Source organism: Curtobacterium sp. RIT-PI-V, from assembly GCF_025642935.1.
GTDB lineage: Bacteria > Actinomycetota > Actinomycetes > Actinomycetales > Microbacteriaceae > Curtobacterium.
In genome coordinates this window covers 1-57,671 of the sequence record NZ_JANZKM010000015.1, presented here as the reverse complement: position 1 = coordinate 57,671, position 57,671 = coordinate 1, and the positions used below count along the sequence as shown (strand labels likewise).

Annotated in this window: 49 protein-coding genes (1 of these 49 running past the window's edge); 21 read left to right on the top strand and 28 right to left on the bottom strand. The window is 71.7% G+C overall.

All coding sequences use genetic code 11. The features are described from left to right. The 4 genes in view from OGL88_RS10810 to OGL88_RS10795 are tightly spaced (at most 8 nt apart) and all read left to right on the top strand, a layout consistent with a single transcriptional unit that may run on beyond the window. Positions 1 to 431: the 3' portion of a hypothetical protein gene (locus tag OGL88_RS10810; protein WP_263091363.1), read on the top strand. The gene continues 37 nt to the left of window position 1, outside the view; the window shows 431 of its 468 coding nt (coding positions 38-468); the start codon falls outside the window, past its left edge; the stop codon is at positions 429 to 431. Next, positions 431 to 1,336 (top strand): hypothetical protein, encoded by a 906-nt coding sequence (locus tag OGL88_RS10805; protein ID WP_263091362.1) that lies wholly within the window; start codon positions 431 to 433, stop codon positions 1,334 to 1,336. The genes OGL88_RS10810 and OGL88_RS10805 overlap by 1 nt, the downstream gene beginning before the upstream one ends. A 4-nt stretch (positions 1,337 to 1,340) precedes the next feature. Then, positions 1,341 to 2,534 (top strand): alpha/beta hydrolase family protein, encoded by a 1,194-nt coding sequence (locus tag OGL88_RS10800; RefSeq protein ID WP_263091361.1) that lies wholly within the window; start codon positions 1,341 to 1,343, stop codon positions 2,532 to 2,534. 8 nt (positions 2,535 to 2,542) lie between these two features. Next, positions 2,543 to 2,938: a DUF7882 family protein gene (locus OGL88_RS10795; RefSeq protein ID WP_263091360.1), complete on the top strand. Its 396-nt coding sequence runs from the start codon at positions 2,543 to 2,545 to the stop codon at positions 2,936 to 2,938. Positions 2,939 to 3,335: 397 nt separating this feature from the next. Here OGL88_RS10795 and OGL88_RS10790 read toward each other — a convergent pair whose 3' ends face one another. From OGL88_RS10790 to OGL88_RS10780, 3 genes are all read right to left on the bottom strand, one after another. Next, the gene (locus OGL88_RS10790; protein WP_263091359.1) at positions 3,336 to 5,126 is read right to left on the bottom strand and encodes a sulfite reductase subunit alpha; all 1,791 of its coding nucleotides are present in this window, start codon (positions 5,124 to 5,126) and stop codon (positions 3,336 to 3,338) included. Further along, positions 5,123 to 10,690 carry a glutamate synthase-related protein gene (locus tag OGL88_RS10785; protein WP_263091358.1) on the bottom strand — a complete coding sequence of 1,856 codons (5,568 nt, stop codon included), beginning with the start codon at positions 10,688 to 10,690 and terminating at the stop codon, positions 5,123 to 5,125. Before OGL88_RS10785 ends, OGL88_RS10790 begins: the two co-directional genes overlap by 4 nt. A gap of 217 nt (positions 10,691 to 10,907) precedes the next feature. After that, on the bottom strand, positions 10,908 to 12,203 hold the full coding sequence (locus OGL88_RS10780) for a bifunctional glycosyltransferase family 2/GtrA family protein (RefSeq protein WP_263091357.1): 1,296 nt from the start codon (positions 12,201 to 12,203) through the stop codon (positions 10,908 to 10,910). A gap of 122 nt (positions 12,204 to 12,325) precedes the next feature. On the opposite strand from OGL88_RS10780, the gene OGL88_RS10775 reads away from it, so the two are divergent. Beyond that, entirely contained in the window at positions 12,326 to 13,156 is an 831-nt protein-coding gene (locus OGL88_RS10775) for a helix-turn-helix transcriptional regulator (RefSeq protein ID WP_216834979.1), read from the top strand. Positions 13,157 to 13,223: 67 nt separating this feature from the next. Here the strand turns inward: OGL88_RS10775 and OGL88_RS10770 are convergent, their stop codons facing one another. The 6 genes from OGL88_RS10770 to OGL88_RS10745 form a co-directional block, all read right to left on the bottom strand. Further along, on the bottom strand, positions 13,224 to 13,712 hold the full coding sequence (locus tag OGL88_RS10770) for a hypothetical protein (protein WP_111084734.1): 489 nt from the start codon (positions 13,710 to 13,712) through the stop codon (positions 13,224 to 13,226). Between the two features lie 221 nt (positions 13,713 to 13,933). Further along, positions 13,934 to 15,499 carry a sensor histidine kinase gene (locus OGL88_RS18035; RefSeq protein ID WP_263091356.1) on the bottom strand — a complete coding sequence of 522 codons (1,566 nt, stop codon included), beginning with the start codon at positions 15,497 to 15,499 and terminating at the stop codon, positions 13,934 to 13,936. Further along, positions 15,496 to 16,218 (bottom strand): response regulator transcription factor, encoded by a 723-nt coding sequence (locus tag OGL88_RS10760; protein WP_308202619.1) that lies wholly within the window; start codon positions 16,216 to 16,218, stop codon positions 15,496 to 15,498. Before OGL88_RS10760 ends, OGL88_RS18035 begins: the two co-directional genes overlap by 4 nt. A 35-nt stretch (positions 16,219 to 16,253) precedes the next feature. After that, complete coding sequence (locus tag OGL88_RS10755) at positions 16,254 to 18,374, bottom strand: ArnT family glycosyltransferase (RefSeq protein WP_263091355.1); 2,121 nt, start codon at positions 18,372 to 18,374, stop codon at positions 16,254 to 16,256. A 190-nt stretch (positions 18,375 to 18,564) separates the two neighbouring features. Next, positions 18,565 to 19,377, bottom strand: a complete 813-nt coding sequence (locus OGL88_RS10750) for a fructosamine kinase family protein (RefSeq protein ID WP_263091354.1) — start codon at positions 19,375 to 19,377, stop codon at positions 18,565 to 18,567. Positions 19,378 to 19,422: 45 nt separating this feature from the next. Continuing rightward, the gene (locus OGL88_RS10745; protein ID WP_131880419.1) at positions 19,423 to 20,271 is read right to left on the bottom strand and encodes a LysR family transcriptional regulator; all 849 of its coding nucleotides are present in this window, start codon (positions 20,269 to 20,271) and stop codon (positions 19,423 to 19,425) included. A 71-nt stretch (positions 20,272 to 20,342) separates the two neighbouring features. Between OGL88_RS10745 and OGL88_RS10740 the strand changes: the two genes are divergently transcribed. After that, positions 20,343 to 21,266, top strand: coding sequence for a DMT family transporter (locus tag OGL88_RS10740; protein WP_205463042.1), 924 nt, complete (start codon positions 20,343 to 20,345; stop codon positions 21,264 to 21,266). Beyond that, positions 21,263 to 22,132 carry a UbiA family prenyltransferase gene (locus OGL88_RS10735; RefSeq protein WP_263091353.1) on the top strand — a complete coding sequence of 290 codons (870 nt, stop codon included), beginning with the start codon at positions 21,263 to 21,265 and terminating at the stop codon, positions 22,130 to 22,132. The genes OGL88_RS10740 and OGL88_RS10735 overlap by 4 nt, the downstream gene beginning before the upstream one ends. 49 nt (positions 22,133 to 22,181) lie before the next feature. Here the strand turns inward: OGL88_RS10735 and OGL88_RS10730 are convergent, their stop codons facing one another. From OGL88_RS10730 to OGL88_RS10720, 3 genes are all read right to left on the bottom strand, one after another. Then, complete coding sequence (locus OGL88_RS10730; protein ID WP_263091352.1) at positions 22,182 to 23,363, bottom strand: FAD-dependent oxidoreductase; 1,182 nt, start codon at positions 23,361 to 23,363, stop codon at positions 22,182 to 22,184. Between the two features lie 9 nt (positions 23,364 to 23,372). Then, positions 23,373 to 24,605 (bottom strand): acyltransferase family protein, encoded by a 1,233-nt coding sequence (locus tag OGL88_RS10725; protein WP_263091351.1) that lies wholly within the window; start codon positions 24,603 to 24,605, stop codon positions 23,373 to 23,375. Positions 24,606 to 24,694: 89 nt separating this feature from the next. After that, complete coding sequence (locus OGL88_RS10720; protein WP_205463039.1) at positions 24,695 to 25,267, bottom strand: TetR/AcrR family transcriptional regulator; 573 nt, start codon at positions 25,265 to 25,267, stop codon at positions 24,695 to 24,697. Positions 25,268 to 25,362: 95 nt separating this feature from the next. Here OGL88_RS10720 and OGL88_RS10715 point away from each other — a divergent pair, with 95 nt between their 5' ends. After that, complete coding sequence (locus OGL88_RS10715) at positions 25,363 to 26,268, top strand: SDR family oxidoreductase (protein ID WP_263091350.1); 906 nt, start codon at positions 25,363 to 25,365, stop codon at positions 26,266 to 26,268. Positions 26,269 to 26,347: 79 nt separating this feature from the next. Here OGL88_RS10715 and OGL88_RS10710 read toward each other — a convergent pair whose 3' ends face one another. The 3 genes from OGL88_RS10710 to OGL88_RS10700 all read right to left on the bottom strand — a co-directional run bounded on the left by OGL88_RS10710 (position 26,348) and on the right by OGL88_RS10700 (position 28,827). Then, positions 26,348 to 27,682, bottom strand: a complete 1,335-nt coding sequence (locus OGL88_RS10710; protein WP_263091349.1) for an NAD(P)/FAD-dependent oxidoreductase — start codon at positions 27,680 to 27,682, stop codon at positions 26,348 to 26,350. A 67-nt stretch (positions 27,683 to 27,749) separates the two neighbouring features. Beyond that, positions 27,750 to 28,298, bottom strand: a complete 549-nt coding sequence (locus tag OGL88_RS10705; RefSeq protein ID WP_263091348.1) for a dihydrofolate reductase family protein — start codon at positions 28,296 to 28,298, stop codon at positions 27,750 to 27,752. Positions 28,299 to 28,317: 19 nt separating this feature from the next. Further along, positions 28,318 to 28,827, bottom strand: coding sequence for a hypothetical protein (locus OGL88_RS10700; RefSeq protein ID WP_263091347.1), 510 nt, complete (start codon positions 28,825 to 28,827; stop codon positions 28,318 to 28,320). Between the two features lie 83 nt (positions 28,828 to 28,910). On the opposite strand from OGL88_RS10700, the gene OGL88_RS10695 reads away from it, so the two are divergent. Continuing rightward, positions 28,911 to 29,684, top strand: a complete 774-nt coding sequence (locus OGL88_RS10695) for an alpha/beta fold hydrolase (protein ID WP_263091346.1) — start codon at positions 28,911 to 28,913, stop codon at positions 29,682 to 29,684. Continuing rightward, positions 29,681 to 30,430 (top strand): esterase/lipase family protein, encoded by a 750-nt coding sequence (locus OGL88_RS10690; protein ID WP_308202618.1) that lies wholly within the window; start codon positions 29,681 to 29,683, stop codon positions 30,428 to 30,430. The genes OGL88_RS10695 and OGL88_RS10690 overlap by 4 nt, the downstream gene beginning before the upstream one ends. 137 nt (positions 30,431 to 30,567) lie before the next feature. On the opposite strand, the gene OGL88_RS10685 is transcribed toward OGL88_RS10690, so the two are convergent. Next, on the bottom strand, positions 30,568 to 30,954 hold the full coding sequence (locus OGL88_RS10685; protein ID WP_263091345.1) for a VOC family protein: 387 nt from the start codon (positions 30,952 to 30,954) through the stop codon (positions 30,568 to 30,570). Between the two features lie 40 nt (positions 30,955 to 30,994). Continuing rightward, positions 30,995 to 32,002 carry a LacI family DNA-binding transcriptional regulator gene (locus OGL88_RS10680; RefSeq protein ID WP_263091344.1) on the bottom strand — a complete coding sequence of 336 codons (1,008 nt, stop codon included), beginning with the start codon at positions 32,000 to 32,002 and terminating at the stop codon, positions 30,995 to 30,997. A 164-nt stretch (positions 32,003 to 32,166) separates the two neighbouring features. Here OGL88_RS10680 and OGL88_RS10675 point away from each other — a divergent pair, with 164 nt between their 5' ends. From OGL88_RS10675 to OGL88_RS10665, 3 genes are read left to right on the top strand one after another with little or no spacing between them, the layout of a single operon-like run. Next, entirely contained in the window at positions 32,167 to 33,156 is a 990-nt protein-coding gene (locus OGL88_RS10675) for an ABC transporter permease (protein WP_258373213.1), read from the top strand. Beyond that, positions 33,153 to 34,079, top strand: coding sequence for a carbohydrate ABC transporter permease (locus OGL88_RS10670; protein WP_111084721.1), 927 nt, complete (start codon positions 33,153 to 33,155; stop codon positions 34,077 to 34,079). Before OGL88_RS10675 ends, OGL88_RS10670 begins: the two co-directional genes overlap by 4 nt. Before the next feature lie 4 nt (positions 34,080 to 34,083). After that, a complete protein-coding gene (locus tag OGL88_RS10665) occupies positions 34,084 to 35,718 on the top strand; it encodes an extracellular solute-binding protein (protein WP_263091343.1) in 1,635 nt (544 codons plus the stop codon). Between the two features lie 130 nt (positions 35,719 to 35,848). Here the strand turns inward: OGL88_RS10665 and OGL88_RS10660 are convergent, their stop codons facing one another. Both OGL88_RS10660 and OGL88_RS10655 read right to left on the bottom strand, forming a co-directional pair. Then, the gene (locus tag OGL88_RS10660; RefSeq protein ID WP_263091342.1) at positions 35,849 to 36,502 is read right to left on the bottom strand and encodes a chloramphenicol acetyltransferase; all 654 of its coding nucleotides are present in this window, start codon (positions 36,500 to 36,502) and stop codon (positions 35,849 to 35,851) included. Then, on the bottom strand, positions 36,499 to 37,191 hold the full coding sequence (locus tag OGL88_RS10655; RefSeq protein ID WP_263091341.1) for a maleylpyruvate isomerase family mycothiol-dependent enzyme: 693 nt from the start codon (positions 37,189 to 37,191) through the stop codon (positions 36,499 to 36,501). The genes OGL88_RS10660 and OGL88_RS10655 overlap by 4 nt, the downstream gene beginning before the upstream one ends. A gap of 40 nt (positions 37,192 to 37,231) precedes the next feature. Between OGL88_RS10655 and OGL88_RS10650 the strand changes: the two genes are divergently transcribed. Then, positions 37,232 to 37,771 carry a YbaK/EbsC family protein gene (locus tag OGL88_RS10650; protein ID WP_263091340.1) on the top strand — a complete coding sequence of 180 codons (540 nt, stop codon included), beginning with the start codon at positions 37,232 to 37,234 and terminating at the stop codon, positions 37,769 to 37,771. On the opposite strand, the gene OGL88_RS10645 is transcribed toward OGL88_RS10650, so the two are convergent. The 7 genes from OGL88_RS10645 to OGL88_RS10615 form a co-directional block, all read right to left on the bottom strand. Beyond that, positions 37,772 to 38,140, bottom strand: coding sequence for a VOC family protein (locus OGL88_RS10645; protein ID WP_111084715.1), 369 nt, complete (start codon positions 38,138 to 38,140; stop codon positions 37,772 to 37,774). A gap of 19 nt (positions 38,141 to 38,159) precedes the next feature. After that, positions 38,160 to 42,017, bottom strand: a complete 3,858-nt coding sequence (gene hrpA, locus OGL88_RS10640) for an ATP-dependent RNA helicase HrpA (protein WP_263091339.1) — start codon at positions 42,015 to 42,017, stop codon at positions 38,160 to 38,162. A gap of 18 nt (positions 42,018 to 42,035) precedes the next feature. Further along, the gene (locus tag OGL88_RS10635) at positions 42,036 to 43,880 is read right to left on the bottom strand and encodes a thioredoxin domain-containing protein (protein WP_263091338.1); all 1,845 of its coding nucleotides are present in this window, start codon (positions 43,878 to 43,880) and stop codon (positions 42,036 to 42,038) included. A 91-nt stretch (positions 43,881 to 43,971) separates the two neighbouring features. Next, positions 43,972 to 44,511, bottom strand: a complete 540-nt coding sequence (locus tag OGL88_RS10630; RefSeq protein WP_263091337.1) for an AAA family ATPase — start codon at positions 44,509 to 44,511, stop codon at positions 43,972 to 43,974. 2 nt (positions 44,512 to 44,513) lie between these two features. Then, entirely contained in the window at positions 44,514 to 45,581 is a 1,068-nt protein-coding gene (locus OGL88_RS10625) for an NAD-dependent epimerase/dehydratase family protein (protein ID WP_263091336.1), read from the bottom strand. A 67-nt stretch (positions 45,582 to 45,648) separates the two neighbouring features. Then, the gene (locus OGL88_RS10620; protein WP_263091335.1) at positions 45,649 to 46,521 is read right to left on the bottom strand and encodes a sulfurtransferase; all 873 of its coding nucleotides are present in this window, start codon (positions 46,519 to 46,521) and stop codon (positions 45,649 to 45,651) included. A 281-nt stretch (positions 46,522 to 46,802) separates the two neighbouring features. After that, positions 46,803 to 48,344, bottom strand: a complete 1,542-nt coding sequence (locus OGL88_RS10615; RefSeq protein WP_123291813.1) for an MFS transporter — start codon at positions 48,342 to 48,344, stop codon at positions 46,803 to 46,805. A 169-nt stretch (positions 48,345 to 48,513) separates the two neighbouring features. Here OGL88_RS10615 and OGL88_RS10610 point away from each other — a divergent pair, with 169 nt between their 5' ends. Then, a complete protein-coding gene (locus OGL88_RS10610) occupies positions 48,514 to 49,176 on the top strand; it encodes a TetR/AcrR family transcriptional regulator (protein ID WP_159574131.1) in 663 nt (220 codons plus the stop codon). 130 nt (positions 49,177 to 49,306) lie between these two features. On the opposite strand, the gene OGL88_RS10605 is transcribed toward OGL88_RS10610, so the two are convergent. Further along, entirely contained in the window at positions 49,307 to 50,938 is a 1,632-nt protein-coding gene (locus OGL88_RS10605) for a dolichyl-phosphate-mannose--protein mannosyltransferase (RefSeq protein ID WP_263091334.1), read from the bottom strand. 66 nt (positions 50,939 to 51,004) lie between these two features. Between OGL88_RS10605 and rsmI the strand changes: the two genes are divergently transcribed. The 5 genes from rsmI (at position 51,005) to OGL88_RS10580 (ending at position 55,857) form a co-directional block, all read left to right on the top strand. Beyond that, positions 51,005 to 51,826, top strand: coding sequence for a 16S rRNA (cytidine(1402)-2'-O)-methyltransferase (gene rsmI, locus OGL88_RS10600; RefSeq protein ID WP_263091333.1), 822 nt, complete (start codon positions 51,005 to 51,007; stop codon positions 51,824 to 51,826). A gap of 121 nt (positions 51,827 to 51,947) precedes the next feature. Then, a complete protein-coding gene (gene metG, locus OGL88_RS10595) occupies positions 51,948 to 53,525 on the top strand; it encodes a methionine--tRNA ligase (protein ID WP_263091332.1) in 1,578 nt (525 codons plus the stop codon). After that, complete coding sequence (locus OGL88_RS10590) at positions 53,522 to 54,430, top strand: TatD family hydrolase (RefSeq protein ID WP_263091331.1); 909 nt, start codon at positions 53,522 to 53,524, stop codon at positions 54,428 to 54,430. The genes metG and OGL88_RS10590 overlap by 4 nt, the downstream gene beginning before the upstream one ends. After that, the gene (gene rsmA, locus OGL88_RS10585; protein WP_263091330.1) at positions 54,430 to 55,281 is read left to right on the top strand and encodes a 16S rRNA (adenine(1518)-N(6)/adenine(1519)-N(6))-dimethyltransferase RsmA; all 852 of its coding nucleotides are present in this window, start codon (positions 54,430 to 54,432) and stop codon (positions 55,279 to 55,281) included. Before OGL88_RS10590 ends, rsmA begins: the two co-directional genes overlap by 1 nt. A 138-nt stretch (positions 55,282 to 55,419) precedes the next feature. Further along, a complete protein-coding gene (locus tag OGL88_RS10580) occupies positions 55,420 to 55,857 on the top strand; it encodes a hypothetical protein (RefSeq protein ID WP_263091329.1) in 438 nt (145 codons plus the stop codon). Positions 55,858 to 55,868: 11 nt separating this feature from the next. On the opposite strand, the gene OGL88_RS10575 is transcribed toward OGL88_RS10580, so the two are convergent. Then, the gene (locus OGL88_RS10575) at positions 55,869 to 56,609 is read right to left on the bottom strand and encodes an SDR family oxidoreductase (protein ID WP_263091389.1); all 741 of its coding nucleotides are present in this window, start codon (positions 56,607 to 56,609) and stop codon (positions 55,869 to 55,871) included. A gap of 102 nt (positions 56,610 to 56,711) precedes the next feature. On the opposite strand from OGL88_RS10575, the gene OGL88_RS10570 reads away from it, so the two are divergent. Then, positions 56,712 to 57,554, top strand: a complete 843-nt coding sequence (locus OGL88_RS10570; RefSeq protein ID WP_263091328.1) for a helix-turn-helix transcriptional regulator — start codon at positions 56,712 to 56,714, stop codon at positions 57,552 to 57,554. The last annotated feature ends 117 nt before the right edge of the window (positions 57,555 to 57,671 follow it).

Here is a 57,671-nt window from a genome sequence, read left to right as displayed (position 1 = left end):
CCCTCGTCACGACCCTTCCCCCGTCGCCGAAGCTCCCCGACGTCGTCGCCGGGGTCGGTCGGTTCGTCGGCAAACCGACCCGCGTGGTGGACGTCGACGGTCCGAGCTGGGGACCGCTCACCGCGCTGGTCTCGCAGTTCGAGCACGAGAACCTCGTCCTCGTGCCGGCCGGCGCTCCCGAGCTGTACCGGATGCACTGCGTCCTGCACGAGCTCGGACACCTCGTGCACGGCGACGCCGGAGCCCCGACCACCACCTCGATCGCCGAGTTCGCCTCGGGCGGGCACGTGTGTCGCCGCGCCCTCGACGGCGACACCGGACTGGTGAGCATCTCGGACGACGACGAACACTTCGCCGAGCGGTTCGCGTACGAGCTGGCGACCGTGCTGCTCGCCGGCAGCGCGAGCGCGGACGAGCGGGCATACGGCTGATGGCCGTCCTGCACGCCGCCGCCTTCTGGTGCGCGGCGCTGATCTTCCTCGCGCGCACGCCCTACGTGCTGCGGAACCCACGTGGCCGCGCAGCCTGGGGTGCGACCGGCGTCGGTGCGCTCGGGCTGCTGACGCTCGGCAGCGTCGTGCCGCAGACCGTGCTCGACGGGGCCCTCGGGGGCACGAACCTCATCAACCTGGTGCAGAACGTGTGCGCCACGGCGGCCTTCTGGCTGATGCTCCGGGCGAGCACGTCCGACCTGCCGAAGCGGCCGGGGCTGGCGAGCCCGCTGGCGCTCCTCGTGGTGGTCGTGGCCTTCGCCGTCCCGTTCTTCGCCGTGCGCGACCGGGGCGGCACGGACTTCCACTTCATCGTGCGGGAGATCCACCAGCCGGCGATGTGGCTCTACGGGTCGGTCTACATGGTGGGTGTCGGCGTGATCGCCGCCGCGACGCTCCGGTACGGCGTGCTGCGGAACCCGGTCGCGCTCGTGGTCTTCCGGGTGGGGCTCTCGCTCGTGGTCATCGCGAGCATCGACGAGCTGCTCTCCCTCACCGCCGACCACTTCGGGTGGTTCCCCGCTCCGCTGCGCGACGGACTCCGTCTGGGCTTCGACCCGCCGTTCTACCTGGGCATCGTCCTCATCGTCGTCGCGATGGCGTCCCTGACGTTCCGCCGGTGGTGGCGGGACGTGACGTGCCGTCGGCACCACCGGCTGCTCCGCCGCATCGTCCGGCGCCACGAGCTGCGCGCCGTCGAACGGGACGGCGACGTGCAGGCACGGACCTACGACCTCGTCATCGCGATCCGCGACGCCGAGGTGCAGGGCCGCACCCTCGACGACGCCGAGCTCGCCCAGGTGCGCTCGGCGGAACTGACCCTGACCCGCAGTCTCGGAGGCTGATGCGATGACGATCGTCTGGTGGGTGCTCGGTGTGCTCGTCGTGCTGGCGGCGGCGTTCCTGCTCGTGGTGCGGAAGGTCGTCGGCAAGATCGTGCTGCCTGGCGGCGACCGCTGGACCCCGGTGCTCGAGACGACCGACGACTCGATCCGGCTCCCGATCACCGACGACACCGTCCGCCCGGGGGAGTACGGCTTGTGGCACGACGGCACCGGGCACACCACGGTCGGACCGGTGCTCGACGTCGACGAGGCCGCCGGCACCGTCCGGCGTGCGGTGGTCCGGACGACGGGGGACGTGTCGAGACGGGTGCGGTGGAGCGGGCACGTGCACCCGGACCCCGCCGCGATGGACGTCGACTGGGCGGAGGTCGACCTGCCGACGCCCGTGGGCCCTGCCCCGGCGTGGGTCATCCGGCCCGCTGGCCCCGCGCCCGACGCGCCCGCCACCGCGCCCGACGCGCCCGCCGCCGCAGCCGCCCCCGACGCGCCCGCCACGACCTGGGCTGTCCACGTGCACGGCATCCGCACCACCCGCGTGACGGCGCTCCGGACCGTGCCGGCGGCCCTCGAGGTCGGCTGGACCTCGATCGTCCCGTCGTTCCGCGGCGACGGCGAAGCACCCTGGCAGGGCCGCGCCTCGCACCTCGGTGCCCGCGAGTGGCCCGACGTCGAGGCCGCACTCGACCACGCCGTCGCGAACGGAGCCGAACGGCTCGTCATCGTGGGGTGGTCGATGGGCGCGACGATCGCCCACGAGATGCTCGCCCGGTCGGCGCACCGCGACCGGTTCGTCGGACTGGTCCTCGTCTCGCCGGCGCTCGACTGGGCGACGACGGTGCGCTCGCAGGCCGGTCGTGCCGGGCTCCCCGGGTTCGTCGTCGGTGCTGCGCTCCGGGCGATGGCGCTGCCGCTCGTGTGTCGTCTCGTCGGGCTCCGTTCACCCGTGGACGTCCGCGCGCTCTCCTGGTTGCACACGCCGCGGAGCCTGCCACCGACCCTGCTCATCCACTCGTCGGGGGACACCACCGTGCCGTTCGCCGTCAGCCAGGAGTTCGCCGACGCCCACCCCGAAACGGTGACCTTGGCGGTGAGCGAGCCCGCCGAGCACGCCTGGGAACGGAACGTCGACGCCGTCTGGTTCGACACGACGATCACGACCTGGGCGAGATCCCTCGCACTCACCGGTCCGGCGGAGTAGAAGGGCCCATGGGTCAGCTCATCTACGACGGTCAACCACTCGACCTCCGCATCGACGACCGGGCCCTCACGCACCTGCAGATCGTGATCGTGAACATGCTCCGGCGTGATCACCGGTTCGCGTTCTCGTGGAAGGACGACGTCGTCCACGGCAACGGTCGCAGCACGATCTGGCTGAACCCGAACGTCAGCCTGCACTTCAAGTTCTCCGGCAGCCGGGTGCCGTCGATCAACCGCAGCTGGCTCGAGGACCTCTACGCCTCGGCCACGTCGGGGTCTGGGCTCGTCCTGACGCCGGAGCCGACGGACACGAGCACGGCGGCCGACTCGGCGTGGTCGCGAGCGGTCGCCCCGGGGGACGCCGACGACGCTTCGGGGACACCGAGCGGTACCACAGCTGAGTGATTCCCGTCAACGGGTTCCGAACACCCCGTGATCGTCGTACGGTTTCCGTACCGCGGATCAGAGTCGTCCCTTCGGGCCGGCATCCAGGGAGCCGGTGACGGCGACGAACCGCGGCAGGAGGGGGACCCGAATGACCGTGACGCAGTGCGCGCCCGGCGCCGACCAACCATCGGCGATCGAGCGGCGTGCACGACGGGAGTCCCGGATCAGGAGACTCGTCGTCCAGGAAGCCGGGTCATCGCACCCGGGTCCTTGCGTCATGCCACTGGGCTCGTCGGTCAGGCCTCACTGACCGGCACCCTCCAGAGAACGCCCCGGCAGTCGGATTCGGGTTCCGCTGCCGGGGCGTTCTGCTGCCGGGGCGTCCTGCTGCCCGGATCGGGCGTGGGGTGCCGACTCAGTAGACGTCGCGGACGTACCGCTTCGTGCGGCGCAGGTCGGCCAGGTACGACAGTGCGTCGTCCTCGTCCCGCCCACGGCCGGTGCGGATGACGTCGAGCAGCGCGGCCTCGACGTCCTTCGCCATCCGCGAGGCGTCGCCGCACACGTACACGTGGCCGCCGTCCTCGAGCCAGGCGAACAGCTCGGCGGACTGCTCCCGCATCCGCGTCTGCACGTAGACCTTCTCGGCCTGGTCGCGAGAGAACGCCAGGTCGAGGCGGTTCAGCACGCCCTGCTCCTGCAGTTCGGTGAGCTCGTCCTGGTAGACGAAGTCGGTGTCGCGGTGCTGGTCGCCGAAGAACAGCCAGTTGCGCCCCGTCGCACCGGCCGCGGCCCGCTCGTGCAGGAACCCGCGGAACGGAGCGATGCCGGTGCCCGGACCGATCATGATCATCGGCGCGGACGCGTCGGCCGGCACGCCGAACGACGCGTTCGGCTGCAGGTAGACGTCGACCGTACCGTCGGGGTCGACCCGGTCCGCCAGGAACGTCGACGCGACACCGGCGTACATCCGGTGCGGGTCGCCGTACCGGACGGACGCGATGGTCAGGTGGATGCGGTCCGGGTGCGCCAGTGGGCTCGACGAGATCGAGTACTGGCGTGCTTGCAGCGGGCGCAGGTTCGGCAGCAGCTCGTCGAGTCCGGGAGCGGCCGGTCCGGCGTCGCGCAGCAGGTCGAGGACGTCACGACCCCACAGCCAGCGGTCCAGTTCGTGCTTGTCGCCGTGCGAGACGACCGCAGCGAGTTCGCTCGCCGGGGCACGCTGCACGAGGTCCGCGATGAGGTCCTTCGACGGTGTCCGGACCTCGCGGTCGCTCCGCAGGACCTCGGTGATCGGTCGGCCGTCGAACGACTCGCCGCCGTTCGCGCCGACCTGCTCGAGCAGCTCCGCGACGAAGACCTCGTCGTTGACCGGCACGACCGCCAGGGCGTCGCCGGCGGTGTACTCGATGCCGGAGTCGCCGAGGTCGAACTCGTAGTGCCGGATCTCCTTCGCGCTGCGCGGCGAGGAGAGCAGCCGGTTCTCGACCAGCCGTGACGGGTACGGGTTGCGCTTGTTCCACTGCGACCCCGGCCGGGAGGCACGGCCCGCGCCCGCCCCGCCGGTCGCGGTGGCACCGTCGCCGGCACCACTGCCCGTGGTCGCGCCGGGTGCACCGGTCGCGCCGGCCTCCGCAGCGAGCCGGTCGAGCACGGCGGCGCTCCAGAGTGCGGCGGCGTCCTCGAAGTCGACGTCGCAGTCCACGCGGTCGTGCACCCGGGTCGCGCCGAGCTGCTCGAAGCGGGTGTCGAGGAGCTTGCCGGCCTGGCAGAACTCGTCGTAGCTGGTGTCCCCGAGGCCGAGGACCGCGTACCGCAGCCCCTCGAGCCGCGGCACGTCGGACGCCTGGACCGCGTCCCAGAACAGGCCGGCGTTGTCGGGCATCTCGCCCTCGCCGTACGTCGAGGTGACGACGAGGACGTGGGTCATCCCGGCGAGCTGCTCCGGGGTGACGGCGTCGAGCGCCGCGGCACGGCCACCGAGCCCGCGGGCCTTCGCCCCGGCGACGAGCTCGTCGGCCAGGAACTCCGCGTTGCCGGTCTGCGTGCCGAACAGCACGTCGATCGTCGTCGTGGGGGCGGCGCCGGACGCCTTCTTGCCGGCGGCGGCGATGCCCGCGATGAACCCGGCCAGCCAGGACTCCTGGGCGGCCGAGAACGGTGCGTCGACGGGGATCAGCGAGCCGGTCGGGGGGAGCAGGCTCACGCGGACACCGCCTCGGTCGGCGCCTGGGGTGCACGGCGGGCGATGTCCTCGAGTGCCGCGGTTGCGAGCAGCTCGTCGAAGCGGGCCTCGCGGACGCGGCCGTCGTTCTTGGCGTTCTGGTGCATGATCCACCCCGTGGTGCCCGGTGCGTCCATGCTGCGGTTGTTCCGCTGCGTGAGCGCACGCTTGTAGTCGTCGAGCCGCTTGATCGCGATGAGCGTCGCGAGCTGGTCGTCCGCGAACCGGTCGAGCGTGCCGCGCAGGTACTTCACGACGCGCTGCTTCACGGAGAAGTCCTCGGTCAGGACGAGGTTCTTCACCGCTTCGGTGACGCGGGGGTCGTTCGCACCCGCACCGGGGACGCGCTCGAGGGCGACGTCCTGGGCGACGCCGAGCACCGTGTACGACGACAGCAGCGAGAACATGTCGTCGCCCTGGTCGCCGAGCGCCGGGGCACGGCCGTCGAGGACGGTCCGCTGGTCGCGGTAGTCGACCTTGAACGCACGGAGCTTGTCCGTGGCGATCGAGGTCGCGAGCTCGTCGAGCAGCTCGGGGCGGGTGGCCGCCGCGAGGATCTCGCCGGCGTCCTGCGAGAGCAGGAGCGCGCGCGGCATGCCGACGAAGACGTGCTGCCGGGTGGTCTCCCAGTCGGCGAGCAGCCGCTCGGCCAGCGCCGACCCGGTCGCCTCGAGGTGCCACTCGAGCAGCAGTCGTGCGCCGGCCTCGTGGAACGCCCCGCGCTCGGTGTCGGTGACGGGGAACACGAGGAGCGAGTCGGTGCTGGCGCGCTCGGCGACCTGACCGGACGGGTCGTACTGGTACAGGAACCCGCCGGACATGCCGTTGCCGAGGCCCTTGCCGAACGCGCCGAGGTTGAACACGGCACCGCCCGTCATGTACTCGCACCCGAAGTCGCCGACGCCCTCGACCACGGCCGTGGCGCCGGAGTTGCGCACGGCGAAGCGGTCTCCGGCCTCGCCCTCGACGAACGTGCGGCCGCCGGTGGCCCCGAAGAGCGCGAAGTTGCCGATCAGCACGTTCCCGCCCTGGTCAGCACTGCCGCCGCCCGGTGCGCGGACGATGATCCGACCGCCGCTCTGGCTCTTGCCGACGCCGTCGTTCGCGGTGCCGGTGTGCTCGAGCACGATGCCGTCGTTGTTGAACACGCCGTACGACTGCCCGGCCGAGCCCTGGGTGCGGATCGTGACCGCACCGTCGACCAGCCGGCGGCGCCCGCGGTCATCGGTCGCCACGGCGGGCAGCCCCTGGACGTCCTCGGCGCCGAGCTCGTGGTTGAGCAGGCGCTCGACGTCGATGCCGAGCTGACCGCCGACGGACTTGTCGCTGTTGCCGAGCAGGACGCCGTGCACGAGCACGTGCTCCTGGGCGTGGTCGACCAGCGCCGTGCGGATGCGCTCGAGCAGTGCGTCGTCGGTGTGGAAGTCCTTCTCCAGGTACTCCGGGTCCGTCACGACCTTCTCCGGCACCTGCGCGAGCAGGGCACGGGCGTCCAGACGCCCGACGCTCGCCGGGTGGTCGAGGAGCTGCAGCAGGTCGGTGCGCCCCCGGGCCTCGCGCAGCGAGCGCAGGCCGAGCCGGGCGAGGATCTGCCGCACGTCGTGGGCGATGTTGAGCAGGTACTGCGCGAGTGCACGCGGGTCGCCCTCGAACGCCTCGGCGTTCGTGGTGAGGCCGGCCGGGCACTTCACGTTGCAGTTCTTCGCCATGACGCAGCCGAGCATCATGAGCGCGGTCGTGCCGAACTCGAAGCTGTCGCCGCCGAGCAGGGCGCTCGTCACGACGTCGGACCCGGTCTGGTGCGCGCCCGAGCACCGGAGCGTGACCTTGGAGCGCAGGCCGTTCGCGACGAGGGCCTGGTGGACCTCGGCGACGCCGATCTCCGCCGAACGTCCCGCGTACTTCAGGCTCGTGACGGCCGCGGCGCCGGTTCCACCGGTGTTGCCCGCGACGTTGATGACGTCCGCGCCGGCCTTCGCGACGCCGACCGCGATGGTGCCGATGCCCTCGGAGGACACGAGCTTCACGATCACCCGGACACGGGCCGCCTTGCAGTCGTGGATGAGCTGCGCCAGGTCCTCGATCGAGTACGTGTCGTGGTGCGGCGGCGGCGAGATGAGCTCGACGCCGGGCGTGCCACCACGGGCCGCGGCGATGTCCACCGTGACCTTCGGCGCGGGCAGCTGACCGCCCTCGCCGGGCTTCGCGCCCTGACCGATCTTGATCTCGAGTTCCTCGAGCATGGGGTCGGCGAGGTAGCCCGCCCAGATGCCGAAGCGGCCCGAGGCGAACTGCTTGATCCGCGAGCCGCGGATGGTTCCGTAGCGGGAGTGGTGCTCGCCGCCCTCACCGCTGTTCGACATGCCGCCGACCATGTTCGTGCCGTGCGCCACCGCTTCGTGCGCGGTGGCGACGAGCGCGCCGTGGCTCATCGCGCCGGACGCCAGGGTCCGGGTGATCTCGTGTGCCGGCTGGACCTCGTCGAGCTCGACGCTGTCGGGCGCGCTCTCGAGCAGGGTGAGCAGCCCGACGGCAGCGCCGGTGGCGCGGAGCGTCACCTGGGTGTCGTCGACGGAGTCGACGTCGACCTGGCCCGGGAACAGCAGCGCGAGGCCGTCTGCCAGGGCCCGGTGGCGCAGTGCGCCCGTGGTGCCCGTCGACGCGAGCTCCAGGCGGAACCGCTCCGTGCCTCCCGGAAGCCCGTCGGAGGACGACGGACGCGAGCCGGACAGCCCGCGCACGGTGACGCTGGCGTTGCCGGTCGTCGAGAACCGACCCAGCTCGCGGGCGAAGTCCTCAGCCGTGTCGATGCCGGTGACATCCGCGGGCAGCGCGAGCACGTCGCGGAGCGCAGCGGGGCGGCGCGACCGCTCGTCGTGCGTGGTCTGCAGGAACGTGACGTAGCCCGGCGTGATCCGGTGCTGGTCGATCTCGGTGTCACTGAGGCGGTCGTAGCCGGTGTTGCGGTAGGCGGCGTCGGTGATGCCGAACGAGTCGTCGAGCTGGCCGAGCGTCAGCAGGCGCAGTGCGTCCGAGTCGCCGGAGCGCTCGAAGGACGGACGCTCCTCGGTCATCCCACCGAACCCGCGCACGCTCGCGACGCCGAACGAGTGTCCGGCGCCGTCCGAGCGCTCCTTGAACAGGCCGAGCAGGGGGACCTGGCCCTCGGCCGCGACCGAGCGGGCACGCTCGTGCCAGTCCGTCGCCGCCTGGGCGATGCGGGCGAAGCCGACGCCGCCCACGGGGGCCTGCATGTGCGGGAACACCCGCGCCAGGACGTCGTCGCCGGTGTCCAGGTAGTTCGGCTCGAAGAACGCGCCACCGATGTAGCTCTCGGCGGTGCAGAGGCCGACGCGACCCATGGTCTTCGCCAGCGCCTTCTCGGCGGCCTTGCGGAACTGCTTCAGCGCGAGGTCCGTCGCGGTGAGCTCACCGGCGGGTGCCGGCGCCGCGGGGTACTTCTCCTCGGCACGCAGGCGCGCGCTCAAGCTGTACACAGCCGAGGCGCCGAAGCCGAGGGCCGTCGCCACGTGGTGTGACGATGGCAGCTGACCGCTCTCGGCGACGACGGACACCCGCAGGCGCAGACCGGTCTCGATGAGCCGCTGGTTCACGGCGGCCACGGCCAGGATCACGGGCAGGGGCGCACGGGTCGACGAGACCTCGCGGTCGGTCAGCACGGCGATGCCGCCGTACGTCCCCGCGAACTGCTCCACGGCGTCGCACAGGGCGTCCACGGCGTCGCGCACGGCGTCCGCGTTCGCCTGCTCGTCGCCGAGCACCGGCACGTAGAGCATGTCGAAGCGCTCGAGCGGCACGATGTCCTGGTCGCGCAGGCGCACCATGTCCAGGTGGCCGAGGATCGGCGACTGCACGACGAGCTGCCGGCTCGTCGAACCCGTGCCGTCCGGCTTCGCGCCGAGGGCCACGCGCATGCTCATGCCGTCGGCTTCACGGATCGAGTCGAGCGGCGGGTTCGTCACCTGGGCGAAGCGCTGCGAGAAGTACTTCGCCATGCCGCCCTCGGTGTCGCTCAGGGCGTTGATGGCGTTGCCGTAGCCCATCGCCGAGATCCGCTCCGAGCCGTTCTGCAGCATCGGGTCGAGCATGAACCGGAAGCTCTCCTGGTTCAGCGAGTACGCCACGTACCGGCCCGCGAGCGACAGGTCGCCCGCGTAGCCCAGGGTGTTCCTGGTGCGGTCGTACGCGGGCGCGGGCAGGTCGTCGAGGTTCACACGGGCAGCGTCGAGCAGCGTGCCGTAGTCACGGCGGGCCGCGAGCATGCGCAGCACCTCGTCCGTGCGCATCCGGGTCCCGGTGCGGTGGTCGACGACGAGCATGCCGCCGGCCTCGATGCGGCCGCGGTGCACGACCTCGTCGGCGTCGAACGTGACCTGACCGGCCTCGGACGACACCATCAGGTACTCGGTGGTCTCGACGGTGCGCAGCGGACGCAGCCCCAGGCGGTCCAGGCGCGCGCCGACGACGTCGCCGTCGCTGAAGATCACGGCGGCGGGGCCGTCGTTCTTCTCCTCGTACAGCGAGAAGTACTCGAGCATGTCCCGCACGTCGGCGGTCAGCGTGCGGTCGTTCTCCCACGCCGGCGGCATGAGCGAGACCACGGCCTCGACGATCTCGAGCCCGTCGTCGAACACGCGGCTCTGCAGCGTCTGGTCGAGGCGGCTCGAGTCCGACTGCCCGGGCGGGCGGACGATGCTCCGGGTGCGGGCACGGGCGAGCGCCTCGTCCGACAGACGGTTCTTCCGGTCGGTGTTCAGCTCGCCGTTGTGCGCCATCAGCCGGAACGGCTGCGCCATCGTCGGGTGCGGCTCGGTGTTCGTCGAGAACCGAGTGTGGAAGTACAGCGTCCGTACCGAGTGACGCGGGTCGCGCAGGTCCGTGAAGTACCCGATGACCTCGCCCGAGTTCAGGCGGCCCTTCAGGATCTGGGTCCTTGCGCTGAGCGACAGCGGGTACAGGGCAGCGTGCTCGGCGCGCTGCTCGGCGGCCTCGCCGTAGGACACCGACTCGATCGCGAGCAGGGCACGGTTCGCCGCCGCGTCGACCTCGGTGCGGTCCCACTGCTCGGGCGCGCGGAAGACCCACTGCACGATCGGCAGCTGGTACTGCTCGGCCTCGGGTCGGGCGACGGAGTGGTCCACCGGGACGTCGCGGATGACGAGCAGCTCGAAGCCCTGCTGCTCGATGGCGTCCGTGACGGTCTGCTGAGCACGGGCGCGCTCGGCGTCCGCTGCCGCACCCGTGCCGCTCGGCACGAAGCAGTTCGCGACGCCGAAGTGACCGGCGCGGAGCTCCTGGCCGGTGATGGCGCTGAAGAACTCCACCGACAGGTCGATGCTCACACCGGCGCCGTCACCGACACCCTCGGCGGACTTGCCGCCGCGGTGGGGGATGGCGCAGAGCGCTTCGTCACCCTTGCGGATGACGTCGTGGTGGGGCGTGCCGTCGAGTCGGGTGATGAAACCGACGCCGCAGTCGCTCGATTCGCGGGCAGGGTCGTAGAGACCGAAGGAGGTGGGGTTCACGTGTGCGGGTCCAGTGGGGCGTTGCCGGCAGCGGACGGCCAGGCTGCATCGATGGAGCGCTCGCCGCGGGCGGACCGGTGGTGACAGTCGGGCCCTGTGGGGTTGTGGTGCGGTACGGCGATGCTACGGCGCGGTATACCGCCCACGCAACACCGCACGGTGCGGCGGGCAGCACGTGCCGAACGGCCCCGCACCGGGTGGCCAGCCCGGCGCGGTGTCAGGCTGCGCGCTCGCCGGTCCGTTCGTCGACGGTGATCGGCTCCGTCACCGCCGTGCTGGCGTCGGCGGCGGGGGTCGTGCCGGGGCGGATGAGCTCCGGGCGACGGCGGCGGCTGCGGAACACCCACGCCTTGAACAGCACGAACCGGACGCAGGTCGCGACCAGGTTGGCGGCCGTCAACACCAGGATCTCGGCACCGTGCGACGCTCCCGGCACGCTGCTGTGCAGCACGACCAGGGACCCCGACGTGATCGCCCAGGCGATGCCGAACACCACCAGCCCCTGCACGTGGTGCCGCCCTGCCCCGGCCCGGCCACGGAGGCCGAAGGTGAAGCGCCGGTTCAGTGCGGTGTTGCCGATCGCCGTCAGCAACAGGGCGGTGAAGTCCGCCGTCTGCGCCCCGATCGCCGGACGGAACAGTGCGTACAGCACCGCGAACGCGACGGTCGACAGCACCCCGATGGCGCCGAAGCGCAGCACCTGCCCGAGGAACCCGACGTGCGGTGGCGTGAACGGGCGTCGGCCGATGGTCTCGTACACGGCACCCACCGGCACCCGCCCGCTGGCGATGCCCCGCGAGACGCGCCACATGCCCTTGAGGTCCTCGGTGGCGGTCGAGGCGATCTGCACCGACGAGTTCACGTCGTCGACCCAGTCCACCGGCACCTCGTGGATCCGCAGCCCCGCGTGCTCGGCGAGCACGAGCATCTCGGTGTCGAAGAACCACGCGTCGTCCTCGCACAGCGGCAGCAGCTGGTCGGCCGCCCGTTTCGTGACTGCCTTGAACCCGCACTGGGCGTCCGAGAACGACACCCCCATCGTCGTGCGGAGCAGCAGGTTGTACGAGCGGGAGATGAACTCGCGCTTGCTGCCCCGCACCACCCGCGACGAGTCCGCCAACCGCGTGCCGATCGCCAGGTCGGAGTGCCCGGAGAGCAGCGGCGCCACGAGCGGCTCGAGTGCCGCGAGGTCCGTCGACAGGTCCTCGTCGACGTACACGAGCACCGTCGCCGGAGATGCACCCCACACGGCCTTGAGTGCCCGCCCACGACCCTTCTCGGGCAGGTGGACCGCGTGCACGCCGGGCAGCATGGCGGCCAGGTCGTCGGCGATCCGCGCGGTGTCGTCGGTCGAGGCGTTGTCGGCGATCGTGATCCGCCAGGTGTGGTGCAACGACGTCCGGCAGAACGTGTGCAGGCGTCGCACGTGGGCCGCGAGCGTGTCCTGCTCGTTGTAGCAGGGGACGACGATGTCGATGTCGAGGGTCTGGTTCGTCTCCGTCATGCCGCTCATGCTCGGCAGCGGGCACATGCAGACCGAGGCAGTGCGCTGTGCTCCCGGTAAGAACGGCGTTCGGCGACCGTTCACGTCATCGTCGAACACGACGGGTGTCGCGCGGATACGGTCGACGGACGATGACGACCGAGCGCGACGACGCACACCGATCGGCGGTGCTGCTCCCGGGGGAGCGGCTCGGCCTGGCGCTCGACGAGCGGTGTCCGGAGTTCGAGGAGCTCCTGCTCACGCCTCCGCTGCACGGCATCCGACCGGACGGCCACGACTGGCTGCGACGCCGGTACGCCGAGATCGTCCCGCTCGTGCTCCCCGCCGCGCTGCGGGCCGTCGAGCGCGGTGAACCCGTCGACCGCGAGTGCCTCGCCCAGCTGCGCGCGGTGGCGGCCGCGAGCGCCGAGGACCCCCGCGTCGACGTGTCGGTCGTGCTCCGCGGGGCCCTGCCGGCGATCCGGGTCTTCGCCCTCGTCATGCACACCGCCACCCGCGACCACGCCGTCACGCTCGACCACGCCGGCCGGACGATGCTCGCGATGAGCCGCGCCTCGCTCGTCGCCCACGAACTCGGCTCGTGCTGGGCCGAGGCCTGGGCCCAGCAGCGACGGCGATCGGCGGTCGAGTCCGCGGCGGCGGTCACCACCGGGGAGATCGACCTCGTCGCCCGTGCGCCCGGCCTCGACGAGACCGAGGAGCAGATGCTCGCGCTCGCCGCGCAGGGGCTCTCCAACGACGAGATCGCGAAGGAGACGGCCTACAGCCGCCAGGCCGTCGCGTGGCACCTCGGACGGCTGATGAAGTCGTGGAAGGCGCCGAACCGGACGGCGCTGGTGTCGGTCGCCTTCGTGAAGGGGTGGATCCGTGCACGGCGCGAGGTCCGCGGTGCAGCACGGACCTGGCCCCCGGCGATCGAGCCGGCCGCCGAGCGTCCCGCCACGCATGACGACGCCCCCTGAGACCGTGGTCCCCGGGGGCGTCGGTGCAGCGCCGACGGATCAGCGCCGACGGATCAGCGCCGGCAGATCAGCCGCCGTTCACGTGGATGACGTTGTCGATGCGTTCGATGTTGCCGAACGCACCCCAGTTCAGCCAGCCACCGTCACCGTTGTTCGTGATCGAGCCGGGGCCCTTGAACCAGTAGATGACGTAGTTGCCGCCCTTGATGTCGATCGACTGCGCGTCCGCGACGTCGCCGGACACCGTGATGTCCTGGTTCTTGTTGACCACCGCGACGGTGAGGCGATCGGGGTTGCCGGCGTTCCAGTAGCCGACGTCGAGCGCGGCCTGCACGGCGCCGCCGCGATCGCTCTGGTCGTTCACGGCGTCCTTGATCGCGTTGACGATCGCGACCGGGTCGAGGTTCACGTTGACGTTGCCGCCGACGGAAGCCGAGGTGCTCGGTGCGGGCTCGGCGGCCTGTGCCGGTGCCGCGACGAACGCCCCGGCGATGACGGCGCCACCGAGTGCGGTGCCGGCGAGGAGCTTGACGGACTTGCGCTTGAACGAGTTCATGATCGTGTTCCCATCTCTGCGGTGGTGACCCGTGTGGGTCGTCCAGCTCGGACAGGACCCAGCCTGCGTCGTCGGGTGCCGGGTTGCACGCGTTCGGCCCGGACGTTGGACGATCGTCTGACGATCCGTCCAGCGCCGCGAAGGTGTGCCACCCTCCGGCCCGGGCCGCATCGAGTGAGCAGAGGACGTCGAGTCCGGTCGCGGGACTCGACGTCTTCTGCTCACGAAGCGGGCGGCCCCGGCAGGTCCACCGTGAACGCCGTCCGACCGGGGCCGGAGGCCACCCGCACGCTCCCGCCGTGCGCCGACACCACCGCCTGGACGATCGCCAGCCCGAGGCCGCTCGTCCCCTGACCCTGCGCACGGGTCCGAGACGCCTCGCCCCGGGTGAACCGGTCGAACAGCGTCGGCACGGCCTCCGCCGGGATCACCGGCCCGTCGTTGGCCACGACGAGGCGAGCGGCAGCACCAGCACCGGACGGCCCCACCCGCTGCAACGACACCACCACCGCGGTCCCGGTCGGGGTGTGCGTCCGCGCGTTCGCGAGCAGGTTCGTCACGACGCGGCGCAGCTGCTCCGCGTCGCCCGTCACGGTCAGCGGGTGGTCGTCGACGATCTGCAGGGTCCACCGGTGCCCGGGCGCGGTGGCTCGGGCGTCCATCGTCGCCTCGACCACGATCGAGGTCAGGTCGACGGGTTCGCGCACGAGCGGGGACACCGGCGCCCCGGACGCCAGGGCCGTCGCGTCGAGCCGCGCGAGCAGCAGGAGCTCCTCGACGAGGTCGCCCATCCGCACGGCCTCCCGGCCGATCCGGTCGACGTTCCGGTGGATCGCGTCGAGGTCCGACGAGCGCGCGGTCAGCTCGGCGTAGGCCCGGACCGTCGCGATCGGCGTCCGCAGTTCGTGCGAGGCGTCGGCGACGAAGGTCCGCATGCCGGCCTCGGCGTCGCGGCGCACCGTCAGGGCTCGGGCGACGTGCCCGAGCAGCCGGTTCAGCGCAGTGCCGACCTGCCCGACCTCGCGGTTCGCGGTGAGGTCGGCGTCGGCGACCCGCACCGGGATGTCGGTGTCGCCGCGTTCGAGGTCGAGGTCGGTCACCCCGGAGGCGACCGCTGCGACGCGTTCGAGCGGTCGGAGGGACCGCCGCACGAGCAGTGCGAGGGCCCACGCCGCGACGACGAGGCCCAGCACCGTGACGATCCCGATGACGAGCAACAGGCGGGTGATGGCGGCGTTCAGGTCGCCGAGGGGGATTGCGGTGACGAACACGTCGCCGTCGTCCCCGACCGCCTGCACCCGGTAGGTGCCGAGCGAGCCGAGGTCGATCGTCGCCGGGCCGGCGCCGCTGTCGACCGCGGTGAGCGTCTTCCGTTGCGCCGACGACAGCCCGTGCTGGTCGCCGTCGCTGTCGGTGTACCCGCCGAGCACCACGGAGCCGTCGCGGACGATCGCGACGACGGTGCCGGCGGACTGCCCGGGCGCTCCGATGAAGGCGTTGTCCGGATCCGGGCGGTCCGACGACGATCCCGACGACGACCCGGGCGGTGGGCCGGTGGGCGCGTCCGCACCGTCCCGGCCACCGACGGTCCGGTTCGCCGCCGTCGACAGCTCCGCGTCGAGGCGGTCGACCAGGTACCCTCGGAACGCGACGACGGTCACCGCTCCGACGACGACGTTCGTCGCGACGAGCAGGAGCGCGACGGCGGCCACGACCCGCCACCGCAACGACGGCACCCGTCCGGCGCGGGTCGGACGGGCCCGGGTCGCCTTCGTCGATCGGCTCACGTCGTCGGCCGGAGGACGTAGCCAGCCCCGCGCACGGTCTGCAGCATCGGCTCGCGTCCGGCGTCGAGCTTCTTCCGCAGGTACGACACGTACATGTCGACCAGGTTCGACGACGACCCGAAGTCCATGCCCCAGACGCCCGCGAGCAGCTGTTCCCGCGAGAGCACCCGGTTGGCGTTCCGCGCCAGGTGCCGCAGCAGCTCGTACTCGGTCGGGGTGAGCTCGATCGGATGGCCGGCACGGCTGACGGCGCGGGCGTCCTCGTCGAGGCGGAGGTCACCGACCACCACCTCGGCGCTCCCGCCCACCGCTGCGACCCGAGCGGAGGTCCGCGCGAGGATCCGCGCCCGGACGAGCAGCTCGTCGATGCCGAAGGGCTTCGTCAGGTAGTCGTCCCCGCCGCCGGTGAGTCCGGCGAGCCGGTCCTCCGGGGCGTCGCGCGCGGTGAGGAACAGCACACGGACGGTGTCGCGGGAGTCGCGGAGCCGCTCGAGCACCTCGAAGCCGTCGATGTCCGGCAGCATCACGTCGAGGACGATGACGTCGGGTTGGAACTCCCGCGCGGCGAACAGGACGTCACGGCCACGGTGAACCGCCCGCACGGCCCAGCCGTCCCCCTCGAACGCGAGGGCGACGGCGTCGGCCAGGGCGTGCTCGTCGTCGACGACGAGGGCGCGGACGGGGGTGCCGTCGGTGCGCTGCAGCGGTTGGCCGGTCACGTCCGCGAGCCTATCCACCGCGCCCTCGTCGTCGATCACTTCGTGGTGCTCAGGTCGTAGACGGTCTGCCCGCCGACCGTGGTCGACTCGTAGTTCGCCGCGACCCACTCCTGGATCGCCGAGGCCGTGGACGAACCGCCGCCCATACCGCCGCCACCGGAGCCGGAGGAGACGTAGTACCCGATGTCCCCGTCGGCGACGTACGCCTTGAACTGGGCGAGCGTGGGTGCCGGGTCGCTCGACCAGCCACCGATCGCCATCACGGCGGTGTCGGTGTCGAGTTCGAGCTGCGCGGCCGACTGCGATCCGTTGACGGCGGCCGCCCACTTCGCGTCGGACGCCTCGAGGAGCTCCTGCAGTGCCGACGAGGTCGTCGACCCCTCGCCGCCCATGCCGCCCCCGGTACCGCTGGGAGCGCCGTCGGTCGAGCCCTCGGTGGTGCCGCCGGCGGAGTCGCCCGGCGCCTCGCCGGTCATGCCCTCCGGCGGGGTGCCGCCGGGACCCTGCTGGGAGCCGTCGTCGGTGGTGGAGCCGTCACTGTCGGAACCGGCGGCCGATCCGCCGGGTCCCCCCGTGCCTCCCGGCATGCCACCCGTGCCACCGCCGCCCGTCCCTCCGGAGCTGCTGCCCGCCGGACCGACACTCGGGATCGAACCGGAGTGCGCGACGGTCGTCGTGGCGAGGGCGTAGGCCGTGGTGCCGGTGAGCCCGAACAGGGTGCCCGCGAGGACGCCGACCGTGACCAGCTTGCGGAGTGACGGGACGCTGCCCATCACGACGAGCGCTGCGGACAGCAGGCCGCCGGCCAGCATCACCCAGCGGAGCCAGGGCAGCCACGTCGGGTTCTCGTTGAGCAGGCACCAGCCCCAGAAGGCCGTGATGCCGATCATCGCGGCGAGGCCGATCCGGCCGACGAAGCGCGCTCGTGCGTGCCAGAGCAGCGCGCCGCCGGTGCCGACGAGTCCGGCGATCGCCGGTGCCAGTGCCACCGTGTAGTACGGGTGGATCGTGCCGGACATGTACGAGAACACGAGTCCGGTGACCAGGAGCCAGCCGCCCCACAGGACGAGACCGGCGCGGGCCGGATCGGCGAGGTGTCGACGACCGACGACGACCAAGCCGACGACCAGCGCGATGAGCGCGGCGGGCAGGAGCCACGAGATCTCGAGTCCCATCTCGGACGAGAACAGCCGGTTCAGGCCGGTCGAGCCACCGAAGGAGCCACCCGCGGTGCCGCCGGTCATGCCGCCGCCTCCGCCACCGTTGCCCGAGCCGCCGAAGATCCGACCGAGGCCGTTGTAACCGAACACCAGGTCGAGGACGGTGTTGTTCGTCGAGCCGCCGATGTACGGGCGGGAATCGGCCGGCCACAACCACACGGCGACGACCCACCAACCGGCGGCGACCACGAGGGAGCCCGCGGCGATGAGCAGCCCGATGACGCGCTTGCCCCAGGTGGTGCGGGCGGCGAACAGGTAGACGAGGCCGAAGGCCGGCAGGACGAGCAGGCCCTGCAGCATCTTCGTCAGGAACGCGAAACCGAGGGCGACCCCGGCCAGGGCGATCCACTTCCAGCTGCCCCGCGGCAGCGCCCGCACGGTGCAGTACGCGCCTGCGGTCATCAGGAACACGAGCAGGGCGTCCGGGTTGTCGAACCGGAACATCAGCGCCGCCGCCGGGGTGGCCGCGACGACGAAGCCCGCGAGCAGCGCGCCGACGTTCGCGGTGGTGGTGCCGACGCGGGCGAGGGTGCGGCGGACCGTGCCCCACACCAGCGCGACCGTGCCCACGGCCATGAGCGCCTGGGGGAGCAGGAGGCTGAAGCTCGAGAAACCGAACAGCCGGGCCGACAACACCATCACCCAGAGCGACGCCGGGGGCTTGTCCACCGTGATGAAGTTCGACGAGTCGAGGGAGCCGAAGAAGAACGCCTCCCACGACTTCGTGCCGGCCTGCACGGCGGCGGCGTAGAAGCTGTTGGCGTACCCCGAGACACTGAGGTCCCAGAGGTACACCACGGCGGTCACGGCGAGGAGTGCCCAGAACGCCGGCCGGAGCCAGCGGGCGTCCTCGCGCTCACCGAGGAACAGACGGGCGAGCGGCTTGCGACGCCGATCCTGCGCGTCGGTCAGCACGGGGCCCCTTCGATCGGTCACGGGTATCGGGTACGTGGTCATGTCGATGAGCATCCGGGGCGTTCCCCGAACGCGGCACTGCGCCGCCTGTGCACGGCCTAAGACCGCGTGGTTCCCCGACTGGTGCGAGGTTGCCCACTCGGTGTGAGGTCGTAGCGCCGCACGGAGTGGGCAATCTCGCACCGAGCGAGAGAACCCGCACCGTGCGAGGTCAGGCGTACCGCTGCGCCGCGTGCAGGGCCGCCCCCGTGTACGACCCGCCGAACAGGAACACGTGCAGCAGCAGCGGCGCGAGCTGGTGGAGCCCGACGCGCTCCTGCCAGCCGTCGGCGAGCCGCGACTCGCGGTCGTAGGCGGCGAGCACCGTCTCGAGGCGCGGCAGCCCGAACAGCCCGAGCAGCGCCAGGTCGGTCTCGGCGTGCCCGCCGTGCGCGATCGGGTCGATGAGCACCGCGCCGGTCGGCTCGGACGTGTCCGTCGGCCAGAGCACGTTGCCGGCCCACAGGTCGCCGTGCAGTCGCGCGGGCCGGTCCCCGACGAGTGCGGGCTGCGGCGACCCGAGCGTGCCGTCCTGCACCCGGTCGGCGACCCGGTCGAACACGGCTGCCTGGGCGTGGTCGAACCCGCCGGCGTCGACGATGCGCCGGACGAAGTCGCGGATCCGGTACTCGGCGAAGAACGCACCCCAGGTGGTCGGTGCGTGCGCGGCGTCGACGAACGGCGTGCGGGAGCGTCCCATCCGGAGCGCAGAGCCCCTCGTCCAGCCGGCGGGCGGTGCGCCCCAGTGGTCGGCGCCGGCGGCATGGGTGTGCGCGAGGGAGCGTCCGAAGCGCTCGGCCTGCGCAGCGGTGGGGGAGCCGTCGGAGATCAGCTCGAGGTCGAGCACGGTCGGGCTCGGCCGGTCCAGCACCCGCGCGATCCTGGTGCCGCCCACGTCCTCGGCCTCGGCGAGCCAGACGAGTCCGGCGGCTTCGGCTGCCGCTTCGCCCGGGGTGGTGAAGGTCTTCACGTGCGTCTCGGCCATCGGTCCATCCTGCCGAGGGGCCGTCGACGTCCGTTCAGCGGGCCGTCAGACCGCGTCGACCAATGCCCTCGCCAGCGGGTGCCACTCGCGCGACGACGGCCCGCTCAGCACCAGGGTCCGCTCGAGTCGCCGGGCCATCGGCACCATCACGAGGTCCGGCGGCAGCATCACCCGGCCGAGCGTCGGCACGATCGAGACGCCCTCGCCCCGTTCGATCATCCCGAACATGGTGCTCATCTCCCGCACGCGGTGGGCGTACCGGAAGGGGCGTCCGTCGAGCTCGTGCAGCTTCTGGATCTGGTACTCGCACCCGCCGCCGCCCGCGACCAGGCCGTCCTCGTGCAGGTCGTCGAGCGTGAGCGCGGGCAGTTCGGCGAGCGGGTGGTCGCGCCGCACGACCGCGGCCATCTCGTCCCGGGCGACGACGACGCCCCCGGCCGGTACCGGCGCGGGGTCGACGAGCACGGCGGCGTCGACCGTGCCGCTCTCGAGCCACTCGGGCATCTCATCGTCGTCGCCCTCGTAGACCTGCACGTCGACGTCGGGCAACGTCACCGCCCACAGCTCGCGGAGCCGCGGCAGCAGGCCCTGGCAGACGGTGGGGACGGCCGCGAGTCGCACGGTGCCGCGCGCTGTTGCGGGCCGGACCACTGCCTCCAGGGCGTCGACCGAAGCGAGCACGCTGCGGGCGTGGGCGAGCAGGCGGTCGCCCAGGGGTGTCGGGACGGCGACCGCGCCGCGCCGGACCACCGGCCCGCCGACCTCGCGCTCGAGCCCGGCGACGGCGTGCGAGACGGCCGACTGGCCGACGCCGAGCACGGAGGCGGCGGACGTGAACGACCCGGCGTCGAGCGTCGCGACGAACGCACGGAGCTGGGGAACCGAGACGGTCATGCATGCTCCTCATGTCGGTATGAATCCCATGCGTTTGCCGCATGGGTGCAGGTGGTTCGACACTAGGCCACGTGAACGCCCTCCTCTACGGTCTCGTCGCCCTCACCTGGGGTTCGAGCTTCCTCTTCGCCAAGATCGGCCTCGACGGACTCGCGCCCCAGCAGGTCGCCACCGTCCGGACCGTCCTGGGCGGCGTGACGCTCGTCGTGCTGTTGCTCGCGACCCGTCGGCGCTGGCCGCGGGAGCCCCGCGTCTGGGCGCACCTGGCGGTCGTCGCGTTCTTCCTGAACGCCCTGCCGTCGTCGCTGATGGCATGGGCCGAGCAGACCGTGCCGTCCGGGCTCGCGAGCATCTACAACGCGACGACCCCGATCATGACGCTGGCGGCGCTCGCCGTGCTCGTGCCCTCCGAGCGGCTGCGGGGCCGGCAGGTGGCCGGGATCGTGGTCGGCATCGTGGGCGTGCTGGTGCTCGTCGGTCCGTGGGACCTGCTCGGCGACCCGGCCGTCCTGGCGAGCGTCCCGGGGCAGGTGGCGTTGCTCGGCATGACCGCGTCCTACGGCGTCGGGCTCGCCTACCTGCGGCGCGTGGCGGTGGGCAGCGCGTACGACCCGGTCACGATCGCGACGGTGCAGCTCACGCTGGCGTCCGGTATGCTCCTGTTGGTCGCGCCCGCCATCGCCACCGGCCCGGTACAGCTGGACGGGAGGATCGTGGCCGCGATGGTCGCGCTCGGTTGCGTCGGCACGGGGCTGGCCTACGCGTGGAACACGCGCCTGGTCCAGGCATGGGGCGCCGGTCGGGCGTCGACGGTCACCTACCTGACGCCGGTCGTCGGCGTGGCGCTCGGCGTGCTCGTGCTCGGTGAGCGCGTGCGGTGGAACGAGCCGGTGGGCGGAATGGTCGTGCTGCTCGGCATCGCGCTGGCCTCGGGCGTGCTCGGCCGGCGGAGTCTGCGTCGCCCGGCACGCCCCGCCCGTACGCTGGCCGGGTGACCTCCGGCCGGGACCCCCACGTGGTGCGACTGCTGTTCGCCTCGTCCCACCCCGGCCCGACGGTCACGGTCACGGTGCTCGCCGCCGTCATCGCCGCGGCCGTCGGACATCCGGTGTGGCTCGTGGTCCTGGTCGCGCTGACGGTGGTCGCCGGGCAACTGTCGATCGGCCTGGCGAACGACTGGATCGACGCCGACCGCGACCGCGCCGTCGGCCGGAGCGACAAGCCCGTCGCCCGCGGACTCATCGCGGTCGAGACGGTCCGCACGGCGGCGTTCGTGACGGCCGGTGCCGCCGCGGCCCTCTCGCTGTTCCTCGGGCCCGTCGCCGCCGTGGCGCACCTCGTGCTCGTCGCCGCCGGGTGGGCCTACGACGCCGGGCTGAAGCGCACCGTGTGGTCGGTCGTGCCGTTCGTCGTCGCGTTCGGGCTGCTGCCCGTGGTCGCGGTGTCCGCCGGCCCCGAGGGCCTGTGGCCGGCGTGGTGGGCGATCGCCACCGGCGCGGTGTTCGGTGTCGCGATCCACTGCACGAACGTCCTGCCCGACCTGGTCGACGACGCCGCCACGGGGGTCCGCGGGTTCCCGCACCGCCTCGGGCTCCGGGGAGCCGGGATCGTCGCGTTCGGGTCGCTCGTGGTCGCGGCCGGCCTGGTGCTCGGCGGACAGGTGCTCGGCGACGATCCGGTCGTCGGTGTCGGGGTCGTGCTCGCCGTGGTCGGGGCGGTCGTCGTGCTGGCGCTCGCCGTGGTGGGGGTCCGGCTGGTGCTGGCGGGGCGGGCGTCGCGGACTCTGTTCCGGCTCGTCATCGCGTCGTCCCTGGTGCTCGTCGTCGAGCTCGGCTTCGCCGGGGCGCGACTCGTCGCCTGACGCGCTCCCGCGTGGCTCGGACCGCGCCGCTCGTCGCCGACGCGAGCCGTCAGGCCCAGCGCATGGCGTAGAGCCGGGCCAGGCCGTGCGCGGTCGGCAGCGACAGGACGGTCCGGAGCAGCGCCTCCCGTCCGATGGTGGAGACGGCACCCAGCGGACGACCGAGCCCCATGTTCGCCTCGGCCTGACGGGCTGCACGTCGGGCGGCTGCCTGGCGGCGCGCGGCGTAGCCGGGCCACGGTCCGGCCACGCCGGTCCGGACCGCCCCGGCGAGCAACGGTGCGAGCTCGGCCGCGTCGAGCCAGCCGAGGTTCATGCCCTGTCCGCCGATCGGGCTGATCTCGTGGGCGGCGTCGCCGACGAGCACGACCCGGCCGACCCCGACGCGGTCGGCCGCGCGGCGCCGTACCCGGAAACCGCTGAGCATCGTGCAGGACGACGGGTCCGGGACGACGCCGGTGCGTGCGGTGACGATCGCGGCCAGTCGTGCCGCCGTCTCCGGGTCGGGTGTCGCGCCGCTCGGGGCGAACGCGAGCGAGTCCGGCACGAGGGCGACGTACCGGCGTCGACCGTGCGGCAGGGGGAAGGACTCGACGACGCCTCCGGGGCCGACGTCCACCAGGGCGGCGGTCCGGGCGTCGGCGCCCTCGGGGTCGGCGAAGTCGCCCATCACGTAGCGGTCGGGGTAGTCGCATCCGGTGGTGCCGATGCCGAGCAGGTCACGGACGACGCTCCTCGCGCCGTCGGCCCCGACGACGAACGCCGCCCGGACGGTGACCGGTTGGCCGTCCGGGCCGGTGCCGACCGCGTCGACGTGGTCACGGTGCCGGGACAGGGCGGTCACCGTCGTCCCGGTGCGCAGCGCTGCAACGTCGGTAGCGGCCAGCCGGTCCCGCAGCAGGGACTCGGTGCGGTGCTGGTCGAGCGTCGCGACGTACGGGTGGGTGTCCGAGGCGCGGTCGAAGGTCAGCGTGCCGAGCGTCCGCCCCCGGCTCCGCGCGAAGCCCGTGCGAACGAGGGTCGCCTCGGCGAGCACCGCGACGTCGAGCCCGATCACGGCGAAGGCGTCGAGGGACGGCGGGTGGATGCCGATGGCGCGCGACCCCTCGGGTGGACCGGGACGACGCTCCCACACCTGCACGGCGATGCCCCGTGCAGCCAACAGCGCGGCGAGGAAGAGGCCGACGGGACCACCGCCGACGACGAGGACGTCGGTGCGCTCCGTGGTCACGGGCCGAGCCTACGGTCGGGCGGCCGAGCCGCGTCCAGCTGCACTGCTCGAGCGCAGCCGGTGCCGGAGCCGCTCGACCGGGACCTCGACCGCGTAGGCGGCACCGATCGACACGAGCAGCACGACGCCGATCAGCCCGACCGTGCCCCACGCTCCGATCGCGAACGTGCCGAGCAGCGCGATGACGAGCGGGTGCCACAGGTAGGCCGAGTACGACACCCGTCGTCCGAACCACGCCACCGGGGTCCAGCTCAGCGCGGTGGCGACGGGCGAGCGCACCGACACCAGCCCACCGATGAGCACCGCCGAGATCAACCCCGTGACCGGCAGGACGACACCGAACGTCCAGGCGTGCTGCGTCCAGTCGTCGTCGATCCAGAGCAGCACACCCACCAGGAGACCGAGTCCGAGCCAGGTCGCGACGTGTCCGGCGATCCCGGCTGCCCGGACGCGCACCCGTTCGTCGTCGAGCAGCAGCGCCAGCGCGCACCCGATCGCGAGCGGCACGACGCCGAGCACCGGCGAGAAGTACACGTCGGGGGTGGCACCGCCGCTCGGGGTCCGGTAGCTCGCCCACGACGCCGCCGACGCTCCGACCACCAGGACCCCGAGGCCCGTCACCAGCCAGCGCCGTCGGGTCCGCAGCGCCGCGAGCAGCACGAGCACGGGTGGCCAGACCAGGTAGAACTGCTCCTCCATGGACAGGCTCCACGTGTGCGCGAACACGCCCTGCGTGGTGTCCCAGAACGCGCGGAAGAGGTTGCCGGTGTAGGTCAGGGCGATGATCCCGGCCTCGCCGGCCGAGAACGACGCGCCCTTGTAGTCGCCGACCCAGTTCCACAGCAGCAGACCGACCGCGACGAACACGAGCAGCGCGGGGTAGAGCCGGAGCAGGCGCTTGCGCCAGAACGAACCCAGCCGGACACGACCGGTGCGGCGGCGCTCACCGAGCAGCAGCGTGGTGATCAGGAAGCCGGACAGCACGAAGAACACCGTCACCCCGATGAACCCGCCCTCGAACTGCGGGACGTGCAGGTGGTACAGGACGACGGCGAGGATCGCGATCGTCCGGAGTCCGTCGAGGGCGGGTGTACGGCGGGTCAGCGGGGGTGGTGGCGTCCGGCCCGTCGGGTCGCCCTCGATCCGGCCCCGCGCGGTCGTCCCGTTGCCGGGCGCGGTCGTCGCGTGGCCGGGCGCGGTCGTCGTGCGGATCCGCTCGGGCGAGAGCACGTCGGTCGTCACGGGCACCTCCTGCGCGATCGGGAGGTCACGGCAGCGGGACGCGCCGTGACCGGATCGTCACATGATGCGCGCGGGAGGTAAGAGCCGACTCAACGCCCGGGGTGCACCAGCGTCGCCAGGGCATCGAGTCGTTCGTGCACGATCGCAGCGAACGGGCGCTCCTCACCGGCGGCGATCCACTGTGCGAAGGACAGGTGGAACACCGTCACGGCGGTCTCGGCGGCCATCGTCGCCGCTGGTTCGGGGACGCCGCGCTCGCGCATGACCTCGCCCAGGCGTGCCTTCAGGGTGGCGAGTTTGCCGAGCTCCCGTTCGCCGAGCGCTGCGTTGGCGTCGATGATCTCCTGCCGGGCCCGTGACCACGACCGGCGGTCCTCGGGGAAGAACGCGCCGGCGGCGTCGAGGGCGCGGCCGACCAGGTCGAACGGTGCCGCGTCGTCCGGGGCGGCCGTGATCGGGTCGACGAACATCGCGAGGAAGTCGTCCTGCCCGGCGAACAGGACCTCGCGCTTGTCGGCGAAGTGCCGGAAGAACGTGCGCTCGGTGACCTCGGCCTCGGCAGCGATCTGCGCGACCGTGGTGCCGTCGTACCCCTCGGACGCGAAGAGCTGCAGCGCGACCGCCTGCAGTCGTTCACGCGTTCCGGGTTGCCATCGAGCCATGCGCAGAGTCTACTGATGACAGCGGCTGACATCGAGTGCTACGGTGATGTCAGTTCATGACATCACCGCCGTGGACGCCTGCGAAAGGACCACTCATGCACGTGTTCGTCACCGGGGCCTCCGGCTGGATCGGCTCCCACACCGTCGACGATCTGCTCGCCGCCGGACACACCGTCACCGGGCTCGCCCGCTCCGACGCCTCGGCCGCAGCGCTCGAGGCGAAGGGCGTCAGCGTCGTCCGGGGCGACCTCGACGACCTGGACGCCATCCGCCGCGGGGCCGCCGGGGCCGAGGGCGTCCTGCACCTCGCCAACAAGCACGACTGGGCGAACGCCGCCGCCACGAACGCCAGCGAGCGGGCCGCCGTCGAGACCATCGGTGCAGCGCTCGTCGGCACCGACCGTCCGTTCGTCCTCGCGTCGGGCGTCGCCGGGCTCGCCCAGGGCCGCCCCTCGACCGAAGCGGACGCCAACCCGTTCGTCGGCCCGGACAGCATGCGCGGCGGCAGCGAGAACCGTGGCTTCGACTTCGTCGACCAGGGCGTGCGCACGATCGCGGCCCGGTTCGCGCCCACCACCCACGGCACCGGTGACCACGGCTTCGTCGCCGCGATCGTCGGCGCAGCCCGGCAGCGTGGCGTCTCCGGCTACGTCGGCGACGGGACCAACAGCTGGTCCGCCGTGCACGTCACCGACGCCGCCCGGCTGGTCCGCCTCGGTCTGGAGCAGGCCCCCGCCGGCACGCGGTTGCACGCCGTCGCCGAGACCGCGATCACGACCCGGGCGATCGCCGAGGCCATCGGCGAGGTCCTCGGGCTGCCGGTGACCTCGATCGACCCGGCGGACGCGGACGCGCACTTCGGGTTCATCGGCCGGTTCTTCGGCATGGAGATGTCCGCCACCTCCGAGGCCACCCGCGAGCTCCTCGGGTGGCAGCCGACCGGCCCCGGCCTGCTCGAGGACATCGCCGCCGGCGCCTACTCCGGCGTGCGGGTCGCGTAGGCGGCTGGTTCCCGCCCGACTCCGAACGACATGGTCGATGTCGCACGACGTCGACCATGTCGTTCCGGGTCGGCGCCGGCTACTCGGACTTCTGCATCTGCCACGGCTCCGGCTCGCGGTCGCCGTTCGGGCGCACGGGCCGGACGTCGCCGACGATCGGGATGGCACGCTTCCGCATGAACCACAGGTAGCGGACGAAGAAGTGCGACAGCGTCGACAGCCGGTTGCCGTTGCCGAGCAGCGACGCGATGTGCACCGCCACCCACGCCAGCCACGCGACCGGCCCGACGAGCGTGATGCCACCCCGCAGCTGCGCGACCGCGGCGTTCGTGCCGATGGTCGCCATCGTGCCCTTGTCGAAGTACTTGAAGTGCTCGGTGGGCTTGCCCTCGAGCAGACGCTTGATCTGCTTCGCGACGTGTCGTCCACCCTGCAGCGCCGGCTGGGCCAGCTGGGCGAGGGCCTCGGACTGCGCCGCGATGTCGCCGGCCGAGAAGATCCGCTCGGCGCCGTTGACGCGCAGGTCGTCGCCGACCTGGATGCGTCCGCCGCTGGTCTGCGGCAGGCCCCAGCCGGAGACCTCCTTGTGGGCGGCGACGCCGGTGGCCCAGATGACCTGCGAGGCGGGGATGAACTCGCCGTCGGCCGTCATCACGCCGTCGGTCTTGACCTCGGAGACGCCGGTGTTCAGCCGGAGGACGACGCCGCGCTTCCGCAGCACCTTGGCCGCGTACCGGCGCAGGCGGGGTGCGAACGGCTTGAGGAGCTCGCCGCTGCGGTGCACGAGGGTGATCGTGATGGCACCCTTGTCGAGTTCGGGGTACGCCCCCTCGAGTGCCTGGTCGCGGAGCTCCGCGAGCGCACCGGCCATCTCGACGCCGGTCGCGCCGCCGCCGACGATGACGATCTTGATCTCGTCGGGACCCTGGTTCGCGGCAGCTTCTTCCAGCCGGGTGAACAGCTCGTCGCGGATCCGCAGGGCCTGCGAGCGGGAGTACATCGAGTACGCGTACTCGTAGGCACCCGGGGTGCCGAAGTAGCTCGTGTTCACGCCGTTCGCGAGGACGAGGTAGTCGTAGTGCAGGTGCTCGCCGTCGGACATCTCGGCCACGCGTTCGTCGGTCCGGATGCCGGTGAGCAGGCCGTGCCGGAACTCGGCGTTGTCCTGCTTGGCGCGCAGGCTACGGAGGAAGTACGTCACGTCGCCGGCGTTCAGCCCGCCCGTCGCCACCTGGTACATGAGGGGCTGGAACATGTTGTAGACGTGGCGGTCGACGAGCGTCACCCGGACGGGAGCGTCCGCCAGCTCGCGCATGGCAGCGACACCGGCGAATCCACCGCCGACGATGACGACGTGCGGGCGGGTGTCCTGGGGCATGCTGATCCGGCTTTCTTCGGTTCGTGAGGTGGTCACCCACGAGGGTACGCGCGCTGTGGACCGCTCCCGTCCACTGCCGACCGGGAGGCCCGGGTCGGCTCCGTCAGGCGTCGAGCCGTGCGTAGGTGCTCACGACGTTCCCCTTGCTCGTCACGGTGCTGTCGACCAGCCGTAGACGCGTGGCCGGGTCGGTCGGCTCGAAGAGCTTCCGGCCGGAGCCGGCGATCGCCGGGTGCACCATCAGTTGCAGCTCGTCCAGGAGCCCCGCGAACAGCAGGTGCCGGACGACGCTCACGCTGCCGCACACCGCGATGTCGGCCCCGTCGCGCTCCTTGAGCTCGCGGACGAAGGTGTCGAGGTCGCCCGGGATCCTGGTGGTGTTCTGCCACGTCAGGTCGTCGCGGAGCGTCGTGGAGGCCACGTACTTCTCGATCGGGTTGATCCACTGTCCGAACGGGTCGTCGGGGTGCGCCGGCCACCACTCGGACCACTCGAGGTAGCTGTTCCTTCCGAGCAGGACGGTGTCGGTGCGGGCCATGAACGCGCCCATCCCGGCCCCGAGCTCGTCGTCGAAGCTGTCGTACTGGAACTCGTACGGGTCCTGCACGACGCCGTCGACCGACGTGAACAGCCCTGCGGTGACCTTGCGCATGGCCGGAGCGTACTGCGGATCAGCTGCCGGTGCCGCTGTCGCTGCTGCCGTCCGTGCCGCTGCCGGATCCGTACCCGGGGAGCTGCCCGGTGCCGTTGCCCGGGAACTGGTTCGTGCCGCCGTTGGTCCCGCCGTTCGTGCCGGGCACCTGGGTGGTCGACTGGGACTGGTTCCCACCGATCGCGTGCCCGATGGCGAAGCCGATGCCACCGCCGACGAGCAGTGCTGCGAGTCCGACGATCGCAGCCAGGACGGGCCAGAACCACGGCGGCTTCGGTGCGCTCTTCCGGTTCGTCGGGGCCGAGGCGCCGTACCACGGGGTGGTGCCGTTCGGGTCGCCGGCGTTCCACGATCCGGCGTCGGAGCGGTAGGGCTGCTGGGCGTACTGGTTCGGTGCGGGTGCCGGCGCGTCGAGGGTGGCGGTCGAGGTCGGCGTCGGGGCCGACCCCCAGCCGGCCGGTGCCGCTGCCGAGGGCGTGCGGGCGGCGTCGCCCGGCTCGTGGCCGTTCAGGGGAGTGGTGTCGCTCATGGGAGGCAGTGCACACCGCGTGCCTATGCGTGGCCGATGACGACGCTGATCCAGTGCTGCGAACCGCCGCGTAGCCTCGGTTCGTGCGCGCCAAGGTGGAGACGATCCGGATCGACGGCCTGCCGGTGCGCCTGCACACCGCGGCGTCCGCCGGACGTGTGCGCAGCGACGTCGCCCCCACCGTGGTGCTCGTCCACGGCATCGGGATGTCCCACCGCTCGTTCGCCCGGTCACAGTGTGCGCTCGCCACGACCCACCGCACCGTCAGCGTCGACCTGCCCGGCTTCGGTGGGCTGCCCGGCGCCGGCCGGACCCTGTCGATGGCCGAGCTCGGCGACCTGGTCGTGAGCGCCGTCCGGGCGCGGGGAGCCGACGACCTCGTGCTCGTCGGACAGTCGATGGGTGCGCAGGTCGTGACGGAGGCAGCCCGGCAGCACCCCGGGGTCGTCGGCTCCGTCGTCCTGGTCAGCCCGGTGATCCCGGTGGAGCGGCGGTCCCTGCCGCTGGTGGCATCCGACCTGTTCCGCGACGGAGCGGGTGAGGGGTTCCGGATGAACGGCGTGCTCGTCACCGACTACGTGCGGAGCGTCCGGCAGTACGTCCGTGAGCTGCGCCCGATGCTCCGCTACCGGCTGGAGGAGACGATCGCCGAGGTGCGCCGACCCGTCCTCGTCGTGCGGGGCACCGACGACCCGATCGTGCGCCGTGACTGGGCCGTCGGCGTGGCAGCCCGTGCACCGCGAGGATCGTTCGTCGAACTGCCGGGGCCGCACCACGTGCAGGAGCGGCAACCCGTCGCGTTCGCCCGACTCGTCGGCGAGTTCCGACGCTCGCACGCTGCGCAGGACATCCGATGACCGAGCCGACCGCTTCGGCGACGGGACCGGCGCGCACGGGCCGGCCCGTGCCTCCCGGCATCCCGCTGCTGCGACGCGCGAGGTGGGCCGCACTCGACTGGTGGTACGCGATCTCGTGGCAGGTGCGGAGCCTCGGGCCCACCACCGCTGACGACTACCGGAGCGGCGACGGCCAGCCCGTCGTCGTGATCCCCGGCGTCTACGAGACCTGGCACTTCATGCGGCCGCTCATGGACGCCCTGCACGACCGCGGGCACCCGGTGCACGTGCTGCCGGTGCTGCGGCACAACCTGCGGCCGGTGCCGGACTCGGCGCGCGACGTGTTCGCGTACCTCGAGGAGCACGACCTGCGGAACGTGCTCGTGCTCGCGCACAGCAAGGGCGGACTCATCGGGAAGTACGCGATGACCCAGCTCGACGACCACGGCCGCATCGACCGCATCGACCGCATCGACCGCATGGTCGCCGTGTCCACGCCCTTCGCCGGGTCGGGCTACGCGCGGCTCGCTCCGGTGCGGCACCTGCGGGTGTTCCGGGCGGCCGACCCCGTGCTCGCCGGACTGGCGCGGGAGCTCGACGCGAACGCCCGCATCACCTCGGTCTACGGGGTCTTCGACACGCTCATCCCCGAGGGCAGTGAACTGTCCGGAGCGACGAACGTGCGGCTGCCGGTGGGCGGGCACTTCCGGATCCTCGGTGACGTCCGCACGCGCGACGCGGTGCTGGCGGCCGCCGACCCAGCCTGAAGCGCGCCCGTCCCCGCGCCCGTCCCGTCCCCGAGGTTCCGAGATCTCGGCATGTCGGCGCTCGACTCGCCGCAGTTCGGAACCTCGGCGATGATCACCCGGCGAGTCGTGGAACCTCGGGGCGCGGCCAGACTGCCTCAGGCCCCGGGCAGGAACAGGCAGAACGGGTGCCCGTCGGGGTCGAGCAGCACCCGGACGTCGTCCTGCGGTTGGAACGCGGCCGGTGTGGCACCGAGCTCTTCGGCGCGGGCGACGGCTGCCGGCAGGTCCTCCACCTGGAAGTCGAGGTGCAGCTGCATGCCGGGGGCATCGGCGGTACCGGGCCAGGTCGGCGCGACGTACTCGGGCTCGTACTGCACGGACAGGCCGGGGCCCTCGGCGGGGCGGATGCGGGCCCAGGTCGGGTCGTCCTCGTACACGGTCCACCCGGTCAGGGCGCCGTAGAACCGGGCGAGGGCGATCGGCTCCGGGGACTGCAGGACGGTCGCGGCGAGCGTCGGCATCGAGGCGTCTTCGCTGGTCATGCCGCGGAGCGTACGCCGATCAGCGATCAGCGATCAGCGATCAGCGATCAGCGACGCTCGCGCGCTCGACGATGCGGTGCGGCACGACCACGGTCTCGGGCGGCAGACTCCGGTCCTCGATCCGTCGGGTCAGCAGGTCGAGTGCTGCCGTCGCGAACGCCCGCCGGTCGAACGACACCGTGCTGAGCGCGGGGATCGCGTACGCCGCACCGTCGATGTCGTCGAACCCGATGACGCTGACGTCCTCGGGGACGCGGACGCCTCGGGCGGCCAGGACGTGCAGCACGCCGAGGGCGATCGAGTCCGTGAAGGCGAACACGGCGTCGGGCAGGGGGCGCTCGTCGAGCCAGGCCGCGAACGCCGTCGCCGCCGCGCTCGTCGTCCAGGACGGCAGCGGCACCCGCAGCGCCGGGTCCGGTTCGATCCCGGCGGCGGCGAGCGCGGCGAGGTACCCGCGCTCCCGCAGCTCGCTGGTGGCGGTGGGCTCGGACGCCCGGGCGGCACCCACGACCGCGATCCGGCGGTGGCCCCGGGACACCAGGTAGGCGGTGACCTGCTCGGCGGCGGCCCGGCTGTCGACGTGCACCTGGTCGACGTGCTCGGGTTCGACCTCGCCGATCACGACGGTCGGCGGCAGCCCCTCGGTCGAGGCCAGGACGCTCGCGCTGAGCGACACCGGGTTGAGCACGAGGCCGTCGACGAGGTGGGCGCGGGCTCGTGAGACGAGCTCGCGCTCGCGGGCCGGGTCGTTGCCGGTCTGGTCGAGCTGGACGACCCATCCGCGCTCGCGGGCGAGTTCGACGAACCACTGCGCGAGTTCGGCCGAGTAGGCGCTGCCCATCTCGGGCAGGGTCAGGGCGATCGCACCGGAGCGGCCGTTCCGCAGCCCGCGGGCGGACAGGTTCGGCACGTAGTCGAGTTCGGCGACGGCCCGCTCGACGCGCTCGCGGGTCTCCGGGCGCACCACCACGCCGCCGTTGATGACGTTGGAGACGGTCTTCGGCGACACCCCGGCGAGGGTGGCCACGTCCCGCACGGTTGCGCGCATCGGGACGAGCGTAGCGCGGTCGGTCTCCGGTGGAGTCGTCCTGTGGGGCTGCGGGTGTGCGCTCACTGGAGCGTTACAACGATGGAAACGTTTGGCAACGAATTGCCACCGCGTCCCCCGGCGCGCCAGGGTCACTGCAGGAATCCAACGGAGGAGGCCACCGAGTGACGAAGCTCGACGTCCGCGCGACGACCACTGCGCACACTGCACCGCCGCCGCATCCCGGACTCCGACGGCGCACGACGTGGCAACGGATCCGCCGCGACCGGGTGCTGCTGCTGATGGGCCTGCCGGGAGTCGCCCTGCTGCTCGGGTTCCACTACCTTCCGCTGCTCGGCAACCTCATCGCGTTCCAGGAGTACCTGCCCTTCGTCCCGCTCGGCCGGAGCCCGTGGGTCGGAGTCGAGAACTTCGCAGTGATCTTCGACGGGGACCCGGAGTTCCTCGGCGCGCTCCGGAACACCCTCGTGATCACCCTCGTGCAGGTCGTGTTCGTGTTCCCCGCGCCGATCATCCTGGCGCTCATGCTCAACTCGCTGCTGTCCGAGCGGATCAAGGGCGTCGTGCAGTCGATCCTGTACCTGCCGCACTTCCTGTCGTGGGTGATCGTCGTCGCCGTGTTCCAGCAGATCCTCGGCGGCTCCGGGCTCGTGAACAACGCGATCCGCGCCGCGGGCGGTGACGCGATCGACTTCCTCGGCAACCCCGACGGGTTCATCGCCCTGCTCACCAGCCAGGTGATCTGGAAGGACACCGGCTGGGCGACGATCCTGTTCCTCGCCGTGCTCAGCTCGATCGACGCCAGCCTGTACGAGGCGGCGAAGATGGACGGCGCCTCGCGCTGGCGGCAGCTGTGGCACGTCACGCTGCCGGGCATGCGCGGCATCATCATCCTGCTGCTCATCCTGCGCCTCGGCGACTCGCTCACCGTCGGGTTCGAGCAGATCCTCCTGCAGCAGGCCGCGGTCGGTCGAGCGGCCAGTGAGGTCCTCGACACCTACGTCTACAACAACGGCGTGCTCGGCGGGCAGTGGGGTGTCGCCGCGGCCGTCGGGCTCGTCAAGGGCGTCGTCGGCGTGCTGCTCGTCCTCGGCGCCAACAAGCTCGCGCACGTCTTCGGCGAAGCGGGCGTCTACCAGAAGGAGTCGCGATGAGCGCCACCCGGAGCGTGACCGTGCCCGCGGGGACCACCCGGAAGCACCGCCCGCTGGACGCCCCGCCGCTGCCCGGTCGGCTGCTGACCGGGTTCGTCCTGCTCGTGATCTGCTTGGTCGTCCTGCTGCCGTTCCTCGGCATCGTCTCGACGAGCGTCGCGCCGTCCAGCCAGGTCAACGGTGCCGGGGGCTTCGTGATGTGGCCCACCGGGCTCGACTTCAGTGCCTACGAGAGCATCTTCGCCGGCGGCGTCGTCACCCGGGCACTGCTCGTCAGCGTCGGCATCACCACGGTCGGCACCCTGATCAGCTTGTTCGTCACCGCGATGCTCGCGTACGCGCTGAGCCGGCCGGGATCCTACGGACACGGTGTGGTCCTGAGCCTCGTGCTCGTCAGCCTGTTGTTCGCGCCGGGGCTCATCCCGAACTACCTCGTGGTGAAGCAGTTCGGCCTGCTCGACTCCTACTGGGCGCTCATCCTGCCGACGGCGCTGAGCGCGTTCAACGTGATCGTGATGCGCTCGTTCTTCATGGCGATCCCGCGCGAGCTCATCGAGAGCGCCCGCATCGACGGCGCCGGTGACTTCGGCGTCTTCCTGCGGATCGTGCTCCCGCTGTCGAAGGCGGTGCTCGCCGTCATCGGGCTGTTCTACGCGGTCGGTTACTGGAACGCCTTCTTCAACGCCCTGCTGTACATCAACGACACGGCGAAGTGGCCCCTCCAGCTGGTGCTCCGCACCTACGTGATCAACAACGCGCAGCTCGGCGGCGCCGACCTCGGCACGAGCTCCGACGCGCTGCCCCCGCAGGCGTCGATCCAGATGGCGATCCTCGTCGTCTCGATCGTCCCCATCCTCATCCTCTACCCGTTCCTGCAGCGGCACTTCGCCAAGGGTGTCCTGACCGGCGCCGTGAAGGGCTGACGCCATGACGACCAACGCACCACGGGGCATCAGCCGCCGCGGCCTGATCGCCGGCGGTCTCGGGATCGCGGCCACGGGCCTCCTGGCCGGTTGTGACACCGTCACCCGTTCCACCGACGTGAAGGCGATCAACCGGGCCGTCACGCTGCCGGACTACGTGCCGTGGGCCGGCGGGCCGGACCCGGTGCTGCCGAAGACCAGCGCGCTCATGCCGTCCGCGTTCCGACGGATCCCGGCGGACCTGGTGCCGACCGACCGCGTGCCCGGCGACGGGTCGACGCTGCACGGCAGCGTCCCGACGAACTCGCCCGTCCCGCCGTCGAAGGGCAGCAACCCGTACTGGCAGGGCCTCGACGAGCGGATGGGCGTCGACCTCGACCTGACCATCACGCCGAACGCCGACTGGGGCAACAAGTTCGCCACACAGGTCGCGGGCGACACCCTCGGCGACGTGTTCACGGTGTTCGGCACGTTCTCGTACCTGCCGCAGTTCCTCGAAGCCAAGGCGGCGAACCTCACCGAGATCCTCTCCGGCAGCGGCGTCCGGGACTACCCGTACCTCGCCAACCTGCCCACAGCGTCCTGGCGCGGGACCGTGTTCTCGGGCGGCATCTACGGCGTGCCCGTCCCCCGCGGGCCGCTCACCACCGGCGTGCTGCACCGACGGCAGGACCTCTTCGAGCAGCTCGGCGTCGACCCGTCGTTCCGCGACCTCGGCGAGTTCGAGGCGCTCTGCCGCGAGGTCTCCGACCCGCAGCGCAACCGCTGGGCCCTGGGCTCCGTGCCGACCAACATCCTGGCGTCGATGTTCGGTGTGCCCAACCAGTGGGATGAACAGGATGGCCGCCTGACCCACATGTACGAGGTCGACGCGTACCAGGACATGCTCGAGGCATCGAGGAAGCTCTTGGCCGACGGCCTCGTCCACCCCGACAGCGTCACCGCCTACAACGGCAAGGTGTGGTTCGTGCAGGGCTCGGCGCTGATGCTCCAGGACAGCTACAGCGCGATCCCCGGGCTGCTGCAGCAGGCCGAGCCGGGCAGCGGGTTCCGCATGACCATGGCCCCGTTCGTCGGACCGGGCGGCGCGAAGCCGAAGCCGTGGCTCGGGGACCCGAACAACGCGATCACCGCGCTCGCGGCCGGATCGGAGGACCGCATCCGCATGTTGCTGGGGGTACTGAACTGGTGTGCGTCGCCGTTCGGGACCGAGGCCTGGATGTACCGGAAGTTCGGCATCGAGGGACGGGACTTCGACTTCCGCGACGGCGCCCCGGTCCTCACGAAGACGGGCAACAGCGAGACCGCACTCGGCGAGTTCCCGTTGCAGTACTTCACGGAGTGCCCGCTGCCGCTCTTCTACTCGGGTGCCCCGGAGATGACGGACGTCGTCTACGAGTCGCTGTCCACGTGGTTGGACGACGGGATCACGAACCCCACGTACGGGTTGTACTCGCCGACGAACTCCACCAAGGGCCCGGCCATCGGGACCTCCGCCACGAGCGCGATCAACGACGTGCTGCTGGGCCGAGCGCCGGTGTCGGGGTGGACGGGCGTCGTGCGCGACTGGCGTCGCCGGGGCGGCGACGCGATGCGGCGTGAGTTCGAGCAAGCCCTGGAGGCACGCGCCGGCGCGTGACGGACGTGGGACCGCCCTGGACAGGGCGAGGACGGACTGGAGGCCCGTGGCGGGCTCCGCCACGGGCCTCCAGTCCGTCAGCGTGGCCCGGCCACCCCGACCGCGTCGGTTGGCAGCGCGGGTCGGACCGTCACGCCAGCCACGACGGGTCGGCGAGCAGGTCCTCGAGCTCCTGGACCAACCGCGAGGTGTGGAAACCGTCGGCCGCCGCGTGGTTGATCTGCAGCGCCATCGGCATCACCGTGCGGGCACCCTCGATCCGGTAGCGGCCGAGCGTGATGATCGGCAACAGGTGGTCGTACCCGTCGCGGACGTGCAGCGCGAACCCCGTGAACGACGTGCGGGGGAAGGTGGAGACGTCGAACACGTTCCGGGGCCGGTCGTCCTGCGGGAACATCCGGACGTCGTCCCGGTACCGATCCATCGTCTCGACCGCGGCGGCGTGGAACCGGCCGGGGTCCTCGTCGTAGGGCACCACCAAGGCCGAGAAGGTCTCCGTGTCCGGGTGGAACACCGTGAACATCGGGTGCACGACGTCCCAGACGCCAGGGGAGCCGTCGTCGAGCAGCTGCATCCGGAACTCGGCGTGACGGTTGACCACGGTCGCGATCGCCCAGATCTGGGACGCGTAGGTCTTCGCCGCCCTCGTGCGGACCGCCGCGACGAACGCGGTCACGTCGACGTCGACGGTCACCTCGTAGGAGCACTGCACACGCTGCCGGTAGTGCTCGAAGTGCTCGCGGCGGGGCCAGGTGTCCAGGTCGATCGGTCGGAGCTCCGTCATGGCACCAGTCTGGTCGCGAGTGCGGCGTCGAGTGCTGCCCGCTCGCCGTCGATCGTCAGCGCGACCTCGTCGAGCGCCCGTCGCTTCCACAAGAGGAGCAGCACGTCCTCCGCCCGACCGGTGACGATGACGGCGGCGCCGCCACCGTCCGCACCGTCGAGCGTGGCCTCGCCGGGTGCGTCGGAGAATGCGAACACGACGGTCCGCGCCAGCGCCGCGATGCGGCCGAGCCGCACCTGACGCGGGTACAGGTCGCCGATGACCTCACGAACGCCGTCGGTCGCCAGCTCGACCGGGAGGCCCGGCTCGACTCCCAGCGCCCGCTGCGCGTCCCACAGGTGGATCGCGGTCTCGTGCGCCTGGCGACGTGCCCAGGTCGCGGCCGTGTCCGGCGGGTAGATCGCCGAGCACGGGGTGTCCGAGGAGCGTGCCCGGAGCGCCGCGACGAGTTCGTCGGCTCCCGTGCGGAAGCGGTCCGCGAGGTCGTCGTGCGCGAGCGGTGCGGGCTCCGAACCGGTCAGCTGCCCGAGCGCCCATCGGTGCACGTCGGCCAGGTGGGTCCCGAGGTCCTGGACGGACCAACCAGGGCACGACGGCACCGGTGCCGCGCGGTCGCCGGACCGCAGGACGTCGTCGAACCGTTGCGCTGCTCCGGCGAGGGCGGTGAGGTGGGTGTCGTACGTCGACATGGAGCCAGCATGGTCACGGGGTGCTCCGTAGGGTGGAGCCATGCCGACGCTCGAACGGGTTCCCGCCCTGACCGCCCCGGAACTGCTGGCCGCACCCGTCGCCGCAGCGCTCGCCGCGTTGCCCGCCGATGTCGCCGCACGGATCGAGGCAGCTCCGATCGACCCTGACCTGGCAGACACCGCCGCGTTCTCGGAGGCCTACGGCTTCCCGCTCGACGGCGGGGCGAACTGCATCGTCGTCGCGGGCAAGCGCGGTGAGGACGTCCGGGTGGCAGCGTGCGTTGTGCTCGCCCACACCCGCCTCGACGTGAACCGTGTCGTCCGGAAGCTGCTCGACGTACGGAAGGCGAGCTTCGCGCCGATGGACCAGGCCGTGGAGCTGACGGGCATGGAGTACGGCGGGATCACCCCGATCGGGCTGCCCTCCGCGTGGCCGGTGTACGTCGATTCCCGCGTGCTCGATGCCCCGGACGCCGTGATCGGTGCCGGACGCCGCGGTGCGAAGGTGTTCCTGCCCGGCTCCGTCCTCGGAGCGCTGCCGGGTGTGCAGGTCGTCGAGGGCCTGGCGACCGAAGGCTGATCAGTCGTTCGGTCGGATGAGGCAGAACGGGTGGCCCGCCGGGTCGAGGTAGACGCGGAACGTGTCGGTCGCCGATCCTGTGGCGGTCGCACCGATCGCCAGGACCGCTGCCTCGCCGTCGTCGAGGTCCTCGACCTTCACGTCGAGGTGGCTCTGCTGCGGGACGAGCTGGCCGGGCCACTCCGGTGCGCGGTAGTCCTCGACCTGCTGGAACGCCAGGAGCGGACGCTGGTCGGTGAAGGGCAGCGCGACCTCGGCCCAGTCCTCGTCGAAGCCGACGATCTCGCCGCCGAGCAGCTCCGCGTAGAAGCGCGCCAGGCCGCGAGGGTCTGCGCAGTCCAGGACGACCATGTCGAGTGTGCCGATCATGGCCGTCACGGTAGACCGATCAGCGCGCCGCGGTCAGGGCCTTCGTGATCCGCTGCAACGACACCGTCTCGGCGGTGCCGAGTTCCTGCGCGAACAGGCTGAGTCGGAACTCCTCGAGCATCCACCGTGCGTGCACGAGCTCAGGATGCGAACCGACTGCGGGCGGGAACGCACCGCCCGCGTCGACGTAGCGGTCGGTGGCGACGGTGACCTCGCGCATCCACGTGGCGTCACGCCCCGGGTTCTGCAGCAGCTTCTGCACGCGTGCCTCGATGCCCTGCAGGTACACCCGGATGCGCCGGAGCCGGTCGGTGCCGGCGGCGGAGACGAACCCCGGGTACACGAGTCGCTCCGTCTGCTGCCGCATGTCCGTCAGCGCACCGAGCAGGGACATCGAGTTCGCCTGCTTGAGTGCTCGTTCGGCGGACCGCTGGGCGAGGAGCACGGCGGCGAGCTCGGACACGGCCGTGAACATCGTGTCGACGACGGTCGCGGAGACGGCGTCGCGAACCGCCCCGAAGTCGGCCTTCGTGAACACGAGACCGTCCGGGTGGGAGCGACGGATCACCGCGTCGACGACGGCTGCGAGCACGTCGTCGAACAACGCGTTCGTCGACGCGTACGGGCTCGCAGCGAGTGCGAGCTTCTCCTGCGCGGTCAGATGCGACTGGATGTACGACACCGGCGACGGCACCGCGAGCATCACCAGGCGACGGACCCCGGCGGGCATGCGCACCTGCCGGTCGGACGGCGTCGCGAGCAACTGCACCCCGACGGTCGCCTTCGGACCGGAGCCCTCTTCCACCAGGGACGGGTACGCGCGGATGACGCCGCCGGCCTGCTCGGTGTCGAGGGTCTGCGGCAGGTCCTGGGCCGGCCAGGTCGTCAGGCCGGACTGTTCCACCCCGGCTCCGCCACCGGCGGCGGCGACGCGAGCCGCGCCTCCGGGGCGTCCCGCACCCCGCACCGTGGCCGAGGCGACGCTCTGCTGGGTGCGGTCCTTGAGCTTGGTCTGCAGGGCCGACAGGTCCTTGCCGGCCTCGACCCGCCGACCACGTTCGTCGACGACGGCCCAGGTCGGCAGCAGGTGCGACGGCACGCGGGACAGGTCGAAGTCGGACTCCGACACCGGCACGTACGTCATCCGCTGGATCGCCTTGGCCAGGGTCGCTCGGAACGACTCCGTCGGCTCGGTCGGGGCGTCGTCGGGCAGTTCGGCGACGATCTTCTCGGCCCAGTCGGCTGCAGGCACGACGTTCTTGCGGATCTGCTTCGGCAACGACTTGATGAGGGCGGTCACGAGCTCCTTGCGCAGGCCGCGGACCTGCCAGTCGAAGCCCTCTTCGCGCATGCGGGGGAGCAGCGCGAGCGGCACCTGCACGCTGACGCCGTCGTCCTGCGCGCCCGGCTCGAAGCGGTACTGGATCGCGAGCCGCTGGTCGCCACTCCGCCACTGGGTCGGGTACTCGACGTCGTCCTCCGCCGCCTCGGCAGCGGATTCGTCGAGGAGGTCCGCCCTGCGCATGGTGAGCAGGTCCGGTTGGTCGCGGCGCGTCGTCCGCCACCACCCCTCGAAGTCGCGGGTCGTCGCGATGTCCGCCGGGACGCGCGCGTCGTAGAACTCGTAGACGTTCTCGTCGTCGAGCAGGATGTCACGCCGGCGGGTGCGCTCCTCGAGCTGCTCGAGTTCCTTGCGGAGCTTCCGGTTCGCACGGTCGAACGCCTGCTGCGACTCCCACTCGCCCTCGACCAGGGCGTGGCGGATGAAGAGCTCGCGCGAGTGCTCCGGGTCGATCCGGGCGTACTGCACGCGCCGGCGCTGCACGATCGGGACGCCGAACAGCGTCACGCGCTCGTACGCGACGACCGCGCCCTGCTTCTTCTCCCAGTGCGGTTCGCCGTAGGTGCGCTTCAGCAGGTCACCGGCGAGGGGCTCGACCCACGCGGGGTCGATCCGGCCGACGGTCCGTGCGAACAGCCGGCTGGTCTCGACGAGTTCGGCCGCCATCACCGCATCGGGCTGCTTCTTCGCGAGCACACTGCCCGGGAACACCACGAACCGGGTGTTCCGCGAGCCGAGGTAGTCACGCTTCTCGCGGTCGCGCAGCCCGATCTGGCTGAGCAGTCCGGCGAGCAGGGAACGGTGCACCGCGTCGCCGTCGTCGGAGCGGGACTGCCCGACCCGGACGTCGACCTGCTTCGCGGCGCGGGAGAGCTGGCGGTACAGGTCTTGCCACTCGCGGATGCGCAGGTAGTTGAGGAACTCGGCCTTGCAGAGCCGGCGGAACGCGCTCGACGACAGCTCGTCCTGCTTGTCCTCGAGGTAGTTCCACAGCGCGAGCAGGGTGAGGAAGTCGCTCGTCGGGTCGGCGAAGCGAGCGTGCATCTGGTCGGCGTGGGCGCGCTTCTCGAGCGGGCGTTCGCGGGGGTCCTGGATGCTCAGGGCGCTGACGACGGCGACGACCTCGCGACCGACGCCCTGCCGCCCGGCCTCGAGCACCATCCGGCCGAGCCGCGGGTCGATGGGCAGCCGGGTGAGCTGTCGTCCGGACTTGGTGATCCGGCCGTCCTTGTCGACGGCGCGGAGTTCGCGCAGCAGGTCGAGGCCGTCCTTCACCCCACGGGAATCCGGCGGCTGCAGGAAGGGGAACGACTCGATGTCGCCGAACCCGAGCGAGATCATCTGCAGGATCACCGCGGCGAGGTTCGTCCGCAGGATCTCGGGGTCGGTGAACTCGTCGCGACGCTCGAAGTCGTCTTCGGAGTAGAGCCGGATCGCGATGCCGGCGCTGGTACGGCCCGCTCGACCCGAACGCTGGTTCGCGCTGGCCTGCGAGATCGCCTCGATCGGCAGCCGCTGCACCTTGGCGCGTGGGGAGTACCGCGAGATGCGGGCGGTCCCGGTGTCGATGACGTACTTGATGCCGGGCACCGTCAGCGAGGTCTCGGCGACGTTCGTGGCGAGCACCACGCGCCGACGGATCCCCGGTGTGGTGCGTCGATCGAAGACGCGGTGCTGGTCGGCGGCGGAGAGCCGGCCGTACAGGGGCAGGACCTCGGTGCCCTGGTAGCGCTTGCCCTCGATCGCGTCCTGCGCGTCACGGATCTCGTTCTCGCCGGACAGGAACACGAGCACGTCGCCGGGTTCTTCGCGCGCGAGTTCGTCCAACGCGTCGGTGATCCCCTGCAGGGTGTCGCGGTCGTCGGCGCCGTTCGCCCCGCCGCGGTCGACCGTGCGCGAGTCGGTCTCGTCGTGCTCGTCGGTGTCGTCGGCGTCCTCGGAGACGAGCGGGCGGTACCGGATCTCGACGGGGTAGGTCCGCCCGGAGACCTCGATGATCGGGGCGTCGCCGAAGTGCTTCGAGAAGGACTCGGGGTCGATCGTCGCGCTCGTGATGATGAGCTTGAGGTCGGGTCGCCGGACCAGGAGCCGCTTGAGGTAGCCGAGCAGGAAGTCGATCGTGAGCGAGCGCTCGTGCGCCTCGTCGATGATGATCGTGTCGTACCGCTTCAGGTCGCGGTCGAAGTGGATCTCGTTCAGCAGGATGCCGTCGGTCATCAGCTTGATGCGGGTGTTCGACGACACCTTGTCGGTGAACCGGACCTGGTAGCCGACCAGGTCGCCGAGGTCGCTGCCGAGCTCTTCGGAGACGCGCTCGGCGATCGTCCGGGCCGCGATCCGGCGGGGCTGGGTGTGCCCGATGTGCTCACGGCCCAGCTCGAGACAGATCTTCGGCAGCTGGGTGGTCTTGCCCGAGCCCGTGGCACCCGCGACGATGACGACCTGGTTGTCACGGATGGCAGCCGCGATGTCGTCCCGCCGCTGCGAGACCGGCAGTTCGGGCGGGTACGTGATGACTGGCGGCGTGGGAGACATGAGCATTCCAGGATACCGTCACGCCGCCGGCGCTGCGAGCCCGGCGGCCAGGTCCGCCGCGGACCGAGCGGGCAGGGCGCACACGCGGTCGTGGCAGACGTACGCAGCCGGGTCGAGCGCGTCCCGTACCTCGAACAGCTCGAACCCCGCGGCCGCCCACTCCGCAGCCTGCGTCGGGGTCACGCGAGCGACGACCGTGCCGGGTCGGCGCGCGGCGCGGACGGCATCGCGGAGTGGGTCGTGCGGGTCCGACGCCACGACCACGACCTCGCGCGAGGGTCGTTGCAGCCCGAGTGCGACACCGAGGGCGTCGGCGTGCCCGAGCGGCCGCTCGGTACCCGTCGCCGCGCGGTCGCTCACCAAGCGCGCGGCCGCCGTCCGGTACGCGGAGTCGCCGGTCAACGCCGCGAGGCCGGCTGCCGCTGCGGCCAGCGCCACCGTACCGGAGCGCATCGCGGTCTGCGGCTGTTCCCCGGTCGCCGTGCCTGCTCCTGCGAGCACGGCGTCGACGTCGAACCGGTTCGCCAGGCCGTCGTCGACCAGGGAACGAGCCGTCACGGCGTAGGTGACCTCGCCGGTCACCAGGGCGAGCTCGAGCAGACCCTCGGCCAGCAGCCCGACGTCCTCGATGGTCGCCGGTGCTGCTGACGCACCGCGAGGCGTGCTCGAGCGGACCAGGACGTGCCCGTCGCGCACGTGCGACCGCAGCAGTGCATCGGCTGCATCCCGGGCGAGGCCGATCATCTCGGGGTCGTCGTGACGGTCGCCGGCGATCGCGAGTCCGCGGATCGCCAGGCCGTTCCACCCGGTCAGGACCTGGTCGTCGAGTGGTGGCGGGTCGAGGAGCACGCGCTCCGTCAGCGGCCGTCGGTACCACTCGCCCTCCACTCGCTGGCCGTCGATCGTGGACTCGCTGTCCTGCGCGGCGACGAACGCTCCGTCGTCCTGCCGCAGGGTGTCGCGCAGGAAGTCCGCGATGCCGCGCGCCTGCTCGGCCCCGGCGACCGCGAGGAGGCCGGCGTTGTCGTAGAGCATCCGCTCGTAGTGCGGCACGCTCCAGTCGCGCTTGGTCGCGTACCGGAAGACACCGCCGTCGGCATCGGTCAGCTCGGAGGCCCGGATCGCGTGGAGCGACCGGTCGAGCAGGCCGTCGGCCTCGGCATCGCCGTCGCGTGCTGCGTCGGCGAGGAACTCCAGCAGTGGCGTGCTCGGGAACTTCGGTGCGCCGCCAAAACCACCGTAGGTGGTGTCCTCGGCTTGCGAGAGCTGACCGGTGACGGCCCGGATGTTATCGACGGACGGGAGGCGCGGGTCGGCTCCGTCAGCACCCTCGGCCGCGCGGGTGGTCGCGTCCGCCTCGGCCCCCTGCCGGATCGCCGTCGCGATGGCCGCGGCGTTCGCGTCGACCTCGTGCCGCCGTTCGGTCCACGCGTCGAGGACCGCCGCCAGGATCTGTCGGAACGCGGGCACCTGACCGACCGGGGTCGGCGGGAAGTAGGTGCCGGCGAAGAACACGTGGCCCTCGGGCGTCAGGAACGTCGTCAGGGGCCACCCGAGCTGCTGCGTGAACGCGCTCGCGGCGGCCATCAGGCTGGCGTCGACGTCGGGACGTTCTTCGCGGTCGACCTTGACGGCGACGAAGTCCTGGCGGAGCAGCGAACCGATCTCCGGGTCGGCGAAGCTCTCACGCGCCATGACGTGGCACCAGTGGCACGTGGCGTAGCCGACGGACACCAGGACCGGGACGCCGCGCTCACGTGCCTCGGCGAAGGCCTCGGGGCCCCACTCGCGCCAGTCCACGGGGTTGTCGGCGTGCAGCCGGAGGTACGGGCTGACCGAGGTGCCGAGTCGGTTGTCGTTCATGGCTCCAGCGTGCCCCGTGGTGACTGAGCGGGCCAGCGATCGCCGCGATCTGTGGACGGACTGACGATGTCCACAGCTGCCGGACGCCAGGTCAGCGGGGGAGCCACCCCGTCAGCGCGGCGAGACGCTGCGCGACCTGGGCGGGGGTGAGACCGTCCGTGTCCACCCGGGTGACCGTGTCCCCGGAAGCCGCGTCGAGCCTCCCGGCCGTCCGCGTGCTGTGCGCGAGCTGCGCCTGCGGGACCTCGCCACCCGACCGTCGCGCGAGGCGCTCGGCGGTGGGACCGTCTGCCGCTCGTAGCAGGACCGTCGTCACCACGGGGTCGTCGCCCACGGCGGCGGCCAGACGCTCGTGCTCGAGCACGGAAACGGTGTTCGTGTAGACCAACCGATGGTGGCCGAGCTCGCGGTAGGACGTCCACAGGGCGGCGAGGTTCCGTTCCGCGAGCCGCGCCTCGGGGTGCTCGACGTGCGGTGCCGGGTGTGCCAGGTCGAGCAGGTCGCCCTCGATCACCGCGTGGCGGACGTCGGCAGCGACGAGCAGGTCGTGCAGCGCCTCGGCTGCGGTGGACTTGCCGACACCGGACCGGCCGCCGATGAACAGGACCTCGGGGCGGGGCGTGCTCGGCACCGTCACCCGAGGCCCAGCGACAGGAGCGCGAGGGCAGCGTCCTCGGGGCCGTAGTCGAACATGCGCTCCCAGAACGGGTCGTCGGCCCACGGCACGTCGCCGTCCGCCGGTGTGGACTGCGCGGTCTCCACCAACCAGTCGAGTTCGGGCAGGACCGCGGTCGCGAAGGTCGGCGGCTGCCACCCGAGCGCGCGTGCCGCCGTCGTGTCGAGGACGAACGGTGACGGCGACGACCAGGGGGTGGTGCCGACGAAGGCTGGGGCGTCCGCGTCGAGCAGGACCTCGTCGAACTGGTGGTCGAGGTGCCCGGCGATGGTCCGCACGATCTCGAGCGCCGTCGGAGCGGAGTCGTCGGCGACGTTGAGGATGCGCCGGTCCGGAGCGTGCGCGACCAGTCGGACGAGCGAGCCGATGCCGCTCGCCGCCGTCGTGTGGTCCACGCCGCGGCCGTGGTCGGCGAGCAGGATGCGTTCGCGGCCGTCGAGGACCCGGCGGACCACGAACCACTCGCGCGGACGGCCGATGCCGACGCCGTACACCTTCGACGGGCGCAGCACCGTGACCGGGGCGCCGTGGTCGAGCAGCACCTGCTCGGAGGCCGCCTTCGCCGCGCCGTAGCCGTCACGGCTGGTCGGGTCGCCGTCGCCCGCGGTGACGGTCGGTTGGATCTCGGTGACCGCGGCGCCGAAGACCGGCTTGTCCGTCGAGTTCGCGTGCCGGCCCTGCTCGTCGGCGTAGACCGCACGCGAGGAGACGAAGACGGTGGACCCGACGTCGTCGAGGAACGGCAGGAGCTGCGTCGCGTCGTCGCGGGTCAGCCCCACGGTGTCGACGAGCAGGTCCGCGCCGGGGCGGAGGAGGTCGCGCAGGGTGCTCGTGTCCCGTCGGTCACCCGCGGTGAAGGTCGCGCCACGGGCAGCGAGGGAATCGGCTACCGGGCCACCGCGGCGGGCCAGGACGTCGACCTGCCAGTCGTCGCCGCCCCGCCCGGAGGCGTCGAGGAGTTCACGCGCGACGGCCGAACCGATCCCGCCGGTACCGCCGAGGATGACCGCGCGTCTGGAGCTCATGCCCCAACGCTAGCGGGACGGCGTCCGGCGGCCGTCGTTCGTCGTCCGGCGGCCGTCGTCCGGAGTCTCAGGACGCGAGTGCCTCGGGCTCGTGCCGCCACCAGTCCAGCAACGAGCCGTCGTAGACGGTGACCTTGTCGTGCCCGAGCACGGTCAGCGCCAGTGCATCGACGCACGCGGCGCTGCCGACCCCGCAGTACGTCACGATCTCGTCTTGGCCGACGACCGCGGCGAACGCCTCGGCGAGCTTCGGCCCGCGCAGGTACGCGTTGGTGTCCGGGTCGACCAGGGTGTCCACCGTGATCGGGGTGCTCCCCGGGATGATCGGCGGGTGCTCGTCGCCGAGGGCCGCTTCGGGCGCCGCGAACACCAGCGCGGCGGGCTGTTCACCCGACACGGCTCGGCGGACACGGGCGTGGTCGGCCCAGAGCGGGCGTTCCTCACCGGCGAGGAAGGCGCTGTCGTCATCGGGCGCCTTCGCCGGCGAGGGCGCCTGGCGCAGTGCACCGACGCGGACCGGCCGGCCCTCGTCGCGCCACTTCGTGAAGCCACCGTCGAGGACCGCGACCGAGTCGAAGCCGAACGACCGGAAGATCCACCACAGCCGTGCTGACCACTCGCCGACGCTGTCGTCGTAGACCACGACCGTCGAGGTGTTCGTGACGCCGAGGTCACCGGCAGCTGCTTCGAACCGCTCGGCACTCGGGCGGGTGAAGGGCACCGGAGCGCCCGGCGTGGAGAAGGCGTCGACGAGGTCGGCGAAGCGGGCACCGGGGACGTGCCCACGCTGCTCGTAGGAGTCGACCGCGGAGTGCCACATCGTCTCGAGTCCGGTCCCCACCGTGTGCACGGAGGCGTCGAGGACGACGAGCTCGTCACCACCGAGGTGGTCGGCGAGCCACTGCGTCGACACGAGCGGCGAGGTCAGGACGGGGGCCATGCCGGAAACGATAATGCGGACCTCTGACGGACGACAGGGAAACCGACACGCGGCGAAACCGGGGCGCGGGTGGTGGCTGGTGCGTGCGCAATGACTGTGGGTGCATGTTCCGACGATCCACGCGTTGAACGACTTGTGGAACGTCGCAAAACCCGCGCGACGCGGCACCGGCACCCGCACCGGCACCCGCACCCGCACCCGCACCCGCACCCGCCCCGCCCACACGCACGAACGGCCCGCCCCGGCAGAACCAGGACGGGCCGTTCGGACGAGCTGACGCGTCAGTGCGCGGCGGCGGGGATGCTCCCGGTCGTCGTGGACGCAGCGTGGGCGAGCCGGTCGAGCCGCACCGACTGCCGGTTGATGAGCAGGCCACCCGCGAGGGCGACGAGCACGAGCACACCGGCCGAGATGCCGAACGCCACGTGGTAGCCGTCGAGCGTGGCCTGGGCCTGCTGCAGCTTCGTGGGTGCCGCCGACAGCCCGGTCAGGCTGTTCTTCACGACGTCGGCGAAGATCGTCGACAGCAGCGCCGTGCCGATCGAGCCACCGATCTGCTGCATGGTGTTGACCGTCGCCGAGGCCACACCGGCGTCGGCTCGGGCCACTCCGGTGGTCGCGGTGTTCATCGCGGACGAGAAGATCGTGCCCATGCCGAGCCCGATGACGATCAGCGCCGGCAGGACGGTGCCCGCGTAGGAGCTGTCCAGGTCGGTGCGCAGCAGCAGGAGCAGGCCGATCGCGGCGACGAGGCCACCGGCGAAGATCAGGATCTTCGGGCCGATGCGCGGCAGCAGTCGCCCACCGATCTGCGTCGCCGAGATCATGATCGACAGCGGCATCGGCAGGAAGGCCAGACCGGTCTGCAGCGAGCTGAACCCGAGGGTCTGCTCGAGGTAGTAGGTCAGGAACAGGAAGATGCCGAACATGCCGATCGCCACCAGGCCGATCGCGATGAACGATCCACCGCGGTCACGGTCGAGCACGACCCGCAGGGGCAGCAGCGGGTGCGCGACACGGGTCTCGATGAACACGAACGCGGCGATCAGGACGACGCCACCGGCGAGCATCGCGATGGTGACGGGGGAGTCCCAGCCGTTGGTCTCGGCGTTCGAGAACCCGTAGACGACGCCGACCAGACCGGCGGTGATGGTGATGACGCCGGCGACGTCGATGCGCGGACGGTCGACCTTCGGCGGCTTCTCCATGAACACGAGCGCGCCGATCACGCCGAGCACGGCGAAGACGACGTTGACGTAGAGGCACCAGCGCCACGACGCGTACTCGGTCAGCACGCCGCCCAGGAGCAGACCGATGGCCGCACCGGAACCGGCGATCGAGCCGAAGATGCCGAACGCACGACCGCGCTCCTTCGGGTCGCGGAACGTGGTGGTCAGCATGCCGAGCGCGGACGGTGCGAGCAGGGCGCCGAAGACACCCTGCAGGGCGCGGGCCGCGACGAGCAGCCCGAACGAGTCGGCGAGGCCACCGAGCACCGACGCGACCGCGAAGCCGACCAGGCCGATGATGAAGGTGTTCTTGCGGCCGAACAGGTCGCCGAGGCGACCGCCGAGCAGCAGGAGCGAGCCGAACGCCAGCGAGTACGCGGTGACGATCCACTGGCGCTGGTCGGTGCCGAACCCCAGGTCGGCCTGGGCCGAGGGGAGCGCGATGTTCACGATCGTGGCGTCGAGCACGACCATCAGCTGGGCGAGGGCGATGACCGCCAGGGCGATCCAGCGGTGGTTGCTCTTGGCGGGGGTGGTGCCGGAAGTCGTGGGTGCTGCCCCGGTGGGGGTCGGCACGGTGTGTTCTGCCGTCACGGCAGCCTCCTTCGAGAAGGTTGGAGGGGGAGCACGAAGCGCGCACCGTCGGGCGTTTCGAAGAGGGGAGGTGTCAAACGGATGCGCCGCATCCGTTTGTCGACAGTGTAGACCGAAACGGAAGGTCCGCATCCACTTATTCCCAGAAAGTTCAACTAGGTTCGGCACCGTGAGCACCACCGAGTCCGCGCCCGACCTCGAGCGCCCGCTGCGCGCCGATGCGGCACGCAACCGCGAGCTGATCCTGCAGACCGCTCGCAAGTGCTTCGCGGAGCGCGGGCTGTCGGTCACCCTGAACGACATCGCGCACGAAGCGGGGGTCGGCGTCGGCACCGTGTACCGACGTTTCGCCGACAAGGACTCCCTCATCGAGGCGCTGCTCGCCACCAAGTTCGAGGCGATGAACGACGCGGCCGCCCGCGCCGCCGACGTCGTCGACCCGCGTGAGGCCCTGCGGGTCTACCTGACCGGGGTGTTCGAGTTCCGCGCCCGCGACCGTGCGCTCGCCGACGCCATCGTGCGTGCCGGCAAGGCGCGTCCGTCGATCGTGCAGGAGCGAGACCGGCTGGAGCGCCAGGTCTCCGCGATCATCGGGCGGGCCGAGACCGCCGGGGTGGTCCGCGCCGGGTTCGACTACCGCGACCTGCCGATGCTCACCGCCATGGTGGGTGCCGTCGCGGACGCCACCCGCGAGCACGACCCGAACGCCTGGCGCCGGTACGCCGAACTCCTCATCGAGGGCGTCCTGCCGCAGACCCGGACCGCGCCGAGCATGGTCGGCGACCCGCTCGACCGCGAATCGATCGAGCGCGCGCTGCACGCGCAGTCCTGACGCGTCCCCGCGGACCGCGCGCGGCTCGGGTGCCAACCGACTCCGGACGGGAGGCCCGTGGCGGAGCCGACCCGTGCCTCCCGTCCGGCGGTCTGGTCGCGACCAGTGCGCCGGGCCGACCCGACGCGCACTACAGCCAGCTCGGCAGCCAGTAGTGCGACCGGATGAAGTCCCACGGCACCTGGATCGCGGTCCACATCGGGTACCAGTACGCCGACGCGAGCACCACCACGACCAGGTACACGCCGACCCAGACGACCGCCCGGGTCCGTCGGGGCCGCGGATCGGACCGTGACCCGAGCACCAACCCGATCGCCGCCGCCAGCGCCATCACCATGAATGGCTCGAAGGCGATCGTGTAGAACTGGAAGACCGTCCGGTCGACGTACATCAGCCACGGCAGGTAGCCCGCGGCGACGCCGAGCAAGACGAAGCCGTACTGCCACTGTCGGCGCAGGATCCAGAGCACGAGCAGCGCCACGGTCGCGATGACCGCCGCGTACCAGATGAACGGGTTCGCGACGCCGGTGATCGCCTCGCCGCAGCGGCTCGCCGAGCAGCCGTCCTGGCCGGCATCGGTGCCAACGTAGAACATCGACGTGGGGCGCTGCATCACGAGCCACAGCAGCGGGTTCGCCTGGTACGAGTGCGGCGTGTGCAGCCCGATGTTGAAGTCGTAGATCTCCGACTGGTAGTGCCACCAGTTCTGCAGACTGTCCGGCACCCACCGGAGCACCCCGGTCCAGCGCTCTCCTCCGGAGGCCAGCCAGTTCCGGTCCCAGCCGTCCTTCGACACGAACCAGCCGGTCCACGACGCGACGTAGGTGACGGCGGCGATCGGCACGGTGAGCACGAACGACACGGGGGCCTGCTGCAGCAGCGCGCTCGACGACCAGAACTCGACCCCCGCACGGCGGCGCATCAGCATGTCGCTCAGCACGGAGTACACGGCGAAGAAGGCCAGGAAGTACATCCCCGACCACTTCGTCGCGGAGGCCAACCCCATCGTCAGCCCCATCGCGAACAGCCACGGGCGCCACCAGAGCACGGGCCCCCACAGGGTGTCCCGGCCGGCGGCGACCCGCTCGGCGACCCAGTCGTCGAGCCGCCGCTGACTCCGGCGCCGGTCGAGCAGGAGCGCCCCGAACCCGAGCACGACGAAGAACGTCAGGATCCCGTCGAGCAGCGTGACGCGGGACATCACGATGGCCTGGCCGTCGATCGCGAGCAGACCGCCGGCGAGCGTGCCGACCAGGGTGGAGCGGAACAGCGACCGGGCGATCACGGCGGTGAGGAACACCGTCGCGATGCCGAGCACGGCGACGGCGAACCGCCAGCCGAACGAGTTGTCCGCCCCGAACAGGAGCATGCCGAGCCCGATCAGGTACTTGCCGAGCGGCGGGTGCGCGATGAACTCCGCGGCACTGGTGAAGATGTCCGTCTCACCACTCGAGAACCGGTCGTCGGTCGTCGGGGCGGAGTCGCTGCTCGGGTTCGCCGGCCAGGTGCCCTCGTAGCCGAGGTGCACGATCGACCAGCCGTCCTTGACGTAGTAGGTCTCGTCGAAGACCAGGGAGTGCGGGTTCCCCAGGTTCGCCAGGCGGAGCACGGCGGCGAGCAGCGTCACCGCGATCGGTCCGGCCCAGCGCCACACCGCGACGCGCTGGGCGGTGGAGAGCACCCGCCCCCACCAGTCGTCGAGGCGCGAGCCGACCGGCCCGTCGGGCACGGCCGTGCGGTCGTCGGTCAGCTCGCTGGTCATCGCTCAGCATCCTACGGATCGAGCGCATGTCCGCGCTGCGTCGGTGCTGCGACGACAATGGGTGGCGTGATCGTCCTCGCAGCAACCCCCATCGGCAACCTCGGGGACGCCTCGCGCCGTCTCGTCGAGACCCTCTCCAACGCCACGGTGGTCGCGGCGGAGGACACCAGGACCGCCATCCACCTCATGCGCGCCCTCGGCATCGAGAACCGTCCGCGGCTCATCGCCCTGCACGAGCACAACGAACGGGCGAAGGCGTCCGAGGTCGTCGAGCTCGCCCGTGACGAGGACGTCGTGGTCCTCACCGACGCCGGCATGCCCGCGATCAGCGACCCCGGCTTCCCGCTCGTCGAGGCAGCGGCCGCCGCGGGCGTCACGGTCACGGCACTGCCCGGCCCGTCGGCGGTGCTCATGGCGCTCGCCGTCTCCGGACTGCCGACGGACCGCTTCACGTTCGAGGGGTTCCCCACGCGCAAGGGCGGGGAGCGTCGCCGTGCGTTCCAGGCGCTCGCGGGGGAGCAGCGCACGATGGTCTTCTTCGAGTCGCCGCACCGGTTGGCCGAGACGCTCGCCGACATGGCCGTCGGGTTCGGGGGCGATCGTCGCGCAGCGGTCTGCCGCGAGCTCACGAAGCTGTACGAAGAGGTCCGTCGTGGTCCGCTCGACGAGCTCGTCGCGTGGGCATCAGAGGGGGTCCGGGGTGAGATCTGCATCGTCGTCGCCGGGGCCGCCGAGGCCACCGAGGAGGCGACGCTCGACGACGGGGTCCGACTCGTCCTCGAGCGGGTGGCCGCCGGCATGCGCATGAAGGAGGCCGCAGCGGCGGTCGCGGACGCGACCGGGCTGTCGAAGCGCGACCTCTACGAGGGCGCGCTCGCGGCGCGGTAGACGACGGCAGTACCGGACGGGAGGCCCGGGGCAGGCCCGCCACGGGCCTCCCGGATCCGGTTCTCCACAGTCCACCGCCGCGCGCGTCATCCGGGTTCCGCGCGCCCGTAGGATGGTCCGCATGTCCGACGGGTCCTCGTTCAGCATCACCACGCCGATCTTCTACGTGAACGACGTGCCCCACATCGGGCACGCCTACACCGAGGTCGCCGCGGACGTCCTCGCGCGCTGGCACCGGCAGCGGGGTGACGACACCTGGCTGCTCACCGGCACCGACGAGCACGGGCAGAAGATCCTGCGCACCGCCTCGGCGAACGAGGTCACGCCCCAGGAATGGGCCGACCGCCTGGTGACCGAGGCGTGGAAGCCGCTGCTCGACACCGTCGACGTGGCCAACGACGACTTCATCCGCACCACCGACGAGCGCCACGAGCGCGGCGTGACGGCGTTCCTGCAGAAGCTCTACGACGACGGCTTCATCTACGCCGGCGAGTTCGAGGGCTTCTACTGCGTGGGCTGCGAGGAGTACAAGCAGCCGAGCGACCTGGTCCCCGGCACCGGTGCGTACGAGGGACAGCAGGTCTGTGCCATCCACTCGATCCCGGTCGAGGTGCTGTCCGAGCGCAACTACTTCTTCCGCATGTCGGACTTCGAGCAGCGCCTGCTCGACCTGTACGAGTCGAACCCGCTGTTCATCCAGCCGGAGAGCGTTCGCAACGAGATCATCTCGTTCGTGAAGCAGGGCCTCCGCGACCTGTCGATCTCGCGGTCCAGCTTCGACTGGGGCATCAAGATCCCGTGGGACAGCGATCACGTCCTGTACGTGTGGTTCGACGCCCTGCTCAACTACGTCACCGCGCTGGGCTACGGCACCGAGGACGACGAGGCCTTCGAGCGCCTGTGGCCGAGCGTGCACATCGTCGGCAAGGACATCGCCCGTTTCCACGCCGTCATCTGGCCGGCGATGCTCATGGCTGCCGGCCTGCCCGTGCCCGAGCGCGTCTTCGGTCACGGCTGGCTGCTCGTCGGTGGCGAGAAGATGTCCAAGTCGAAGCTGACCGGCATCGCGCCGTCGGAGATCACCGACACCTTCGGGTCCGACGCCTTCCGCTACTACTTCCTCCGCGCCATCACCTTCGGGCAGGACGGCAACTTCAGCTGGGAGGACATCTCGGCGCGGTACCAGGCCGAGCTCGCGAACGGCTTCGGCAACCTGGCCTCGCGCCTGGTCGCGATGCTGCAGAAGTACTTCGACGGCGCAGTGCCCGCGCGGGGGCCGTTGACCGAGTCGGACGAAGCCGTCGACGCCCTGGCGGTGTCGGTCACCGAGCGTGCCGACGCAGCCATCGCCGCGTTCGCCCCGCACGAGGCGATCGCCGCCGTCTGGGAGCTCGTCGACGCGCTGAACGGGTACATCACCGAGCAGCAGCCGTGGGCCCTGGCGAAGGACGACGCGAACCGTGAGCGGCTCGGCACCGTCCTGACCACGGCACTCCGTGGCCTCGGCACCGTCGCGGTCCTGCTCTCCCCGGTGATGCCGAAGGCCACCGAGAAGCTGTGGGCGTCGATCGGTGCCGGTGGCTCGATCGCCGAGCAGCGTGTCGATCGTGCCTTCGAGTGGCAGGGCGCCGACCAGGTGGTCCCGCTCGAGAGCGGGCTGTTCCCGCGCATCGAGCAGGCGGAGCAGGGCGCCGCGTGACCGACGCCCACCTCCGCTCCCGTGGCGACGGGGACGGCTCCAACCGCGACCTGACCTACCCGCCCCTGCCCGAGGCGCTCGTGGTCCCGGTCTACGACAACCACACGCACATGGAGATCGCCGACGGTGGCGACGGGGCGCTCGACTACCGCGAGCACCTCGGCCGTGCCTCGAGCGTCGGCGTCCGCGGTGTCGTGCAGGTCGGCACCGACCTGGCGACCTCGCAGTGGTCCGCGTCGATCGCCGCCCGCGAACCCCGCGTGCTCGCAGCGGTCGCACTGCACCCGAACGAGGCGCCGTCGCTGCAGGAGCAGGGGCTGCTCGACGAGCACCTCGCCGGGATCGAGGCCCTGGCGGCACTGCCCCGCGTCCGGGCGATCGGTGAGACCGGGCTCGACTTCTTCCGCACCGGTGAGGACGGGCGCGACGCCCAGATCCGCTCGTTCGAGGAGCACATCCGCATCGCGAAGGAGCACGGCCTCGCGCTGACCATCCACGACCGCGACGCGCACGACGCCGTGGTCGAGGTGCTCGACCGCGTCGGGGCTCCGGAGCGCACGGTGTTCCACTGCTTCTCCGGCGGACCCGACCTGGCTCGGCTCTGCGCCGAGCGCGGTTGGTACATGTCGTTCGCCGGCACCGTGACGTTCAAGAACGCAGCACTGCTCCGCGAAGCCCTCGTCGTCGCGCCACGGCACCTGATCATGGTCGAGACGGACGCGCCGTTCCTGACCCCGACGCCGTACCGCGGCCGGCCGAACGCCCCGTACCTGATCCCGCTCACCCTGCGGTCGATGGCGGAGACCCTCGGCACCGATGCCTCGATGCTCGCCGCGCAGATCGCGTCGAACACCGAGCTCGTCTACGGCGCGTGGGACGCCGAGCCCGTGACGGTGGACGAGTAGTGGGCGCGCTGCTCGGCCCGGCCGAGATCCGGGAACTCGCCGCCGAACTCGACGTGACCCCGACGAAGAAGCTCGGGCAGAACTTCGTGCACGACGCCAACACCGTCCGACGGATCGTGTCGGTCGCCGGCGTGACGCCGTCGTCCCAGGTGCTCGAGATCGGGCCGGGCCTCGGCTCCCTGACGCTCGGGCTCACCGAGACCGGCGCGCCCGTCACCGCCGTCGAGATCGACAAGCGGCTCGCGGCGAAGCTGCCGTCGACGGTCAGCGCGTTGCAGCCGGCGGCGACGCTGACGGTCGTGCAGCAGGACGCGATGACCGTCGCCGCCTCGGACCTCGACACCGAACCGACGCACCTCGTCGCGAACCTGCCCTACAACATCTCGGTGCCCGTGCTGCTGCACCTGCTCGCGACCTTCCCGTCGATCGAGCGGTCGCTCGTGATGGTGCAGGCCGAGGTCGGGTACCGTCTCGCGGCGGGCCCGGGCAGCAAGGTCTACGGGTCGCCGAGCGTCAAGGCCGCCTGGTACGGCTCGTGGAGCACGGCCGGGCTCGTCAGCCGGCAGGTGTTCTGGCCCGTCCCGAACGTCGACAGCGTGCTCGTGGCGTTCGACCGGCACGAGTCCCCGGGAGACGAGCTGCTGCGGTCGCGGGTGTTCACCCTGGTCGATGCGGCGTTCCAGCAGCGGCGGAAGATGCTGCGGCAGAGCCTGTCCGGTGTGCTCGGTGGCAGCGCCCACGCCTCCGAGGTCCTGACGGCGGCGGGCATCGACCCGACGGCCCGGGGCGAGGCGATCGGTGTCGACGACTTCGTGCGGCTCGGTCGGACGGTCCTGGCGGCTGCGGAGTAGACGGGCAAGTCACCGGGCGAGTGGCATGCGCTGATCGACGCGGCGACGCCGAGGCCGAACTGCAGCAGCTGCTCGCCGGATCCAGACGCCGCGAATGGGGGAGCGCGCGCACGGTCGCCTCGGCCCTACGATCGGTGAGTGCCTCGCATCACCCTCCCCCGCTGGATCACGATCATCGCCGTGCTCGGCGGGCTCGCCATCGGCTGCTTCGCAGCGTCGGTCGTCGTCCGCGATCCGTCCAGCGACGGGGCGTGGGTCGCGGTGGTGCTCGGCCTGAGCATCGTCGTGTGGGGGGTCGCCTTCGCGTACCTGGACGACGGGCCGGACACCGATGAACCGGACACGACGGCGGTCGACTCCGTGCCGCGCGTGCACCGCGACCGAGTGCACCGGCTCCTGCGCACAGCGCTGACGGTGACGGTGTTCACCGCGATCTACGCGATCACCCGCTGGCACCAGGTGCCGGTCGGTTGGGCGCTCGGCGGAGCGGTGATCGCGACGGGTCTCCCCGTGCTGAACCGCGCCCTCGACCGCCGGATCGCTCGCGACGAGCTGGGCGAGGGCGCGGCCGACTGACGCGCCGCGGGTCAGTGCGCGCGCGACGCCATCGCCTCGAAGACCTGCTGGTGCGTGCCGTCGCGCTCGGCGAACCGGAGCGGCAGGACGTTCTGCACCAGGATCTCGGGCGATGCCCCCGACTCCAGCAGCGCGAGGACCTCGTCGGCGAAGGCGTCGAGGGGCATACCGCCGAAGTCAGCTCCGCCCATCAGGTCGGTCGACACCGCCGGGGGAGCGAGCTCGAGCACCGACACCGGGGTCCCGAGCAGCTGCTGACGGAGCGACTGCGTGTACGAGTGGATGCCGGCCTTCGTGGCGTTGTACGTCGGCGTCGCGGTGAGCGGGACGAACGCGAGGCCGGACGACACCGTGACGATGGTCGAGGCAGGCTGCGTCAGCAGGTGCGGCAGGAACGCGTCGATGAGGCGGATCGTGCCGACCAGGTTGGTCTGGATGATCTCGAGCGCGTCGTGGATGTGGTCGGGGGAGCGCAGGTCCTCGTTGCGCATGATCCCCGACATGGTGACGAGGGTGTCCAAGGACGGGTGGGTCTCGAGGACCGAGGCGGCAGCGGCCTCGATCGAGGCCGCATCGCTGACGTCGATCTGCACGGTGCCGAAGCCGTGCTCGGCGGCGAGCGAGTCGAGCAGCGACTGACGACGCCCGCCGATGACGACGGTGCTGCCCGCGGCCTGCAGGCGCTGGGCCAGGGCGAGGCCGATGCCGGAGGTCGCGCCGGGGATGAAGACGGTGGAGTTCGTGATGTCCATGTCCACCACCATGCGCCGTCGTCGACGGCCCAGCCAGACCTCGGTCATCGGGGGATCGGCGATCCCTGGCACAGCGGCGGGAACCGGACGACAATCGGGACCATGGACCGCGCTGCACTCGCCGACTTCCTCCGCCGTCGCCGCGAACTGCTGCGCCCCGAGGACGTCGGCCTCGGCCAGGGACCACGACGCCGGACGCCTGGTCTCCGGCGCGAAGAGGTCGCTGCGCTCGCGGGCATGTCGGTCGACTACTACACGCGCCTCGAGCAGCAGCGTGGGCCGCAGCCGTCGGAGCAGATGATCGCCGCGATCGCCCGGGCGCTGCGCTGCAGTCTCGACGAGCGCGACCACCTGTTCCACCTCGCCGGGCAGAACGCCCCGACCCGGTTGCACCGCGCCGACCACGTCGACCCAGCGATCCTGCGGGTGCTCGACCGCCTCGAGGACACCCCCGCGATCGTGGTCAGTCACCTGGGCGAGACGCTGGTCGAGAACCGGCTCGCCGCGGCGCTGCTCGGGTCGTCCGTCGACCTGCCCGGCAACGAGCGCTACCAGGCATGGCGGTGGTTCGTGACCGGCGACGAGCTGGCGAAGTACGCGCCGGAGCAACACGAGCGACTGGCCCGGGTCGTGGTGGCGTCGCTGCGGGCGGCGGTGGGGCTGGCCGGACCGGGGGACCGTCGGGCCACCGAGCTGATCGCCGAGCTCGAGACCCGCAGCCCCGAGTTCCGCGAGCTCTGGGCACTGCACGAAGTGACGAGCCGCTGGTCCGACAACAAGACGATCGTGCAGCGTGAGCTCGGCCGGATCACCGTCGACTGCCAGGTCCTGCACACCGACGACCAGGCGCAGGCGCTGCTGCTCTTCACCGCACCCCCAGGGTCCGAGGATGCGCAGAAGCTCGAGCTCCTCGGCGTCGTCGGCCAGCAGGCGTTCGCGCACTGACGCCGCGCACGTGCGGGTCCACCCGGCTCGTGCGAGGTTGGTCGAGCCCACACGGTGCGAGGTCGATGGTCCCGTGCGCCGTTGGCCGCTCGGTGCCGCGCTTCATCCCGCCGCCGA

Coding starts and splice junctions, on each gene's coding strand:
- OGL88_RS10635 (WP_263091338.1), bottom strand. CDS start 43,880: ATGAACGACAACCGACTCGGCACCTCGGTCAGCCCGTACCTCCGGCTG.
- OGL88_RS10705 (WP_263091348.1), bottom strand. CDS start 28,298: ATGCGCAAGGTCACCGCAGGGCTGTTCACGTCGGTCGACGGCGTCGTG.
- OGL88_RS10745 (WP_131880419.1), bottom strand. CDS start 20,271: ATGACCGTCTCGGTTCCCCAGCTCCGTGCGTTCGTCGCGACGCTCGAC.
- OGL88_RS10625 (WP_263091336.1), bottom strand. CDS start 45,581: ATGAGCTCCAGACGCGCGGTCATCCTCGGCGGTACCGGCGGGATCGGT.
- OGL88_RS10685 (WP_263091345.1), bottom strand. CDS start 30,954: ATGACCAGCGAAGACGCCTCGATGCCGACGCTCGCCGCGACCGTCCTG.
- OGL88_RS10715 (WP_263091350.1), top strand. CDS start 25,363: ATGCACGTGTTCGTCACCGGGGCCTCCGGCTGGATCGGCTCCCACACC.
- OGL88_RS10645 (WP_111084715.1), bottom strand. CDS start 38,140: ATGATCGGCACACTCGACATGGTCGTCCTGGACTGCGCAGACCCTCGC.
- OGL88_RS10575 (WP_263091389.1), bottom strand. CDS start 56,609: ATGGACATCACGAACTCCACCGTCTTCATCCCCGGCGCGACCTCCGGC.
- OGL88_RS10570 (WP_263091328.1), top strand. CDS start 56,712: ATGGACCGCGCTGCACTCGCCGACTTCCTCCGCCGTCGCCGCGAACTG.
- OGL88_RS10650 (WP_263091340.1), top strand. CDS start 37,232: ATGCCGACGCTCGAACGGGTTCCCGCCCTGACCGCCCCGGAACTGCTG.
- OGL88_RS10620 (WP_263091335.1), bottom strand. CDS start 46,521: ATGGCCCCCGTCCTGACCTCGCCGCTCGTGTCGACGCAGTGGCTCGCC.
- OGL88_RS10795 (WP_263091360.1), top strand. CDS start 2,543: ATGGGTCAGCTCATCTACGACGGTCAACCACTCGACCTCCGCATCGAC.
- OGL88_RS10690 (WP_308202618.1), top strand. CDS start 29,681: ATGACCGAGCCGACCGCTTCGGCGACGGGACCGGCGCGCACGGGCCGG.
- OGL88_RS10680 (WP_263091344.1), bottom strand. CDS start 32,002: ATGCGCGCAACCGTGCGGGACGTGGCCACCCTCGCCGGGGTGTCGCCG.
- OGL88_RS10750 (WP_263091354.1), bottom strand. CDS start 19,377: ATGGCCGAGACGCACGTGAAGACCTTCACCACCCCGGGCGAAGCGGCA.
- OGL88_RS10780 (WP_263091357.1), bottom strand. CDS start 12,203: ATGAGCGGCATGACGGAGACGAACCAGACCCTCGACATCGACATCGTC.
- metG (WP_263091332.1), top strand. CDS start 51,948: ATGTCCGACGGGTCCTCGTTCAGCATCACCACGCCGATCTTCTACGTG.
- OGL88_RS10720 (WP_205463039.1), bottom strand. CDS start 25,267: ATGGCTCGATGGCAACCCGGAACGCGTGAACGACTGCAGGCGGTCGCG.
- OGL88_RS10700 (WP_263091347.1), bottom strand. CDS start 28,827: ATGAGCGACACCACTCCCCTGAACGGCCACGAGCCGGGCGACGCCGCC.
- hrpA (WP_263091339.1), bottom strand. CDS start 42,017: ATGTCTCCCACGCCGCCAGTCATCACGTACCCGCCCGAACTGCCGGTC.
- OGL88_RS10800 (WP_263091361.1), top strand. CDS start 1,341: ATGACGATCGTCTGGTGGGTGCTCGGTGTGCTCGTCGTGCTGGCGGCG.
- OGL88_RS10775 (WP_216834979.1), top strand. CDS start 12,326: ATGACGACCGAGCGCGACGACGCACACCGATCGGCGGTGCTGCTCCCG.
- OGL88_RS10670 (WP_111084721.1), top strand. CDS start 33,153: ATGAGCGCCACCCGGAGCGTGACCGTGCCCGCGGGGACCACCCGGAAG.
- OGL88_RS10770 (WP_111084734.1), bottom strand. CDS start 13,712: ATGAACTCGTTCAAGCGCAAGTCCGTCAAGCTCCTCGCCGGCACCGCA.
- OGL88_RS10655 (WP_263091341.1), bottom strand. CDS start 37,191: ATGTCGACGTACGACACCCACCTCACCGCCCTCGCCGGAGCAGCGCAA.
- OGL88_RS10665 (WP_263091343.1), top strand. CDS start 34,084: ATGACGACCAACGCACCACGGGGCATCAGCCGCCGCGGCCTGATCGCC.
- OGL88_RS10605 (WP_263091334.1), bottom strand. CDS start 50,938: ATGACCAGCGAGCTGACCGACGACCGCACGGCCGTGCCCGACGGGCCG.
- OGL88_RS10660 (WP_263091342.1), bottom strand. CDS start 36,502: ATGACGGAGCTCCGACCGATCGACCTGGACACCTGGCCCCGCCGCGAG.
- OGL88_RS10805 (WP_263091362.1), top strand. CDS start 431: ATGGCCGTCCTGCACGCCGCCGCCTTCTGGTGCGCGGCGCTGATCTTC.